This window comes from Microlunatus panaciterrae, from assembly GCF_016907535.1.
Lineage (GTDB): Bacteria > Actinomycetota > Actinomycetes > Propionibacteriales > Propionibacteriaceae > Microlunatus > Microlunatus panaciterrae.
Genome location: NZ_JAFBCF010000001.1, coordinates 1,208,395 through 1,264,861, shown reverse-complemented (window position 1 = coordinate 1,264,861; position 56,467 = coordinate 1,208,395). Strand labels below are relative to the sequence as shown.

At 68.7% G+C, this 56,467-nt stretch carries 56 protein-coding genes and 1 tRNA gene (2 of these 57 running past the window's edge); 35 read left to right on the top strand and 22 right to left on the bottom strand.

Annotated features, from left to right (window positions below; translation table 11 throughout):
• Positions 1–1,790, bottom strand: partial view of a HelD family protein gene (locus tag JOE57_RS05700; protein WP_338041180.1) — the 5' portion only. Its footprint begins 223 nt before the window's first position; the window shows 1,790 of its 2,013 coding nt (coding positions 1–1,790); its start codon is at positions 1,788–1,790; its stop codon lies beyond the left edge, outside the window.
• A 195-nt stretch (positions 1,791–1,985) separates the two neighbouring features.
• Between JOE57_RS05700 and JOE57_RS05695 the strand changes: the two genes are divergently transcribed.
• Complete coding sequence (locus tag JOE57_RS05695) at positions 1,986–2,546, top strand: NUDIX domain-containing protein (RefSeq protein ID WP_204916788.1); 561 nt, start codon at positions 1,986–1,988, stop codon at positions 2,544–2,546.
• A gap of 25 nt (positions 2,547–2,571) precedes the next feature.
• On the opposite strand, the gene JOE57_RS05690 is transcribed toward JOE57_RS05695, so the two are convergent.
• The 4 genes from JOE57_RS05690 to JOE57_RS05675 are packed head-to-tail and all read right to left on the bottom strand — an operon-like array spanning position 2,572 to position 8,187.
• Complete coding sequence (locus JOE57_RS05690; RefSeq protein WP_204916787.1) at positions 2,572–4,215, bottom strand: DNA repair helicase XPB; 1,644 nt, start codon at positions 4,213–4,215, stop codon at positions 2,572–2,574.
• Complete coding sequence (locus JOE57_RS05685; RefSeq protein ID WP_204916786.1) at positions 4,212–5,063, bottom strand: hypothetical protein; 852 nt, start codon at positions 5,061–5,063, stop codon at positions 4,212–4,214. Before JOE57_RS05685 ends, JOE57_RS05690 begins: the two co-directional genes overlap by 4 nt.
• A gap of 4 nt (positions 5,064–5,067) precedes the next feature.
• A complete protein-coding gene (locus JOE57_RS05680) occupies positions 5,068–7,317 on the bottom strand; it encodes a helicase-associated domain-containing protein (RefSeq protein ID WP_204916785.1) in 2,250 nt (749 codons plus the stop codon).
• A gap of 6 nt (positions 7,318–7,323) precedes the next feature.
• Positions 7,324–8,187 (bottom strand): hypothetical protein, encoded by an 864-nt coding sequence (locus tag JOE57_RS05675; RefSeq protein WP_204916784.1) that lies wholly within the window; start codon positions 8,185–8,187, stop codon positions 7,324–7,326.
• 86 nt (positions 8,188–8,273) lie between these two features.
• Here JOE57_RS05675 and JOE57_RS19135 point away from each other — a divergent pair, with 86 nt between their 5' ends.
• The 4 genes from JOE57_RS19135 (at position 8,274) to JOE57_RS05655 (ending at position 12,453) form a co-directional block, all read left to right on the top strand.
• Entirely contained in the window at positions 8,274–9,272 is a 999-nt protein-coding gene (locus JOE57_RS19135) for a CPBP family glutamic-type intramembrane protease (RefSeq protein ID WP_204916783.1), read from the top strand.
• Positions 9,269–10,204, top strand: a complete 936-nt coding sequence (locus JOE57_RS05665; RefSeq protein WP_204916782.1) for a dihydrodipicolinate synthase family protein — start codon at positions 9,269–9,271, stop codon at positions 10,202–10,204. Before JOE57_RS19135 ends, JOE57_RS05665 begins: the two co-directional genes overlap by 4 nt.
• A gap of 152 nt (positions 10,205–10,356) precedes the next feature.
• The gene (nagB, locus tag JOE57_RS05660; protein ID WP_204916781.1) at positions 10,357–11,142 is read left to right on the top strand and encodes a glucosamine-6-phosphate deaminase; all 786 of its coding nucleotides are present in this window, start codon (positions 10,357–10,359) and stop codon (positions 11,140–11,142) included.
• A 219-nt stretch (positions 11,143–11,361) separates the two neighbouring features.
• Positions 11,362–12,453, top strand: coding sequence for a 3-deoxy-7-phosphoheptulonate synthase (locus tag JOE57_RS05655; RefSeq protein WP_204916780.1), 1,092 nt, complete (start codon positions 11,362–11,364; stop codon positions 12,451–12,453).
• Positions 12,454–12,473: 20 nt separating this feature from the next.
• On the opposite strand, the gene JOE57_RS05650 is transcribed toward JOE57_RS05655, so the two are convergent.
• Entirely contained in the window at positions 12,474–13,841 is a 1,368-nt protein-coding gene (locus tag JOE57_RS05650) for an MFS transporter (protein ID WP_338041179.1), read from the bottom strand.
• 173 nt (positions 13,842–14,014) lie between these two features.
• Between JOE57_RS05650 and JOE57_RS05645 the strand changes: the two genes are divergently transcribed.
• The 3 genes from JOE57_RS05645 (at position 14,015) to JOE57_RS05635 (ending at position 15,725) form a co-directional block, all read left to right on the top strand.
• The gene (locus tag JOE57_RS05645) at positions 14,015–14,887 is read left to right on the top strand and encodes a LysR substrate-binding domain-containing protein (protein ID WP_204916778.1); all 873 of its coding nucleotides are present in this window, start codon (positions 14,015–14,017) and stop codon (positions 14,885–14,887) included.
• A 138-nt stretch (positions 14,888–15,025) separates the two neighbouring features.
• A complete protein-coding gene (locus tag JOE57_RS05640) occupies positions 15,026–15,409 on the top strand; it encodes a cold shock domain-containing protein (RefSeq protein ID WP_204916777.1) in 384 nt (127 codons plus the stop codon).
• 100 nt (positions 15,410–15,509) lie between these two features.
• Positions 15,510–15,725, top strand: coding sequence for a dodecin (locus JOE57_RS05635; RefSeq protein ID WP_204916776.1), 216 nt, complete (start codon positions 15,510–15,512; stop codon positions 15,723–15,725).
• 84 nt (positions 15,726–15,809) lie between these two features.
• Here the strand turns inward: JOE57_RS05635 and JOE57_RS05630 are convergent, their stop codons facing one another.
• Complete coding sequence (locus JOE57_RS05630; protein ID WP_239578854.1) at positions 15,810–17,303, bottom strand: MFS transporter; 1,494 nt, start codon at positions 17,301–17,303, stop codon at positions 15,810–15,812.
• Positions 17,304–17,364: 61 nt separating this feature from the next.
• Here JOE57_RS05630 and JOE57_RS05625 point away from each other — a divergent pair, with 61 nt between their 5' ends.
• On the top strand, positions 17,365–18,165 hold the full coding sequence (locus JOE57_RS05625; RefSeq protein ID WP_204920253.1) for a DUF3027 domain-containing protein: 801 nt from the start codon (positions 17,365–17,367) through the stop codon (positions 18,163–18,165).
• Between the two features lie 32 nt (positions 18,166–18,197).
• Here JOE57_RS05625 and JOE57_RS05620 read toward each other — a convergent pair whose 3' ends face one another.
• The gene (locus JOE57_RS05620; RefSeq protein ID WP_204916775.1) at positions 18,198–19,340 is read right to left on the bottom strand and encodes a citrate/2-methylcitrate synthase; all 1,143 of its coding nucleotides are present in this window, start codon (positions 19,338–19,340) and stop codon (positions 18,198–18,200) included.
• 114 nt (positions 19,341–19,454) lie between these two features.
• Between JOE57_RS05620 and JOE57_RS05615 the strand changes: the two genes are divergently transcribed.
• Both JOE57_RS05615 and JOE57_RS05610 read left to right on the top strand, forming a co-directional pair.
• Positions 19,455–20,717 (top strand): citrate synthase, encoded by a 1,263-nt coding sequence (locus JOE57_RS05615; protein ID WP_204916774.1) that lies wholly within the window; start codon positions 19,455–19,457, stop codon positions 20,715–20,717.
• 138 nt (positions 20,718–20,855) lie between these two features.
• Positions 20,856–21,314 carry a MarR family winged helix-turn-helix transcriptional regulator gene (locus tag JOE57_RS05610; RefSeq protein WP_204916773.1) on the top strand — a complete coding sequence of 153 codons (459 nt, stop codon included), beginning with the start codon at positions 20,856–20,858 and terminating at the stop codon, positions 21,312–21,314.
• Between the two features lie 420 nt (positions 21,315–21,734).
• Here JOE57_RS05610 and JOE57_RS05605 read toward each other — a convergent pair whose 3' ends face one another.
• Positions 21,735–22,019, bottom strand: a complete 285-nt coding sequence (locus JOE57_RS05605) for a DUF2530 domain-containing protein (RefSeq protein WP_338041178.1) — start codon at positions 22,017–22,019, stop codon at positions 21,735–21,737.
• A 24-nt stretch (positions 22,020–22,043) separates the two neighbouring features.
• Here JOE57_RS05605 and JOE57_RS05600 point away from each other — a divergent pair, with 24 nt between their 5' ends.
• The 10 genes from JOE57_RS05600 (at position 22,044) to JOE57_RS05555 (ending at position 33,871) form a co-directional block, all read left to right on the top strand.
• Positions 22,044–23,582: an NCS2 family permease gene (locus JOE57_RS05600; protein ID WP_204916772.1), complete on the top strand. Its 1,539-nt coding sequence runs from the start codon at positions 22,044–22,046 to the stop codon at positions 23,580–23,582.
• 66 nt (positions 23,583–23,648) lie between these two features.
• Complete coding sequence (locus JOE57_RS05595; RefSeq protein WP_204916771.1) at positions 23,649–24,443, top strand: LLM class F420-dependent oxidoreductase; 795 nt, start codon at positions 23,649–23,651, stop codon at positions 24,441–24,443.
• A gap of 133 nt (positions 24,444–24,576) precedes the next feature.
• Positions 24,577–24,807 (top strand): hypothetical protein, encoded by a 231-nt coding sequence (locus tag JOE57_RS05590; protein ID WP_204916770.1) that lies wholly within the window; start codon positions 24,577–24,579, stop codon positions 24,805–24,807.
• A 268-nt stretch (positions 24,808–25,075) separates the two neighbouring features.
• Positions 25,076–26,071: a DUF2157 domain-containing protein gene (locus JOE57_RS05585; RefSeq protein WP_204916769.1), complete on the top strand. Its 996-nt coding sequence runs from the start codon at positions 25,076–25,078 to the stop codon at positions 26,069–26,071.
• Positions 26,072–26,153: 82 nt separating this feature from the next.
• Complete coding sequence (locus tag JOE57_RS05580; RefSeq protein ID WP_338041177.1) at positions 26,154–26,594, top strand: MarR family winged helix-turn-helix transcriptional regulator; 441 nt, start codon at positions 26,154–26,156, stop codon at positions 26,592–26,594.
• Positions 26,591–27,889 (top strand): MFS transporter, encoded by a 1,299-nt coding sequence (locus tag JOE57_RS05575; RefSeq protein WP_338041176.1) that lies wholly within the window; start codon positions 26,591–26,593, stop codon positions 27,887–27,889. Before JOE57_RS05580 ends, JOE57_RS05575 begins: the two co-directional genes overlap by 4 nt.
• A gap of 233 nt (positions 27,890–28,122) precedes the next feature.
• Positions 28,123–28,881 carry a maleylpyruvate isomerase family mycothiol-dependent enzyme gene (locus JOE57_RS05570; RefSeq protein WP_204916768.1) on the top strand — a complete coding sequence of 253 codons (759 nt, stop codon included), beginning with the start codon at positions 28,123–28,125 and terminating at the stop codon, positions 28,879–28,881.
• A 327-nt stretch (positions 28,882–29,208) separates the two neighbouring features.
• Entirely contained in the window at positions 29,209–29,907 is a 699-nt protein-coding gene (locus tag JOE57_RS05565; protein WP_204916767.1) for an SIMPL domain-containing protein, read from the top strand.
• A gap of 63 nt (positions 29,908–29,970) precedes the next feature.
• Positions 29,971–33,378, top strand: coding sequence for a pyruvate carboxylase (locus JOE57_RS05560; RefSeq protein ID WP_204916766.1), 3,408 nt, complete (start codon positions 29,971–29,973; stop codon positions 33,376–33,378).
• A gap of 4 nt (positions 33,379–33,382) precedes the next feature.
• A complete protein-coding gene (locus tag JOE57_RS05555) occupies positions 33,383–33,871 on the top strand; it encodes a type II toxin-antitoxin system PemK/MazF family toxin (RefSeq protein ID WP_204916765.1) in 489 nt (162 codons plus the stop codon).
• Between the two features lie 162 nt (positions 33,872–34,033).
• On the opposite strand, the gene arfA is transcribed toward JOE57_RS05555, so the two are convergent.
• Together arfA and JOE57_RS05545 are read right to left on the bottom strand one after the other, a co-directional pair.
• Positions 34,034–35,545, bottom strand: coding sequence for an arabinosylfuranosidase ArfA (gene arfA / locus JOE57_RS05550; protein WP_204916764.1), 1,512 nt, complete (start codon positions 35,543–35,545; stop codon positions 34,034–34,036).
• Positions 35,546–35,631: 86 nt separating this feature from the next.
• The gene (locus tag JOE57_RS05545) at positions 35,632–36,288 is read right to left on the bottom strand and encodes a DUF7691 family protein (protein ID WP_204916763.1); all 657 of its coding nucleotides are present in this window, start codon (positions 36,286–36,288) and stop codon (positions 35,632–35,634) included.
• Positions 36,289–36,550: 262 nt separating this feature from the next.
• Here JOE57_RS05545 and JOE57_RS05540 point away from each other — a divergent pair, with 262 nt between their 5' ends.
• On the top strand, positions 36,551–37,567 hold the full coding sequence (locus JOE57_RS05540) for an SdiA-regulated/phytase-like domain-containing protein (protein WP_204916762.1): 1,017 nt from the start codon (positions 36,551–36,553) through the stop codon (positions 37,565–37,567).
• Between the two features lie 32 nt (positions 37,568–37,599).
• Here JOE57_RS05540 and serC read toward each other — a convergent pair whose 3' ends face one another.
• Positions 37,600–38,721, bottom strand: a complete 1,122-nt coding sequence (gene serC / locus JOE57_RS05535; protein ID WP_204920248.1) for a phosphoserine transaminase — start codon at positions 38,719–38,721, stop codon at positions 37,600–37,602.
• A gap of 116 nt (positions 38,722–38,837) precedes the next feature.
• On the opposite strand from serC, the gene pdxH reads away from it, so the two are divergent.
• Positions 38,838–39,488 (top strand): pyridoxamine 5'-phosphate oxidase, encoded by a 651-nt coding sequence (pdxH, locus tag JOE57_RS05530; RefSeq protein WP_204916761.1) that lies wholly within the window; start codon positions 38,838–38,840, stop codon positions 39,486–39,488.
• Between the two features lie 108 nt (positions 39,489–39,596).
• Here pdxH and JOE57_RS05525 read toward each other — a convergent pair whose 3' ends face one another.
• Together JOE57_RS05525 and JOE57_RS05520 are read right to left on the bottom strand one after the other, a co-directional pair.
• A complete protein-coding gene (locus JOE57_RS05525) occupies positions 39,597–40,211 on the bottom strand; it encodes an acVLRF1 family peptidyl-tRNA hydrolase (protein WP_338041394.1) in 615 nt (204 codons plus the stop codon).
• Between the two features lie 383 nt (positions 40,212–40,594).
• Positions 40,595–41,386: a DeoR/GlpR family DNA-binding transcription regulator gene (locus JOE57_RS05520; RefSeq protein ID WP_338041175.1), complete on the bottom strand. Its 792-nt coding sequence runs from the start codon at positions 41,384–41,386 to the stop codon at positions 40,595–40,597.
• 71 nt (positions 41,387–41,457) lie between these two features.
• On the opposite strand from JOE57_RS05520, the gene JOE57_RS05515 reads away from it, so the two are divergent.
• From JOE57_RS05515 to trxA, 7 genes are all read left to right on the top strand, one after another.
• Positions 41,458–42,342 (top strand): SIS domain-containing protein, encoded by an 885-nt coding sequence (locus JOE57_RS05515; protein WP_204916760.1) that lies wholly within the window; start codon positions 41,458–41,460, stop codon positions 42,340–42,342.
• Positions 42,343–42,373: 31 nt separating this feature from the next.
• The gene (locus tag JOE57_RS05510) at positions 42,374–43,312 is read left to right on the top strand and encodes an ROK family protein (RefSeq protein WP_204916759.1); all 939 of its coding nucleotides are present in this window, start codon (positions 42,374–42,376) and stop codon (positions 43,310–43,312) included.
• Positions 43,305–44,468, top strand: coding sequence for an N-acetylglucosamine-6-phosphate deacetylase (locus JOE57_RS05505; RefSeq protein ID WP_204916758.1), 1,164 nt, complete (start codon positions 43,305–43,307; stop codon positions 44,466–44,468). The genes JOE57_RS05510 and JOE57_RS05505 overlap by 8 nt, the downstream gene beginning before the upstream one ends.
• Positions 44,469–44,478: 10 nt before the next feature.
• On the top strand, positions 44,479–45,312 hold the full coding sequence (locus JOE57_RS05500) for a ketose-bisphosphate aldolase (protein ID WP_204916757.1): 834 nt from the start codon (positions 44,479–44,481) through the stop codon (positions 45,310–45,312).
• A 130-nt stretch (positions 45,313–45,442) separates the two neighbouring features.
• Positions 45,443–46,138, top strand: coding sequence for an iron-dependent transcriptional repressor DtxR (locus JOE57_RS05495; protein WP_204916756.1), 696 nt, complete (start codon positions 45,443–45,445; stop codon positions 46,136–46,138).
• Between the two features lie 19 nt (positions 46,139–46,157).
• Complete coding sequence (locus JOE57_RS05490; protein WP_204916755.1) at positions 46,158–46,931, top strand: methyltransferase domain-containing protein; 774 nt, start codon at positions 46,158–46,160, stop codon at positions 46,929–46,931.
• Positions 46,932–47,058: 127 nt separating this feature from the next.
• Complete coding sequence (gene trxA, locus JOE57_RS05485) at positions 47,059–47,448, top strand: thioredoxin (RefSeq protein WP_204916754.1); 390 nt, start codon at positions 47,059–47,061, stop codon at positions 47,446–47,448.
• Positions 47,449–47,590: 142 nt separating this feature from the next.
• On the opposite strand, the gene JOE57_RS05480 is transcribed toward trxA, so the two are convergent.
• A complete protein-coding gene (locus JOE57_RS05480) occupies positions 47,591–48,100 on the bottom strand; it encodes a mycothiol transferase (protein ID WP_204916753.1) in 510 nt (169 codons plus the stop codon).
• A 97-nt stretch (positions 48,101–48,197) separates the two neighbouring features.
• Between JOE57_RS05480 and JOE57_RS05475 the strand changes: the two genes are divergently transcribed.
• A tRNA-Arg gene (locus JOE57_RS05475) sits at positions 48,198–48,270 on the top strand.
• Positions 48,271–48,353: 83 nt separating this feature from the next.
• Here the strand turns inward: JOE57_RS05475 and JOE57_RS18925 are convergent.
• The 4 genes from JOE57_RS18925 to JOE57_RS05455 form a co-directional block, all read right to left on the bottom strand.
• Complete coding sequence (locus JOE57_RS18925) at positions 48,354–48,692, bottom strand: tyrosine-type recombinase/integrase (protein WP_204916752.1); 339 nt, start codon at positions 48,690–48,692, stop codon at positions 48,354–48,356.
• A 434-nt stretch (positions 48,693–49,126) separates the two neighbouring features.
• On the bottom strand, positions 49,127–49,483 hold the full coding sequence (locus JOE57_RS19130) for an NUDIX domain-containing protein (RefSeq protein WP_204916751.1): 357 nt from the start codon (positions 49,481–49,483) through the stop codon (positions 49,127–49,129).
• 285 nt (positions 49,484–49,768) lie between these two features.
• Positions 49,769–50,083 carry a hypothetical protein gene (locus JOE57_RS05460; protein ID WP_204916750.1) on the bottom strand — a complete coding sequence of 105 codons (315 nt, stop codon included), beginning with the start codon at positions 50,081–50,083 and terminating at the stop codon, positions 49,769–49,771.
• 62 nt (positions 50,084–50,145) lie between these two features.
• Entirely contained in the window at positions 50,146–50,811 is a 666-nt protein-coding gene (locus JOE57_RS05455) for a maleylpyruvate isomerase family mycothiol-dependent enzyme (RefSeq protein ID WP_204916749.1), read from the bottom strand.
• Between the two features lie 90 nt (positions 50,812–50,901).
• Here JOE57_RS05455 and JOE57_RS05450 point away from each other — a divergent pair, with 90 nt between their 5' ends.
• Both JOE57_RS05450 and JOE57_RS05445 read left to right on the top strand, forming a co-directional pair.
• Entirely contained in the window at positions 50,902–51,351 is a 450-nt protein-coding gene (locus JOE57_RS05450; RefSeq protein WP_338041174.1) for a MarR family winged helix-turn-helix transcriptional regulator, read from the top strand.
• 590 nt (positions 51,352–51,941) lie between these two features.
• Entirely contained in the window at positions 51,942–52,424 is a 483-nt protein-coding gene (locus tag JOE57_RS05445; protein WP_204916747.1) for a hypothetical protein, read from the top strand.
• A 203-nt stretch (positions 52,425–52,627) separates the two neighbouring features.
• Here the strand turns inward: JOE57_RS05445 and JOE57_RS05440 are convergent, their stop codons facing one another.
• Positions 52,628–52,933 (bottom strand): hypothetical protein, encoded by a 306-nt coding sequence (locus JOE57_RS05440; protein WP_239578851.1) that lies wholly within the window; start codon positions 52,931–52,933, stop codon positions 52,628–52,630.
• Positions 52,934–53,159: 226 nt separating this feature from the next.
• Here JOE57_RS05440 and JOE57_RS05435 point away from each other — a divergent pair, with 226 nt between their 5' ends.
• Together JOE57_RS05435 and JOE57_RS05430 are read left to right on the top strand one after the other, a co-directional pair.
• Positions 53,160–54,221, top strand: a complete 1,062-nt coding sequence (locus JOE57_RS05435; protein WP_204916746.1) for a fatty acid desaturase family protein — start codon at positions 53,160–53,162, stop codon at positions 54,219–54,221.
• A gap of 100 nt (positions 54,222–54,321) precedes the next feature.
• The gene (locus tag JOE57_RS05430) at positions 54,322–55,284 is read left to right on the top strand and encodes a phosphotransferase (protein ID WP_204916745.1); all 963 of its coding nucleotides are present in this window, start codon (positions 54,322–54,324) and stop codon (positions 55,282–55,284) included.
• Between the two features lie 15 nt (positions 55,285–55,299).
• Here the strand turns inward: JOE57_RS05430 and JOE57_RS05425 are convergent, their stop codons facing one another.
• Both JOE57_RS05425 and JOE57_RS05420 read right to left on the bottom strand, forming a co-directional pair.
• Positions 55,300–55,980: a DUF4386 domain-containing protein gene (locus JOE57_RS05425; RefSeq protein ID WP_239578850.1), complete on the bottom strand. Its 681-nt coding sequence runs from the start codon at positions 55,978–55,980 to the stop codon at positions 55,300–55,302.
• Between the two features lie 138 nt (positions 55,981–56,118).
• Positions 56,119–56,467: the final stretch of an alpha/beta fold hydrolase gene (locus JOE57_RS05420; RefSeq protein ID WP_204916743.1), read on the bottom strand. 1,010 nt of this gene lie beyond the right edge of the window; the window shows 349 of its 1,359 coding nt (coding positions 1,011–1,359); its start codon lies off the right edge, out of view; the stop codon is at positions 56,119–56,121.

The following is a 56,467-nucleotide window of genomic DNA, read 5'->3' as shown; positions in this document are numbered from 1 at the left end:
TCGCCGAGCAGGTCGTAGCGGATGCCCGCCTTCTCCAGCACCTTCCGGACCCGGCCCACATCGTCGTCAGCCACGATCACCCCGATCGTGCCCTCCTCGTCGAGCATCCGCCGGGTCGCGTCCAGCATGGCCTGCAGCGGGCTGGCGGTCTGCTGAATGGCCAGGTCACCCCGGCTGCGCCGGACCGAGTGCGGTGGCGTGAGCGCCGGGGCGATGCTGGGCAGCAGCCGGGCCGCGAACTCGATCACCGAGCCGGGGACACGGAATCCGGCCACCAGCTCCTCGATGGTCGCGTCCGCCTTCCCCAGGTGGGTGAGCGACTCCTGCCAGGACGACGTCGCCCACGGGGTGGTGGCCTGCGCCAGGTCTCCCAGCACCGTCACCGAGCCGGTGCTGGCCCGCCGACCGACGGCTCGCAGCTGCATCGCCGACAGGTCCTGGGCCTCGTCCAGGATGACGTGGCCCAGGCTGGGGGTGCGGTTGAGGACGTCGTTCGCCTCGTCGATCAGGACGACGTCGGCCAGGCTCCACTTCGCCGAGCCGGCGGAGCGCCCCGGCTTCTTGATCATGATCGTCTGCTGCTCCTCGGGAGTGAGGATTCCCTCGGCGCAGCCGGCGAGGTAGTCGGCATCGGTCAACAACCGGAAGATCAGCTTCTTCCCATCGACCGCCGGCCAGATCGCGTCCGCGTACGCCTTGACCGGCCGGCTACGCGCCACCGCGTTCTGCACCCGGTCGTCGGGGGAATCCCCGCCGGCCTCCATCCGCAGCAGCACCTGGTGCGCCAACCGTTGCGGCAGCATCGCCCGGCCGGCGTCATAGCGGACGCCACGCTCCCGGATGGCTGCCACCGCTTCGTCGATCAGGTAGGCGCCGACCCGCCACTGGTGGGAACCGCGCGGCACCACCAGCGACTCCCCGGCGGAGCCGATGTGGTCCCACACCGCCCGCCGAATCACCTGCGCCATCCGCGCGTCGCCCTTGATCAGCGCCGCCGGCACCACATCCAGGGCACGGATCTCGGTTCCGGTGGCCTTCGTCACCAGGGAGACCACCGTCGCCTGGGTGGCGTCGATCTCCCCCAGGGCAGGCAGCACGTCGGCGATGTAGGACAGGAAGCTGTCGTTGGGGCCGACGACCAGCACCCCTGAGCGGGCAAGCTGATCGCGGAAGGCGTAGAGCAGGAAGGCGGCCCGATGCAGCCCGACCGCGGTCTTTCCGGTTCCAGGCGCACCCTGGACGCAGACCGACCGCTTGAGATCGGTGCGGACGATGGTGTCCTGCTCCGGCTGGATGGTGGCGACGATGTCGCGCATCGGCCCGGTCCGCGGCCGCTCGATCTCGGACTCGAGGATGTCGGAGGCGGCCTCGGCGGCGGTCTGGGTCAGCTCCTCGTCCTCGTAGGCGGTCAGCTCGCCGTGCTGAAAGCCGAACCGACGGCGTAGCCGCACCTGCATCGGCTGTCCGGGTCGCGCCTGGTAGAACGGCAGTGAGACCGGCGCGCGCCAGTCGATCACCATCGGTTCGCCGCCGGCCTCACTCGACACGTGCCTCCGGCCGATGTAGAGGCGCTCATCGTGTTCGGCGCCCAGTGCGGTGTCATAGTCGAGCCGGCCGAAGAACAACGGCACCGTCGGATCGTCCTCCAGTGCCTTCATCCGTCGGAAGAGGGCCTGTTTGAGATGCTCGGTGGAGACGTGGTCGCCGCCGATGGCCTTCAGGGTGGCGGTGTGCTCGCGCATCCGCCGGAGCGCCGCACGCGAGTCGGCGAGATGTTGTCGTTCGCTCAACAGGGGACTGGTGGCTCCCGATTCAGGCGTGCCTGACCCGGGGTCGATTGCGGGCATGCAACAGACCTCCGACTGCTCGGTAGAGGTGAAGGGGCGAAGGGCTACGTTACACCCGCCTCTCGGGACAGTCCACGGGTTTCCGTACGCCTGCCCGGGCCGGTGCAGGCCGGCCACGGCGGCTCGTACCCTGGTCGGGTGACGTCTGAGCAGGGCCGCGCCTTCGAGCCGGTCGAGGATCCCAGCGCGAGGCCCCGCATCGTCCGCTCCGCGGTCCGGGTCATCCTCGTCAACCATGCAGACCAGGTGCTGCTCTTCCAGGACAGCGACCCCGGTCTGCCGGAGTTCCGCTGGTGGGTCACCCCCGGCGGCGGCATCGACCCCGGCGAGACCGAGCTGGCGGCCGCCGTGCGCGAGGTGGCCGAGGAGACCGGCTGCGTGATCACCGAGGAGGACCTGCTCGGACCGGTGGCGCGTCGGCACGTCGTGCACGGCTACTCCGACCAGGTGATCGAGCAGGAGGAGCCGTTCTATCTCGCCCGGGTGCCGGAGTTCGAGGTGGACATCTCCGACCACACGGTGGAGGAACAGCTCACTTTGCAGACCCACCGCTGGTGGTACCGGGAGGAGCTGGTCGAGACCACCGAGTGGATCTGGCCGGTGGAGCTGGTGGAGCTGTGGGATGCGGCGCACCACCCGCACCGGTGGGGGCGGGACCTGGGGCGACAGGAGGAGTCGACCCTTCCCGACGAGAGTTGAACCGGCCGACGAGAGCTGAGCCGGCTCAGTCGGCGGCGATCGCGTCGTCGGCGTCGAGGATGCGGTAGGAGTAGCCCTGCTCGGCCAGGAAGCGCTGCCGGTGCTGGGCGAACTCGGAGTCCACTGTGTCTCGGGCCACCACGGCGTAGAAGCGCGCCGTCACCCCTTCGTTCTTCGGCCGGAGCAGCCGACCCAGCCGCTGGGCCTCCTCCTGCCTGGAGCCGAATGCGCCGGACACCTGGATGGCCACCTGGGCTGTCGGCAGGTCGACCGAGAAGTTCGCCACCTTGCTCACCACCAGCAGGTCGATCTCGCCGGTCCGGAACTGCTCGTAGAGCTTCTCCCGCTGCCTGACTGTCGTGTCACCCTTGATCAGCGGCGCCTGCAGCCTTTCGGCCAGGTCGTCGAGCTGGTCGACGTACTGACCGATCACCAGCATCGGCACCCCGCGGTGCTTCTCCACCAGGCTGACCACCACATCGGACTTGGACTCCGAGCTGGCCGCCAGCCGGTACTTCACGTCCGGCTCGGCCACCGCATAGGTCATCCGCTCCGCATCGGTCAGGGTCACCCGCACCTCGACACAGTCGGCCGGGGCGATGTATCCCTGCGACTCGATGTCCTTCCAGGGTGCGTCGAACCGCTTGGGCCCGATCAGCGAGAACACGTCGCCCTCGCGGCCGTCCTCGCGGACCAGCGTCGCCGTCAGCCCGAGCCGACGACGCGCCTGCAGGTCGGCAGTCATCCGGAACACGGGCGCCGGCAGCAGATGCACCTCGTCGTAGATGATCAACCCCCAGTCGCGGGCGTCGAAGAGCTCGAGATGCGGATGCACCCCGCCCCGCTTGGTGGTGATCACCTGGTAGGTGGCGATGGTGACTGGTCGCACCTCCTTCTTCGCGCCGGAGTACTCACCGATCTCGTCGGCGGTCAGCGAGGTCCTCTTGATCAGCTCGTCGCGCCACTGCCGGGCGGAGACGGTGTTGGTGACCAAGATCAACGTGGTGGCTTTGGCATGCGCCATCGAGGCGGCCCCGACCAGCGTCTTCCCTGCGCCACAAGGAAGGACGACGACGCCGGAGCCGCCGTGCCAGAACGACTCTGCAGCCAGCCGCTGATAGGGCCTGAGGGCCCACCCCGACTCGTCGAGCTCGATCTGGTGGGCCTCGCCGTCGACGTAGCCGGCGAGGTCCTCGGCCGGCCAGCCGAGCTTGAGCAGCACCTGCTTCAGCTGACCCCGCTCGGACGGGTGGATGATCACCGAGTCATCACCGATGGAGGCGCCGACCAGACCCTTCACCTTGGCGCTCCGCAGCACCTCGGTCAGCACCGGCTTGTCGCTGCTCACCAGCACCAGCCCGTGGGTCGGATGCTTCTCGATCCGCAGCCGCCCGTAGCGGTCCATCGTGTCCGCCACGTCGACCAGCAGCGACGAAGGAACCGGATAGCGGCTGTAGGTCAGCAGCACGTCGACGACCTGCTCGGCGTCGTGGCCGGCGGCGCGAGCGTTCCACAGCCCCAGCGGTGTCAGCCGGTAGGTGTGGATGTGTTCGGGCGCCCGTTCCAGCTCGGCGAACGGAGCGATCGCGATCCGGCAGGCCCCGGCGTCGGGATGATCCACCTCGAGCAGCAGGGTCCGGTCGGACTGCACCACCAGAGGCCCCGTCACTGGGTCAGCTCCGGGTCAGGCGTGGTGATCGCCCGGTCGCCCGTACCCGGTGCGAGAGGCTGCTGCGATGCACCACCATCGGCCGGTACCGAACCGATTCCGGACGCGGCCGGCGTCACCGAGGGGGAGGGGCTGTCGCTCGGTGTCGGGCTGGCGTCGCTCGGCCCCGGCGTCGGAGCCTGCGACGGGGTGCCGGTGGGTGTTGGAGCCGGCGAGCTCGGCGACGGCGTGGGGGTCGGCTCGGGGGACTCGGTCGATCCCGCAGCCGGTCGACGGACCAGCAGCGCCGCCGAGACGGGGCTCTCGTTTCCGGCGCGGTCGACCGCCTGTATCTGGACGATCTGGGCGTCGTCACTGTTGAACCAGTTCAGGGTCGCCTGCAGTGCTGTGGTGGTCCGCTGCAGGTAGCCGTTCAGCAGGACCCGGTAGGCCACGACGCCGACGTTGTCGGTGCCCGCAGCCCACGACACCGTCAGGGTGTCATGGTCGGCTCGCAGCAGCGCGAGCCCGGACAGCCGCTCGGGCCTGCTTCGATCGTCACTTGACCGGCGCTGCCGCGTCGGCGTGATCGACGGCTGCTGGGTGGTCGTGCCGCGGCGGGTCTGCTGCGGCGGCGCGGCGTCGGAGTGCGTCAGCGCCGTCCGGGCGGCGGTCGGCCGGCTGGGTGGCCGCGTTGGATTTCGGGTGGTTACAGTCACCGTGGCCTTGCTGGTGGGGTGCGGATCGGGGGCGGGTGCGCCGCCGAGCTGGTGCGGTGAGCTGGCGATTTCGGGCACCCAGTACAGGCAGCCGACGCCCACGGCGCAGACTGCGAAGACGAGGAGTCTTCGGGTGGTCTCCGCTCGCACTGCCTCAGTCTAGGTCGTCGCTGGTAGCCGGCCTAACCGCTGAGATCCTGGCCAGGGGGATGGTGACCACCTGCGAGTTGGTGAGGTCGACAGCCCGGACGTGGCCCGCGCCCAGCCCGAGCGGGCTCAGATCGCGTTCGGCCTGGGTGCCGTCCGAGGCGACGTAGACCACCCGCACCTTCCCCTCCGACTGCGCCGCCGCCGTCAGTCTGGCGAGTGTCTCGTCGGTCGAGATCCGAGCCTCGGCGCCACGGCGTTGCTGCCGTTCGGCGGCGATGACCGCAGCCGCGGCCTCACCGGCAGACACGCTCGGCAGGGTGGGCGGTCGCCGTACAGCCGGCGCCCGCCGGCGCGCCGGTGTCGTCATCGCCCGGCCACGCGAGTCCTCGGCGGACGGGCTCAGCCCGAGCCGGCGCAGCGTCTCGACCACCTCGTCGGGTTCGGCCAAGCTGACCAGGACTCCCGGCGCCAACGCCCGTAGGCCCAGCGCCGCCGTGCCGGGGTTGGCCAGGATCGTCGCGGCATGGGTCTCGTCGGTGCGGATATAGGACACCACACTGCCCACCCGGACGCTGCCGTGCAGCCGGGCGACGTCATCAACGAGGTAGGCCAGTGGCTGCGGGACAGGGGTGGCCGAGTGCTCCGACAGCCAGCTGTGGATGTCGGCAGCGGCCCAGCCGGCGTCCAGCGCTCGCCGGATCGAGGCGGCGCTGAACCGGAACACGCCGCCGCCGCCCCGAGACTCCTGGTCGGCGAGCATCCGCAGCTGGCTGGCGATCGCGTGCGGCAGCGGGCCGGGGGCGACCGCGGTCAGGTCGGCCTGCACGATGAACTGGTCCACCGGGGTGGGGAACAGCTCCAGCAGCGACGCAGGCACCTCGTCATGGTCCTGAAGGGCCACCGCGGCGAAGGAGGCGAAGACGTCCAGCGCCACCAGGCCAAGCCAGGATGACTCCTGCCAGGTCCAGCCGACCAGCTGGTTCAGCTCGGTGGAGCCGGCCAGTCGCGGCCGGTACCAGCCGACGACCGCCGCCAGGTCGGTGGTGGACACGACGGTGCCTGGGCTGGTCCGCTCCGCCTGTTGCAGGATCAGCCGGCGCAGTGCCGGAGCCCCTGCGGCCGTGGCCTCGTCCCCGAGGGCGTGCGCGCCCTCGGTGGCGGCCGCCGAGAACCATCGCTGGGCGTTGACCCAGGCGTCGACGATGCGTTGCCAGCGCGGCGCGGCGTCCATCCCGATCCAGCGGTCGAAGGCCGCGGTCGGCAACAGCGTCTGGTCGTCGCCAGGGGCGACCAGACCGGCGGCGGCCAGGCACTCGACGACGAAGGTCGCGTGCCGGGGGTCGGTACCCAGGTTCCTGCCGAGGGCCGTGATGTCCCGCGCCGCCATGCCACCGGTGCGCAGCAACCGGTGCGGTGAGTGCTCGAGGGTGTGGGCGACGAGCTCCAGGTCGTGCAGCAGGCCGAACGCCCCTCCGGCGGCGGCTTTGTCCACCAGGCCGACCGCCCGCTGCCGCCCGGTCAACTCGGGGGGTCGCAGCGGAACCGGCTGGCGAACGAACCGTCCGCCGCGGACGTGCAGCGCCACCTCGCGCGGCAGGATCACGGTGTCGCTGTCCAGCGGTCGCAGCAGCCGGTGGGCGAGCAGGCGTTCCACCGGGGTGACCGCAGTCTCCGGGGCGATCGCCCTGGTGGCGTTGCGTACGGCACCGGTAGGCGGTCCCCAGGCCAGACGTTCCAGGACAGGAGCGACATCGTCGCCGCAGCGCCGCAGGGCGGCATCGATCTGTTCGGGACGCAGCGGGTTCGGAGACGGCGGCGCCAGGCCGCCGGGGAACGGCCCGAAGAAGTCGCGAGCGGCCCGCACCAGATGCAACTGGTCGTCTGGACCCCAGCAGAGGGCGAGGTCACGCAGCCCGCCGATCGCACGGGAGATGCCCGACACCTCGGGTGCCGTGGCGTCAGGGTCGCGCGTCAGCAGCAGAACCGCCACGTCGGCGGTCGTGGCGGGGTCCGGCAGCGCGGCGAGGGTCTCGCACACGTGCCGCCCCCAGGCGTCGAGGTGGTCGATGGCCCGGCCGGTGGACGTCGAGGTGGCGGCTCGGGCGGCGAGGTCAGCCAGGTCGCGGGGCAGCGGATAACAGAGGTCGGGACGCGAGTCCAGCAGGGCGACCAGCCGAGCCTGGTCGAAGGCGCGGAGGGCTTCGGTGAGTGTTCTGGGCGGCGACGGCGCCGAGCTCCGAGGGGTGCCGGCCATCGACGCCTAGCCCCAGGTCGAGTTGTAGGGCGGCGGGTACTGGCCGGACCGCGCATGCTTCTTGAGCTCGGTCGAGACGATGACCGGGAGCACCACCAGCAGAGCCCAGCAGAGCGCCAGAGCCCAGCGGCCGAGGTAGCCGTACCAGTCGCCGAAGGACAGGTTGTGCGTGAAGATGCCGACCAGGGCGAAGAACCCCAGCACGCCGAAGACGACGTAGAACGCCTTGCTGATCCTGGGTCTGCCGACCGTGATGCGGCTGGCCAGCACAGCGGCGAGGACCAACATGATCGGGGAGAAGACGTAGATCAGCCCGCCGACGAGCAGGCAGATGGCGACCGCCGGGGTGACGGTGTCCCACACCTTCTTGGCGTCCACCGGGCCGGCCGACGGCAGCTGCGGTGGTGGCGCTCCCGGACCGAACCACTGAGGCGTCCCCGGAGCCGGGAAGGGGGCGCCGCCGACCGGTACGGGTGCCGCCGAGGTGGGCGAGGCCGGGGCGGGCCAGGGCGTCGTGGCCGGCGGGCCCCAGGGTCCGACCGGCTGACCACTCGGCGGGCTCCAGTGCGCCGACCCCCAGGCCGACTGAGCGCTCCCGGCGCCGATGCCGATGGGTCCGGCGGTGACGGTACTGACGACCGTCTCGAACGGGGTCTGCGGATCACGATGCTGCTCGGGGTCGGCGGGCACCAGGGCGGCGAGCGGCACCACCGGCCCAGGTGGCCCGGCGAACTGCGGCCGTTCCATCGGCGCGCCGGCCGCCAGTTGCCGGGGTGGCGGTGCCACTTCCAGTGGCGGCACATCGGGATGGTGGAAGCCCTCGGGCCGCTCGAGCGGCGCATACTCGGGGCCGTCCTCCCACGTTGCCATGCCGCCATCCTAGTGCGTCGGGTGTTGGCCTCCTGCTGCGCCGAAGGCTCCTGACAACCGCGTCGACGAGCGATAGCATCGCGGCCGTGTCCGCATCCACGCGTCCGGATCGCCGGGTCCCAGCCGTGCCTGGCATGCCGACCGTTTTGGTGGTGCGCAGGACGACCCTGTTTGTGCTGATCGCCTACGCCGCCGCCTGGCTGGTCATCTTGCCGCTGTGGCTGAACCGTGCGGGCCTCAAGGCGGCGTATGCGCCGGTGTTGTTGGTCGCGATGATGGCCGCCCCCACCGTGGCGGCGTTGATCACCTGTCGGGTCTTCCCGTCCGGCGGCAAGATCGTCGACGAGACGGGGCTGCGACCGCAGCGCACGTTCAGGTCCTGGTGGCGACTGCTGCTCATCGCCTGGCTCGGCCCGGTGGTGCTTGCGGTGCTGTCGACAGTCCTCGCCGGCCTGGTCGGCGTCTACCATGCCGATCTGAAGAACTTCTCGGGGTTCGCCGAGCAGCTGGCCCGGCTCAGCCCGAAGCCGCTGCCGATCCCGATCAGCCTGGTGGTGCTGTTGTCGGCGGTACAGGTGCTCCCCGGAGCACTGATCAACACGGTCCCGGCGCTCGGTGAGGAGCTCGGCTGGCGGGGCCTGCTGCAGCCGATGCTCGGCGAGCGGCTCGGCCAGTGGCCGGCGGCCGTGGTCACCGGGGTCATCTGGGGGTTGTGGCATGCCCCGGTGATCCTGCTCGGCTACAACTACCCGAGCCTGCCGCCGGTCCTGGCCCTGCTCTTCATGATCGTCTTCTGCACGCTGTTGAGCGTCCTGCTCGGCTGGCTCCGGCTGGCCGGCGGAACCGTCTGGGTGGCTGCGCTGGCACACGGCTCGGTGAACGCCTCGGCCGGCCTTCCCCTGCTGTTCGTGGCCAGCGGTTCACCGGTCGACAACGTGACGACTGGCCTGCTGGGGTGGACCGGCTGGGTGCTGCTGGTGCTGGCCGTCATCAGCCTGGTGCTGCTGCGGCGGTTCCCGGTGCGCCGGCCCGAGCGTATCGAGCCGTCGGGGGCTGCCGGCACGGCAGCGGGAGGTCCGAGGTGAGCGGCGCCGCCTTCACCGGCGTCATCCCGCCACTGGTCACCCCTCTCGACGACACCGGTGAGGTCGACGTGGGCTCGCTGCGCCGGCTGGTCGAATGGCAGATCGATGCGGGCGTGCACGGTGTCTTCGCGCTCGGCTCCTCGGGCGAGGTCGGCTATCTCGACGACCCTCGCCGCAGGGCCGTGCTGGAGACGGTGCGGGACGCGGTCGCCGGCCGGGTCCCGGTGCTGGCCGGAGTGATCGAGATGAGCACGCAGCGGGTGCTGTCACAGGTCAGGGTGGCCCAGAGCCTTGGCGCTGACGCCTTGGTGGCCACGGCGCCGTTCTACATCGGCACCAGCCCGGCCGAGATCGAGCGACACTTCCGGCTGCTGGCCGAGGCCGCCACGGTGCCGCTGTTCGCCTATGACATCCCGATCGCCGTCCACACCAAGCTGGATCCGCTGATGCTCGTCCGCCTCGGCAGTGACGGCGTGCTGGCCGGGGTGAAGGACTCCAGCGGAGATGACATCTCCTTCCGCCGGTTGGTCGCCGCCAACCGGGACGCGGGCCGTCCGCTGTCGATCTTCACCGGCCACGAGGTGGTCGTCGACGGGGCACTGCTGATCGGCGCCGACGGCGTGGTGCCGGGTCTCGGCAATGTCGATCCGGCCGGATATGTCCGAATATTCCAGGCCGCTGCCGACGGCGACTGGCCGGCGGCGCGCGAGGAGCAGGACCGGCTGGCGCGACTGTTTGAGATCCTGCGCACGGCACCGGACGTGAGCCGGGGTGCTGGCGGTATCGGCGCCTTCAAGACCGCCCTGCAGCACCTGGGCGTGATCACGTCCGCCCGGATGTCCGAACCGGTGATCAGCTTCGACCAGGCCGCGGCGGCGAGGGTCCGGCAGATCGTCGACCAGGTGGTGGGTCCGCCGGAGCTGGCTCGCTGACGGGACTGAATCGCTGACGGGGTCGGGGAGCGGTCGCCGACCGGTGCCGCCTGGCCGATACACTCCCAGCGGTCGCACATGAGCTGGCCTCGACCCGGAACTCGTGGCCCACTACCTGATTGCTCACGCAGGCACGTCAAGGAGAGTTGATCATGCAGGTCGTCATCGCGGAGTCCACGACCCAGGTCGGGCTGCTGGCCGCGCGCAAGGTGGCCCAGGTCATCCGCCGTCGGGCCGACGCGGTGATCGGGCTGGCCACGGGATCGTCGCCGCTGGCGATCTATGCCGAGCTGGCCCGACAGGTGGCCGAGGGGGAGCTGGACTGCTCGACCCTGCGGGCGTTCGCCCTGGACGAGTATGTGGGGCTGCCGCCCGGCCACCCCGAGAGCTATCGCCAGGTGATCCAGCGTGAGGTGGTGGAACCGCTCCGGCTGACGCCAGGCCTTGTGCACGTCCCGGACGGGTCCGCCGCGGACGTGGCTGCCGCCTGCACCGCCTATGAGCAGAAGCTGGCGCAGACGGGTCCGGTGGACATCCAGATCCTCGGGATCGGCTCGAACGGGCATATCGGCTTCAATGAGCCCACCTCCTCCTTCGCGTCCCGGACGAGGATCAAGACGCTGGCGCCCAAGACCCGTGCCGACAACGCCCGCTTCTTCAGCTCGCTGGATGAGGTGCCCATCCACTGCCTGACCCAGGGGTTGGCGACCATCCTGGATGCCCGCGAGCTCGTGCTGGTCGCGCAGGGAGCGAAGAAAGCGGAGGCGGTGGCCAAGATGGTGGAGGGCCCGGTCACCAGCATGTGTCCCGGTTCGGCACTGCAGTTCCACCCCAATGCCACCGTGATCATCGACGCCGACGCCGCCTCGAGGCTGACGCTGACCGAGTACTACCGCTACAGCTACGACAACCTGCCGGACTGGCAGCGGTTCGACTGATGGGACGCCCGGGTCCGATCGTGGACCGATGCCGTACGCTTCCGGGCATGACATCTCGTTGGTATGCGTTCTTTGCCATGGCTCTGGAGGGGCCCGCGGCTGACTGACGCATCGCAACGAACCTTCAGAGCCTCAGGGCAGAGACCATGTCTCTGCCCTTCGCCATTCTCCGGCGGGTTCTGAGACCAGGGCCCGCCTCGACAGACGGGACCGGTACCGATGGACATCACCACTGCAGATCAGCGCACCACCGCGAACCTTCGTGTGAGCCGATTCGAGGCGCTGCCCTCTCCGCAACGACTTCTGGACCGGCTGACGCCAGAAGATGATCACCGTCGGGTTGTGGAGAGTGGCCGGGCCGAGGTCAGGGCGGTCATGGATGGCCTGGACGACCGGCTGCTGGTAATCGTCGGACCCTGCTCGATCCACGACCCGGTGGCCGCACTGGAGTACGCCCACCGGCTGGCTGCCGAGGCGCAGCGGCACAGCAGCGAGCTGCTGGTGGTGATGCGCAGCTACTTCGAAAAGCCTCGGACGACGGTGGGGTGGAAGGGCCTGATCAACGACCCGCGGCTGGACGGCAGCCACGACATCGCCACCGGGTTGCGCACGGCACGACAGTTCCTGCTCGACCTGGCCGGCGTCGGCCTACCGGCGGCGACGGAGTTCCTGGAGCCGATCAGCCCGCAGTACACCGCCGACCTGGTGAGCTGGGGTGCGATCGGTGCCCGGACCAGCGAGAGCCAGATCCATCGGCAGCTGGTCTCCGGCCTGTCGATGCCGGTCGGCTTCAAGAACGGCACCGACGGCGACCTCCAGGTGGCCCTCGACGGATGTTCGGCGGCGGCCGCCGCCCAGTCCTTCCTCGGCATCGACCAGGCCGGCCGGGCCGCCCTCGTCAGTACCGCGGGCAACCCTGACACGCATCTGATCCTGCGGGGCGGGCGGAGAGGGCCCAACTACTCCGCCGAGCACGTCCTCGCCGCGCACCACCAGCTGCTGCAGGCCGGTTTGAACCCACGGCTGGTGATCGACGCCAGCCACGCCAACAGCGGGAAGAGTCATCAGCGTCAGGCCGAGGTGGTGCGCGAGATCGCCGCTCAGATCAGCGCCGGCGGCCCGGCCGCGCGAGCGATCGGCGGGGTGATGCTGGAAAGCTTCCTGCTCGGCGGAGCCCAGCGGCTCGATGTCAACGACGCCGCCGGTCGAGGACGGCTGACCTACGGCCAGAGTGTCACCGACGCGTGCCTCGACTGGGACTCCACTCGGGCGCTGCTGGAGGAGCTCGCCCGGGCCGCCGGCCGGCGCTGAGGCCGCCGGGTGGGCCTGGCTCAGCTGCCCCGCACGATATGCAGCGGCGCACGGCCGTGCTCACGACGCAGGTCCAGGCTCAGCGTGAGCCGGGACTGCCTTGCCATACCGAGGCCGGAGACCATCGCTACCACGGCGACCAGGCCGCCACAGAGGAAGAGGCTGGGACGGGCGCCGAAGTGGTCGATCAGCCAGCCGACCGCCGGGCTGCCGATGGCCTGCCCACCGAGCAGCACCAGCAGGTAGACGCTCATCACCCGGCCACGGACCGCCGGCAGCGACGTCATCTGGACCAGCGAGTTGGCCCCGGTGAGGAACAGCAGGGTCATCAAGCCGACCCCGATCAGCACGGCGCCGAACAGGAACTCCGACGGTGCCATCGAGGCGACCATCAAGATCGCCCCAAGCAGCGTCAGTGAGGTGACCAGCGACCGCAGTCGCAGGGACTCCTTGCGCCGAGCCGAGATCAGCGCACCGGCGAGGGCACCGATGGCCGACAGCGAGTTGAACATCGAGTAGCCGCTGACCCCGGCCTTGAACTCCACGTCGGCAAAGGCTGCCAGGATCACCGGCATGTTCAGACCGAACAGGCCGATCACCGCAACCAGAACGATGGTCCAGGCCACCTCCGAGGTGTTCTTGATGTAGGTCAGGCCTTCCTTCAGCTGGCCTTTGGCCTGGTGGGCCGCCTTGTTCACCTTGCTTGCGGTGGGCCGGATGATGCCGACGATGACCACGACCAGGCTGCAGGCGGCGGCGTTGATCAAGAACGACCAGCCCTGTCCCACTGCGTGGATCAGCAACCCTGACAGTGCCGGACCGAGCAGCGCACCGAGCTGGAAGACCGAGGAGTTGAGGCTGACCGCGTTGCGGATGTGGGAGCTGCCGACCAGCTCGGAGACGAACACCTGTCGGGTCGGATTGTCCACCACAGTGACGAATCCGAGCGTCATGGCGATCAGGTACACGTGCCAGACCTGAACGGTCCCGGTCAGGGCCAGCACCCCGAGCGTGGTCGCCATCAGCATGGCCACGGACTGCGTGATCATCAAGATGGTCCGCTTCGAGTAGCGGTCTGCGATCACGCCACCGAACAGCCCGAAGATCAACACCGGGGCGAACTGCAGCATCACCGCAAACCCGACGGCGGTGACGCTGCCGGACAGCTCGAGCACCAGCCAGTCCTGGGCGATCCGCTGCATCCAGAGCCCGGTGGTGGCGACCACCTGGGAGCTCAGGTAGAGGCGGTAGTTGCGCACCTCGAGCGCGGCCAGGCTGCTCGGCCACCGACGCTTCGGCTTGGCCGTCTCGATCCGAGCTGGCGCCGTGATCTTGGTGGGAATGGTTCTGGAGGCAGCAGAGGACCTCTCTGCGGTTACCGCGGACACGATAGAACTCACCGATCTCAGGTGTAGGTGAAACTGGAACTCACGGGGAAGAAAAGAAGAGGCACTCGACGGTGAGGCCTGAGTCATACTCTAAGGTGACGCTCAGTATTCGCGCGTGATATGACGGCTATATATTACATTGCGAAGCGTAATAAGCCCAATGGAGGTCACGGATGGCCGACGAGAAGACCTTCGACCCGATCCTGCTGCGCACCTTCCTTGCGGTGGCCAACGGGCTCAGCTTCACCCGGGCAGCAGAGCAGCTCGGACTCAGCCAGCCCACGGTCTCACAGCACATCCGCCGGCTCGAGGAGTCTGCCGGACGGCAGCTGATCTCCCGCGACACCAGGTCGGTGTCGTTGACCGACAACGGTGAGGCGATGGCGGGTTTCGCCCGCACCATCCTGGCGGCCAATGACGAGGCGGTGTCGTACTTCACCGGGTCGGCGATGAGCGGACGACTTCGGTTCGGGGCCGCCGACGAGCTCGCCCTGAGCGAGCTGCCGACGATTCTGCGCGAGTTCCGGCAGCTCTACCCCCGGATCAACCTGGAGCTCACCGTCACCCAGAGTGGCATCCTCTACCGCCGGCTGATGGCCAACCATCTCGACCTGGTGTTCATCAACCAGGAGGCCGACAGCGACCGCGGCCGGATGGTGCGTCGCGACAGGTTGGTCTGGGTGGGGCTGGAGCGGACCCAGATCGACGAGAGCCAACCGGTCCCGTTGATCACCTACCACGCGCCCAGCTGGGGCCGGTCGGCAGCGATCGCAGCGCTCGAGAACGCCGGCCGGACCTGGCGGATCACCTGCAACACCCGTGAGATCAACGGCGTGCTGGCCGCGACCCGCGCCGGCATCGGGATCTGCGTACTGGCCCAGGGACGGGTGCCCGGCGACCTGCGCAACCTCAGCGGACGCTTCGGCCTGCCACCGCTGCCCGACGTCGAGATGGCCCTGGTGGCCAACCCGCTGTCGTCCCGCGAGCCTGTCGAGGCACTCAGCAAGGCCATCCTCAACCTGCCGTTGGCGCCGCTGCGACCGTGAGTCTCGGCCTTCGAGGAGCTGGTCGAAAGAAGGTTGGGTAGTGCGCGGCAAGCGGCTACGCTTAGGCCCGCCCGACCACGGAGGTCAGGGAGATGGCTGTAGCCGGCAGAACGCCGGCGACGAACGAGTGAGGTTGCAGTGCCAACAGGCAAGGTGCGGTTCTACGACTCCGAGAAGGGGTTCGGCTTCCTGACCAAGGAAGAGGGTGGCGATGTCTACGTGCGCGCCACTGCGCTGCCTCCTGGAGTGACCTCGCTCAAGCCCGGCCAGAAGGTCGAGTTCGGCGTCGTCGAGGGCCGCAAGGGTGAGCAGGCGCTGTCGGTGCGGCTGGTCGAGCTCCCGCCGTCGCTGTCGAAGGCCCAACGCAAGTCACCGGAGCAGATGACGGTGATCGTCGAGGACCTGATCAAGATGCTGGACGGTCTCGGCAACTCCTACCGGCGCGGCAAGCATCCCGATGCCAAGGTCGCGACCAAGGTCGCCTCGGTGCTCCGCGCGGTCGCCGACGAGCTGGAGCTCTAGCCCGAGCTCCGCTCCGTGCCTTCTGCTGAGGGCTCCTCCTGCGGCCGTGACTCGGCGTACGCTCAGGCTTAGTCAGCCCGGAGCCATTTGGAGGAGTCTCATGACGAACCACACCTACCGTGTCACCGAGATCGTCGGGACGTCCCCCGACGGGATGGACCAGGCCATCCGCAACGGCATCGCGCGCGCGTCGTCCACGCTGCGCAACATCGACTGGTTCGAGGTCACCGAGGTGCGTGGCCAGGTGGCCGACGGTGCCATCCAGCACTTCCAGGTGGGCCTGAAGGTGGGTTTCCGGCTCGAAGACGGCGAGTAGGCAGCCGGGATCCCACCAGCCACCCGCCCTGAGCCGGTCGAGGGGTGGATCGTGGGGGTGCCCTTCGCAGCCCGCTCGGTGGGCTCAGCCGCCGTCGGTGGCGAGACGTTCTGCGCTGAGTCGGCGGCGCCACGCCACCAGGGTCCAGGTGAGCACGCCGACCAGCAGAAAGGCGACGACGCCGAAGCCGACCTGGGGGATCAGCGGCAGGATGATGCCGAGTGCACCTCCGATGACCCAGGAGATCTGGAAGGCGGTCTCGGATCGGGCGAAGACGGAGGTGCGGACGACCTCCGGCACGTCGCGCTGGACCAGGGCGTCGTAGGAGAGCTTGGCCAGCTGTCCGCAGAGACCGGCCACCAGCCCCATCGCGATCACGGTGACGATGCCGTACAGGACAGCGGTGATGATCGCCATCGCCACGTCGACGCTGAGGACGGTCAGTCCGATCCGCTCCGGGGCCTTGTCCTTGAGCAGGTTGCCTGTCACGGTGCCGAGGCTGTTGCCGATCCCGGCGGCAGCGACGACGAGGCCGAGCAGCAGTGTGGGATTGACGTGTGAGATCGGCTGCTCACGGAGCATGAACGCCAGGTACAGCGTCAGGAAGCCGGTCATCAGGCGTGCTCCCAGGACGCACCGCAGACCCTGCAGCACGCTGGGCCGCAGGCTCCGGAACCGGCGCAGGACCCGGTGGCTGGGCGCCTCGTCCCCCGGCGCGGGCGGCAGCGCCAGCAGGCCGCCGATGTCGCGTTCGCCGGCCGAGGAGTCGACTCTGGCCGGCAGCAGAATGGACAGCACGGTGCCGCCGATGAAGACCGCGAACGCGAACCGCAGGGACCAGCTCGGTCCCAGCTGGGAGATGGCGGCGGCCAGTCCACCGCCCACCGCGGCCCCGGCGACGTTGGCCAGTGAGATGCGAGAGTTGGCGTTGACCAAGGTGAAGTCCTTCGGCAGCAGCCGCGGAACGGCCGAGGCGCGGGTCACGGTGAAGGCCTTGGATGAGACCAGGCAGCCGAGCGCAGCCGGGAACACCCACACCGAGCCGTTCACGATGGCGTCGGCCAGCACCCAGCAGAGGAAGCCGCGCAGGGCGCAGGTGACGCCGATCGCCCATCGGCGACCGTGCCGGAACCGGTCCAGGAACGGGCCGATGAACGGCGCCACGATCGCGAACGGCGCCATGGTCAGCAGCAGGAACTGGGCCACCTGCGGCCGCGCCTGGTCGGTCGGCAGAGTGAAGAACAACGTGCCCGCAAGCGACACCGCCACTGCCGCGTCACCCGCTGCCGAGACGAACTGCAGGTGGACCAGCTTGGCCAGCCCGGACTCGGCGGCGCCCTTGGAGCCGGTGAACTGGACCACCCTGGAGGCGCCGGCCCGGGCTCCTCGCCCCGCGAGGCGGGCGCCGGAGCCGATCACTGAGCCGGTCTTCGCGGCGGCGCGTTTCGACGTTGCGGCGGCCTGACGCGCCCGGAGCCTGCGGCTCGTGGACTCTTCACCGCCCCCCGCACCGGGCAGCCCACCGCCCTCCGCAGACCCGGCCCCCATGCCGGCTCCCGCACCGTTCCTGGTCCCCATCACTCCCATCCTGCCTCGCCCGCGTGCCCGTGATTCGCCGACCCACAACCTGGCTGCCAGAATAGGCCGCATGAGTAGTAACGCTCGGGCCAAAAGCATCAAACCGGACGCCATCTGCGCCGCCGCCATCGAGCAGGCGCGCGAGGCTGCCGTGGAGACGGCCGGAGTGATGGGCGTCGGTGACCACCTGGGCTGCACGGCCGAGGACGACCGGCTGCTGACGCACCACTTCGCCTGCCCGCACCCCGGCTATGTCGGGTGGGTCTGGTCCGTCACCCTCGTCCGGGCGTCCCGAGCGAAGGTGCCGACCATCAACGAGGTGGTGCTGCTGCCCGGTGAGGGTGCTCTGCGGTCGCCGGAATGGGTGCCCTGGGTGGACCGGATCGGACCCGGGGACGTGGTGCCCGGTCTGTTGATGCCGACCCCGGAGGGAGACCCTCGGCTGGAGCCCGGCTACACCGGCGGCGAGGCGGCAGCGGATGCTGACTCGGCGGAGCAGAGTGTCACCCGCGCCCTGGTCGCCGAGCTCGGCCTCGGGCGCGAGCGGCTGATGTCGCCGCTCGGACGTGACGAGGCGGCCGAGCGCTGGCTCGCCGGCGACGGTGGCCCGGACAACCCGATGACCAAGCAGGCCCCGGACGTGTGTGTGAACTGCGCGTTCTTCGTCCGGTTGAGTGGCAGCCTCGGTCGGCTGTTCGGCGTCTGCGCGAACGCCTATTCCCCCTCCGACGCCTCCGTGGTCAGCATCGACCACGGCTGCGGCGGGCACTCGAACGTCGTCTCCGACGACCGCGCGGTCGAACTGCCGCCGCCGGCGTGGGAGACCATCCAGTGGGATGAGCCGATCTCGCTCTTCGACTGAGGTCGTCCGCCACCGATCGGACGGGTCAGCAGTCAGGGCAGCGGTACGGGCTGCGGGGCGCTCGGCCCGCGGTATCGGGCGATCGGGCGGATGATCTTGCTGTCCCTGGCCTGCTCGAGGATGTTGGCGCACCAGCCGACGACCCGGCTGCAGGCGAAGGTCGGGGTGGACATCGACCGTGGGATGCCGCAGCGCTCCATCACGACGCCCGCGTAGAACTCGACATTGGCATACAGCCGTCGATCCGGCTTCAGCTCGGCCAGGGTCTCCACCACCGCCTGCTCGACCTGCACGGCGAACTCGACCTGCGCACCTCCGAACGAGGTCGCGATCGAGCGCAGCAGGGCCGCGCGGGGATCCTCGGTGCGGTACACGGCGTGCCCGAAACCCATAATGCGTTCCCCCGACGCCACCTTCGTGCGCACCCAATCCCGGGTGCGGTCCGGGGTGCCGATCTCGTCCAGTGCGTCGAGGGCCCGGTCGGGCGCGCCACCATGCAGCGGCCCGCCGAAGGCGCCGATCGCGGCGCAGATGGCGGAGCCCACGTCCGCCCCGGCCGAGGCGACCACCCGGGCGGTGAAGGTGGAGGCGTTGAAGCCGTGGTCGATGGTCGCGATCAGGTACTGGTCGATCGCCCGGGCCTCGGGCGGTGAGGGCACCTTTCCGGTGACCATGTACAGCCAGTTGGCGGCGACCGACAGGTCGGCTCGCGGCTGGAGCGGCTCCAGGCCCGCCCGGACCCGGTGCAGGGCGGCCAGAATGGTGGGGGTCACGGCCGAGACCAGCAGCGAGTCTGTGCGGCGCTGGTCCTCGCTGGATCCGTACAGCGGCGCCATGTCCCGGGCGCTGGCGATGAGCGACAGCGCGGTCCGCAGGCCCGCGAGAGCGTGCGGTTGGCGACCCGCCGAGGCAATCGGGCCCAGCGCCGGCAGCAGTTCGGCTGGCAGCACCCGCAGCGGCGCCACCTCTGTGCGGAAGCGCTCCCGCTCCTCGGAGTCAGGGAGATGGCCCGTCACGAACAGGTGCCAGACATCCTCGAAGGTGCGGTTCTCAGCGAGCTCGATCGCCGAGTACTGCCGGTAGTGGTAGAACCCCTCCAGCCCGCGGACGTCGCCGACCTCCGTCTCGGTCACCACAACGTTGTTCAACCCGCGGGGTGCCTCGATGACCTCCATGACCTGCTCCTCGTCTCTGGCGCTCCGGTGGCGCGCTCTGGCTGACTGAGGCTCCACTGTCCGTCTAGTATTGATTTCTGTCAATGTTGACGCAATCAATGTGAAGGAGTCCCGATGGTCGGTGAGCGGCCCGTCAGCAACGGCGAAGGCTCCTTTCTCAGCACCGCTCAGGCCGCCCGCCGGCTAGGGGTCAAGGAAGAGACCGTGTACGCCTACGTCAGTCGCGGGCTGCTCCGCAGCACGCGGGTGCCCGGCGTCCGGGGCAGCCTGTTCCCGGTCGGCGAGGTCGAGGCACTGGTGAGCCGCGACGGGACTCGGCGGGCCGTCTCGGGTGCCGTCGAGCGAATCAGAACCAGCATCACCCTGCAGGAGAAGGGCTCGCTCTACTACCGTGGGCGGGACGCCACCGAGCTGGCCGCACTGCCGTTCGAGCAGGTGGCCCAGTGGCTGTGGACGTCGGAGCTCTCCGGGCCCATGGCCTTCGCCGCCGTGCCCGACGTGGTCCGGAGGGCGGCGGAGGCGACTCGGCTGCTGCCGGACGACGCCCGGCTGATCGTCTGCATCCGCTTGATCGTGGACGTCGCCGGCGCCTGCGACCCGCTCCGCTTCGACCTCACCCCGCGCTCGGTCACCCGGTCCTCGGCCGCCCTGCTGGGCACGCTGGCAGCTGCAGTGGCCGAGGGGCTGGGGATCTCCGCTCCGGGCGAGGACGGCAGGCTGGCGGAGCGGCTGTGGCCCAGCCTCCGGCCAGGGAAGACCGCGGCAGCGGATCCCGCTCAAGTGGAGCTGCTCAACAGTGCGCTGGTGTTGCTGGCCGACCACGACCTGGCTGTGTCCACCCTCGCCGCCCGGGTTGCTGCCAGTGCCCGAGCGGATCTGTACGCCGTGCTGTCGGCCGGACTGGGGGCCATCGACGGTCCCTTTCACGGCGGCGCCACCTCGCGGGCGTTCCGGTTCATGACCGAGGCGCTGGCGAGTCCGGCCGACGCCCTGGGGGTCCGGTTCCGGGACGGGGTGGCCGTTCCGGGCTTCGGCCATCTGCTCTACGCGGGTCCGGATCCCCGCGCGGACTACCTGCTGGACCGGCTGCGACGCCTCGACGACCCAGCCGCACAGCGCGCCACCGCAGCGGCAGATCTGGTCATTGACCAGCTGGCCGAGCGGCAGGACCTGCATCCGAACACCGACTTCGCTCTCGCCGTACTGGGCCATGGGCTCGGGCTTCGGCCCGATGCCGGCGAGGCGATCTTCGCGATCGCCCGGATGGCTGGCTGGACGGCTCACGCCCTCGAGGAGTATCAGGAGCCGGAGCTCCGCTTCCGGGTGCCCGGGGTGTATGTCGGCAGCCGGCCGGGACCGGTGTCGCGGCCGGACTGACGCATCGTCGGTGAGGTGCTCGCTGACCTCGGCCGCGCGGAGAACTTCGATGTCGAAATCCGGGCTGGCACAATGCGTCCATGCCCCCGACCCAGAGACGCAGCGAACAAGAGGAGTATCGGGCCGCCGTCGCCTCCTATGTGGCCGCCATGCGCGGACGAGTCCGTCCAGCGGGTGGTGACCGCGGTGCACCGACTGTCGCGTCGGCTGAACCAGTGGTACGACCGGCAGCTGGCCGATCTGTCCGTCTCGGCGGGGGAGTGGGCGGTGCTCAGTGAGCTGGTCAGGAATGGGGAGACAGCGGCACTGACCCCGAGCCAACTGGCTGCGGCGACCAACATCGCCCCTTCGTCGATGACCCACCGCTTGGATCGGATGGTCGAACGTGGCCTGGTCAGTCGCGAGCCGGACCCCGGCAACCGAACCCGGGTGCTGGTGCGCTTCTCCGACGCCGGCTGGGAGCTCTTCGCCGCCGCGATCAAGGAGTCAAACCTGATGGAGTCCGATGTGGTCGCCGGCCTCACCGAACGCCAGCTGCAGACCCTCGCCTCCCTCCTCGAGCGGCTGATCGAGGGCATCGACAACGCCGTGGAGTGACCTCCCGTGCCCCCTGAGCCTGTCGAAGGGCGTGCCCTGAGCCTGTCGAAGGGCGGCACCCCTCGTACGGCAGCGTGTGGTTGTGAAACTGGCGTTCGAGCAGCCATACGCTGCCGTTCGGCATCCCCTTGGCTCTTCGACAAGCTCAGAGCACGGATAGCAGCAGAGGCGTACGGATACGTGTCCTGAGCCTGTCGAAGGGCGTGCCCTGAGCCCGTGGACACGTGCCCTGAGCCTGTCGAAGGGCGCCACCCCTCGTACGGCAGCGTGTGGTTGGGAAAATGGCGTTCAAGCAGCCGCACGCTGCCGTTCGGCATCCCCTGGGCCCTTCGACGAGCTCAGGGCACGGAAGGGAAATTCTGCCCATGGCCCATCGACGAGCTCAGGACGCGGCTGCTCTTCGAGAGGCTCAGAGGGCGGTCAGTCGAGGCGCTCGCCGGCGAGACGGCGGCGGCGTCGGTTCCAGCAGTAGAGGAGGCCGAGGAGGCCGAGGCCGAAGCCGCAGATGCCGACCCAGAGCCACCAGCCGTTGCCGCGGGCGACCAGAGCGTCGTAGAAGACGCCCATCAGGATGGAGGCCGCTGCGAACAGCACCAGTCCGACGGTGACCACATTGAGCCCGTCGACATCCAGCGCGGCCACGGGGGCCTGCACCAGCAGATGGTGCTTGGGCTCACTTGGTGGAGGCCCAGGAGACTCGGTCACATCGATAACTCTACGATGCCTCCCATGGTTACCAAGTCCCCCAAGGCTGCGGCCTCGCCGCGCGAGGTCGAACGGCAGATCGGGCCGATCGACTCCTACTTCCAGATCACGGCGCGCGGGTCGACGGTCGGTCGTGAGATTCGCGGTGGGTTGGTGACCTTCTTCACGATGGCCTACATCATCGCGCTGAACCCGCTGATCATCGGCACCGCGCCGGACAAGGCCGGCAACCTGCTGGGCGGGCTGCCGTTCAAGGACGCCGGTGGCCAGGTGATCGGCGCCAACGTGGACCACGCGATCACCATGGTCGCCGCCGCGACCGCGCTGGTGGCCGGCGTGATGACCATCCTGATGGGCGTGATCGGGCGGTTCCCGATCGGTATCGCGACCGGCCTCGGGCTGAACGCCCTGCTGGCGTTCGTGATCGCCCCGCAGATGACGTGGCCGCAGGCGATGGGCCTGATCGTCTGCGAGGGCGTGCTGATCTCGCTGCTGGTGCTGACCGGCTTCCGGACAGCGGTGTTCAGAGCGGTGCCGCGCTCGCTGCGGGCCGGCATCTCGGTCGGCATCGGCCTGTTCATCTCGTTCGTCGGGCTGGTCGACTCCGGTGTGGTCCGCAAGCCGGCGGGTGCGCCGCCGGTGGAGCTCGGCATCGGCGGCTCGCTGGCCGGCTGGCCGATGGCGGTGTTCGTGCTCGGGCTCTTCCTGGTGGCGTTCCTCTACGCCAAGCGGGTGAAGGGCGCGATCTTGATCTCGATCATCGTTGCCACCGTCGTGTCGGTGATCATCGAGCTTGCCGCCAAGGTCGGCCCCCGGTCGGCCTCCGAGGCGACCGGCTGGTCCCTGAACGTCCCGCAGTTCCACGGGGTGGCGGACAAGCCGGACCTGGGCCTGCTGTTCAAGGTCGACGTCTTCGGCGCCTTCAAGCCGGCGTTCCTCAACGGGTTCCACCCGCACCTGCTGCTGCCGCTGCTGCTGCTGGTGTTCGCCCTGTTGCTGGCCGACTTCTTCGACACCGTGGGCACCGTGGTCGCGGTCGGCGCCGAGGGGAACCTGCTCGATGAGAAGGGCAACCCTCCACACCTCGCCTCGATCCTGATGGTCGACTCGGTCGCTGCCGCCGCCGGTGGTCTCGGTTCGGTGTCGAGCAACACCTCCTACATCGAGTCAGCCGCCGGAGTCGGCGAAGGAGCCCGGACCGGCCTCGCCTCGGTGATCACCGGTATCGGCTTCCTGCTGGCGATGTTCTTCGCGCCGTTGATCAACATGGTCCCCTCTGAGGCGGCCACGCCGGCACTGGTGTTCGTCGGCTTCCTGATGATGAGCCAGGTGGTCAAGGTGCAGTGGGACGACATCGAGGAGGGGCTGCCCGCGTTCCTGACCATGGCGCTGATGCCCTTCACCTTCTCGATCACGGTGGGGATCGGTGCCGGGTTCGTCATGTTCGTGGTGCTCAAGCTGGTCCGGGGCAAGGCCAAGCAGGTGCACCCGCTGCTGTACGTCGTGTCGATCCTGTTCGTCGTCTACTTCGTCCAGGGCGTGCTCACCAGGCTGGTCAGCTGAGGCGGTGATCTCGACCGTCCGGGGGTCGCTCGCCACCCCCGGACGCCGCTACTAGGGTGTCTACTCATGGGACGTGCATACGCAGACAGACCGGTCCGGATCGGGATCCAGATTCAGCCTCAACACGCCGACTACGACGCCATCCGCCGGGCCGTCGCCGAGGCCGAGGAGCTCGGTGTCGACATCGCCTTCAACTGGGACCACTTCTATCCGCTCAGCGGTGAACCAGAAGGCAAGCACTTCGAGTGCTGGACCATGCTCGGGGCCTGGGCGGAAGCCACGGAGCGGATCGAGATCGGGGCACTGGTCTCCTGCAACACCTACCGCAACCCCGAGCTGCTGGCCGATATGGCCCGTACGGTCGACCACATCTCCGGCGGGCGGCTGATCCTGGGCATCGGTGCCGGCTGGTTCGAGAAGGACTACGACGAGTACGGCTACGAGTTCGGCACCGCCGGCTCGCGGCTGGCCGACCTGGCCGAGGCGCTGCCCAGGATCGAGAAGCGGTGGGCCAAGCTGAACCCGGCGCCCACCCGCGACATCCCGGTCCTGATCGGCGGCGGCGGGGAGAAGAAGACGTTGCGGATGGTGGCGAAGCACGCGACCATCTGGCACGGCTTCGGCGATCCCGAGACAATCGAGCGCAAGCACCGGATCCTCGACGAGCACTGCGCCGACGTGGGTCGCGATCCGGGTGAGATCGAACGCTCGACCGCGGCCCAGGGGTCACCCGACGAGATCGGCCCCCAGCTGCTCGAGCTCGGTACCCGCATGTTCACCGTCAGCGTCGGCGGTCCCGACTACGACCTCGGTCAGCTGCGCGACTGGATTTCCTGGCGGGACGAGGTCAACCGCGGCTGAGGCCGGCTAAGGCACCTTACGTGCCGTCGGACCGGATGCTCTCCGACCAAAGATCGGGCAGATGACCGATGCCCGTCCACCCGCCTTAGAACGAGGCTGGTCACATCAACCAAGACTGATGTGAGGACAGGACATGAGCATCACCGGTGACTACTGGTACCAGCAGGTGGCTACCCAGCGGACCCACGAGCTGCACGCGCAGGCCGACCATGACCGGCTGGTGCGGCGGGTCACGGCCGGGCGTCCGTCGTGGTGGCGTCGATTGTCGGCGACTCGCCAGCGGAGTCTGAACTCGATCCAGACAGCGGTCGGAGCGGGCAGTGGCCGAAGCGCCCGGCTTCGTCAGCGGCATGCGTCATCCTGAGACGCCCGCTGCTGCGGCCCCTCTCCGAGCGTGTGGGAGGGGCCGCCCACCGAGTCGCCGCTAGCTGCGCGAGGCGGCCAGGCTCGCCGAACAGGGCGCCCAGTGCGCGCACTGCGCGGGGCCGGTCGAACGGACCACCGGGCGCGTGCGAGCTCGACGGCTGGGCTCTCCGGGTCCACCCTGAGGATGAGCCAAGATCCTGCTGGGGACGGACTCCACCCAACAGTGCTCATGCCACGCTGGTGTCATCACCATCGAGGAGCGAGCGATGAGCAGGTTGAGCACGGAGATTCACCATCTGGTCGAGGACAGGACCCTCAGCAGCGCGCAAGGCGACCTGCTCCTGCATGCGGCGCAGGAGGACCTGCGTGAGGCGACCGGCGCGGTCCCGGCCACACCCGACCAGACAGCGACAGAGCACGCGGCCGCTCGGCGGAACGCGGTCCTGGAGGTCCTCGGCTATGTCGGCGGGGCCTTGTTGCTGGGCGCCATCATCTTCCTCTGCTTCCTGTTCTGGGGAGATTTGGGCCGGGCCGGTCGCAACCTTGTCGCTGTCGCAGCTGTGGTGGTCGCGATCGGTGGCGGGCTGGCCCTGGTGGGGCTCAAGGTCCGGCAGGAGCTCGGTCACGTACTGATCGCTCTCGGCTGCTATGCGCTGGGGTTTGCCTACTTCAACCTATTCACCGACCGCGACGGCATCGCCTCGTCTGCGGTGATCGTGCTGGCCTCGGTGGTCGGTGCCGTCGTCTTCCGCAGCGGCGCCTTCCTCTTCACCTTCTGGTCGGGCTCGATCCTGCTGGCGATCATGCTGCTCAACTACTGGAACGCCGACGACATCGCCTCGATGAACCTCCTGGGCAGCGGGTTCCTCGGCCTGGCGGCCGTGCTGGGGGCCAGCGGGTTCCTGCTGGCCAAGCCGTTCGCCTGGTCGCTCGCGGGGATCAGCGGCTGGGCCTCGGGTTGGGTCTGGTACATCAAGAGTGATGGTGGCACCTGGCTTGCGCTCACCGTGGCCACCGTCGTCGCCGCTCTGCTGCTGCTGGCCTTCGTCCGGATCCGCAACTATGCGCTGGCCATCATCGGCTGCCTGGTGATCTTGAGCCTGTGGCCGGCCTGCCTGTACCGGATCGTGGGCAGTGCCTTCGGCGTCGCCATCGGCCTGATCGCCGCCGGAGCCGTACTGATCGGCATCGTCATCGTGCTGTCCCGGCGTTCGCGTACCCAGATCCGACCCGGCACCGCGCCGCACCCACTGCCCCGATGACCGCACCTATTACCCTCCGCCGCATGATTGATTAGCATTTGTAATTAGCACTGCTAAATATCCTGGAGTATCCTGGACGGCAGTGAACACCAGAGACCTCAGAACCAACGCCGGCCTGGCGAGTGCGCTGCGCCCATCCGTGCAGCGGCTGTCACGGCGGTTACGGCAGATGCGGCCCGCGGAGCTCGACCTCAACTCCAACCAGATCTCGGCCATGGGCGTGCTGTACAACAACGGTGACCTGCTGATGGGTGAGCTCGCTGCCCACGAGAAGGTCAAGCCGCCGTCGATGACGAGGATCGTCAACGGGCTGGAGGCGCGCGGCTATGTGGCCCGCCAGGCGGACCCGAGGGACAAGCGCCAGTGCGTGGTGTCGATCACCGCGGCCGGCCGCGAGGTCATCCTCGCCGACAGGCGCCGCCGGGAGACCTGGCTGGCTCAGCGGATCGCCGAGCTGTCGCCGGAGGAACGGGAGATCCTGCGCCAGGCCGTGCCGATCCTGGAGAAGGTGAACCACGCGTGACGACCATCGCTGAGCCCACCAGCAAGGCCAAGACCCGCGGAATGTTCTCCGCGCTCCGCAACCGCAACTACCGCATCTACGTCTCCGGGTCGTTCGTATCCAACATCGGCACCTGGATGCAGCGGGTCGCCCAGGACTGGCTGGTGCTCGAGCTGTCCGGCGGCTCCGGGCTGGCGATCGGCATCACCACCGCCCTGCAGTTCCTGCCGATGCTGCTCTTCTCGGCGTACGGCGGCCTGATCGCCGACCGCTTCGACAAGCGGGCGATCCTCAAGGTCACCCAGGTCTGGATGGCCCTGTGCGCCGGCGTGCTCGGGGTCATGGCCATCACCGGTGTGGCGGTGGTCTGGCACGTCTACCTGATCGCCCTGCTGTTCGGCATGGGCACCGCCTTCGACAATCCGTCGCGGCAGTCGTTCGTCTCGGAGGTCGTCGGGCCGGAGGACCTGCCGAACGCGATCGGGCTCAACTCCGCCACCTTCCACGCCGCGCGCATCGTCGGACCCGCCGCCGCCGGCCTGGTGATCGCCGCCTTCGGCTCCGGCTGGGCGATCCTGTCCAATGCCGTCACCTACGCAGCCTTCATCGCCGTACTGGTCCTGATCGACCCCAAGCGGCTGTTCATCTCCCCACCGGCGGTGCGGGCGAAACGGCAGATCCGCGAGGGCCTGGTCTATATCCGTGGTCGTTCGGACATCATGCTGGTGCTCTTCGTGGTGTTCTTCGTCGGCACCTTCGGCATGAACTTCCAGATGACGTCGGCCCTGATGGCCCAGCAGCAGTTCCACCGTGGCGCCACCGAGTATGGGATGCTCGGCACCTTCATGGCCTTCGGCTCGTTGGCCGGCGCCCTGCTGGCGGCTCGGCGCCGATCCGCTCCCCGGGGCCGGTTCATCGTCTGCATGGCCGTCGCGTTCGGTGTGATCGAGGTCGCCTCCGGGCTGATGCCGACGTACTGGACATACGCCGCCAGCCTGCCGATCACCGGCCTGGCCGCGCTGCTGACCCTGACCGCGTCCAACGCCTGCATCCAGCTGAGCGTCGACCCGCAGCTCCGCGGCCGGGTGATGGCCATCTATGCCATGGTCCTGATGGGCGGTACGCCGATCGGCTCGCCCATCCTCGGCTGGGTGGCCGAGGTGGCCGGCCCCCGGTGGACTCTGATCGGCGGTGGTGCGCTGTCCACGATCGGGGTCATCGTGTCCGCCATCGTGCTGGCCCGTCGCCAGGGACTGAACATCGCCCCGGTGCTGCGTCCCCGGCCCCACTTCGAGATCCACCGCCGGGCGGCCTGAGCCCCGTCCCTGGGTGCCTGGTTTCGCTGGGCCGGTGTCGGTTTCCCAAGCTAGGCCGGTGTCGGTTTCCCAAGTCGACTTGGGAAACGGTCACAGGACCAGGCGAATTTCCCTGGCCCAGTGACAGGATCCTTGGCTGCGTCGCCGCGGCGGGCCCGCCTGTGCCCCTCTTCCGGTGGGGCCCGGCCCGCGAGGGGCTGTCGGCTGTCGGGGCGCTATGGCACAGTCGGCCTATGACCGATGCTCGCCCGACCTGGCTCCCTTTCGACCGTTACCTCGAGCTCATCGAAGCCGACGCTCACCGGCTGCTCGATGTCGCGAGCCGGGACCTCAATGCCGCTGTCCCGGGCTGCCCTGACTGGACCGTCACCGACCTCTGCCGCCATCTCGCCGAGGTGTACGCGCACAAGATCGCCTGTATGGCCGCAGGCGCCCCGCCGAAACCGTGGCCGTTGCCCGAGTTTCAGATCGGCGAGCCGCTGCAGCTGTTGGCGCGCGAGTCGACGGCCATCGTCGAGGCGCTGCGGTCGCGGGACCCGGCCGACAGCACCTGGACCTGGTTGCCCGCCGACCAGACGGTCGGGTTCTGGTATCGGCGAATGGCCCAGGAGACCGCCGTCCACCGGGTTGACGGCGAACAGGCGGTCGGGGAGCAGACGGCGATCGACGAGGCTCTGGCCGTGGACGGCGTGGACGAGTTCCTGGGGTGCATGCTCGGCGGGCCGTGGTGGACCGACGGTGACTACAGCGCCACCAACGCCACGGTCAGGGTGGAGACCGGGAGTCACGGCTGGTACGTCCGCTGCGCCAGCGCAGCGGTGGAGGTGCGGTACGGCGACGCCGATGCAGAGGTGGACGCCACCATCGCCGGCGAGCCGGAGCAGCTGCTGCTGGCCTTGTGGGGGCGCACGCCCTTGCTCGAGTTGGTCGTCGACGGAGACCCGGAGGCGGCGGGGCGCTTCGCCGGGCGGGTCCAACTCTGCGGCGATTGAGGCGGCGCTTCGACGGGCTCCTTCGACAGGCTCAGGACGGGGTCAGGGCGCGGCCCCTCGACAAGCTCCTTCGACAGGCTCAGGACGGCGTCAGGGCACGGCCCTTCGACAGGCTCAGGGCGCGGCGTTCGACAAGCTCAGGGCACGGGCCCATCGACAAGCTCAGGGCACGGCGTTCGGTGGCCCTTCGACAGGCTCAGGGCACGGGCCCTTCGACAAGCTCAGGGCGCGGGTCCTTCGACAGGCTCAGGACGGCGTCAGGGCGCGGGCCCTTCGACGGGCGCGGGACGGCGGGCAGGGGCTTGGGCGGTTCAGTAGTCTCGCTGCATGAGTGCACCGGTCGTGACGGTACGGGGGGAGGCGACGCTGGAGGGGTCACCGGACCTGGCCACCCTGTGGGTGACGGTGTACGCCGGCGGGAGTTCGGCGGAGCGGACCCGGGCGGCGCTCGCCACGGCAGCCGGTCGGACCCAGGATCTGGTCCGGGAGTACGAGGCGGCCGTCGAGGAGTCGAGCACCAGCGGCTTCCAGGTCGCCCCGGTCTTCGACCGTCGCGGTGAGGTCAAGGCGGGCCGCTTCCGGGGCTCCTTCACCAGTACGGTCGTTGTCAAAGACTTCGAGGCGCTGTCCCCGCTGGTGCTGGCCCTGGCCCAGGTGCCGGAGAGTGAGGTGAGCGGACCGAACTGGTCGCTGCGCCGCACCAACCCGATCTTCGCCGCCGTCAGGCTGGCAGCCATCGACGAGGCCCTGCGTCGCGCCGACGATTACGCGGCAGCCTTCGGCACCTCCGTCGTCGACCTGCTCGAGGTGTCCGACCTGGAGCCCGGCTATCCGGCACCGACGATGCGGTCGATGGCGTTCATGACCAAGGGTGCCCCGGAGGCCGCGCCCGAGTTCGACTTCGAACCGGCGAAGCAGACCGTCTCGGCGCAGGTCACCGTTCGCTGCACCCTGGCGCCCCCCGACCTGGCGGCCCTCCGGCAGGGCCGTCCCGACTCGCCCGGCGCGTCGGCAGCCACCCGGTGATGCCTCATCCACACAGTGAACGCCGTTTCGGCGCTCCAACCATCAGCCGATAGCCTCACATCCATGTTCACGAAGGTCCTGGTCGCCAATCGCGGTGAGATCGCAGTACGCGCATTCCGTGCTGCCTACGAACTGGGTGCGAAGACGGTGGCCGTCTTCCCCTACGAGGACCGCAACGCTGTCCACCGAATCAAGGCCGACGAGGCGTACATGATCGGGGAGAAGGGCCACCCCGTCCGGGCCTACCTCGACGTCGACGCCATCGTCCGGGCGGCGGTGGAGTGCGGCGCCGACGCGATCTACCCCGGCTACGGCTTCCTGAGTGAGAACCCTGAGCTGGCGGCCGCCTGCAGCCGGGCCGGAATCACCTTTGTCGGCCCACCGCCCGCGGTGCTCGAGCTGGCCGGCAACAAGGTGCGGGCGCTGGCCGCGGCCAAGGCCGCCGGCATCCCGACGCTGGCTTCCTCCGCACCCTCGTCTGACATCGACACGCTGGTAGCCGCGGCCGATGAGGTCGGCTTCCCGGTCTTCGTCAAGGCAGTGGCCGGCGGCGGTGGCCGGGGGATGCGCCAGGTGAACGAGCCGGCGCAGCTGCGGGAGGCGTTGGCGCAGGCGATGCGCGAGGCTGAGGGCGCCTTCGGCGACCCGACCGTGTTCATCGAACAGGCGGTCGGGCGGCCACGGCACATCGAGGTGCAGATCCTCGCGGACAACGAGGGCAACACGATCCACCTGTTCGAACGTGACTGCTCCATCCAGCGTCGGCACCAGAAGGTCATCGAGATCGCTCCGGCGCCGCACATCGACCCGGCTCTGCGCGAGGCGCTCTGCGCGGACGCGGTCACGTTCGCCAAGTCGCTCAACTACTCCTGCGCCGGCACGGTCGAGTTCCTGGTCGAGACCGAGGGCCCACGGGCCGGCCAGCACGTCTTCATCGAGATGAACCCCCGGATCCAGGTCGAGCACACCGTCACCGAGGAGATCACCGACGTCGACCTGGTCCAGGCCCAGCTGCGGATCGCCTCCGGCGAGACACTGGCCGACCTGGGCCTGAGCCAGGACATCATCCGGATCAACGGCGCTGCGCTGCAGTGCCGGATCACCACCGAGGATCCCGCCAACGGCTTCCGCCCGGACACCGGCACCATCACCGCCTACCGGTCCGCCGGCGGCGCCGGGGTGCGACTGGACGGTGGCACCGCCGCCACCGGCGCCCAGATCAGCCCGCACTTCGACTCGATGCTGGTGAAGCTGACCTGTCGTGGCCGGACGTTCGAGGCGGCCGTCGCGCGCGCCCGGCGAGCGCTCGCCGAGTTCCGCATCCGCGGCGTCAGTACCAACATCCCGTTCCTGCAGTCGGTGCTGGACGATCCCGACTTCATCGCCGGCGACCTGTCGACGGCGTTCATCGAGCAGCGTCCGCAGCTGCTGTCCTCCCGTGCCCCCGCCGACCGCGGCACCAAGCTGCTGCAGTGGCTGGCCGAGGTGACGGTCAACAAGCCCCACGGCGAGGCGCCGACCAGGCTCGACCCCAGGGAGAAGCGTCCCACCCAGGTCGATCTGCAGCAGCCGTCCCCGGCGGGCTCGCGGCAGCGGCTGCTGGAGCTGGGACCGGTCGGCTTCGCCACCGACCTGCGGGCCCGCACCTCGGTGGAGGTCACGGACACCACCTTCCGCGACGCCCACCAGTCGCTGCTGGCGACCCGGGTGCGGACCAAGGACCTTCTCCGGATCGCTCCGTACGTCGGACGGATGACGCCCGAGCTGTTGTCGGTGGAGTGCTGGGGCGGGGCGACCTACGACGTGGCGCTCCGCTTCATCAACGAGGACCCCTGGGAGCGGCTCGCGGCGCTGCGCTACAACATGCCGGGCCTGTGCCTGCAGATGCTGCTGCGCGGCCGCAACACGGTGGGCTACACGCCCTACCCGACCAAGGTGACCAGCTCGTTCGTGGAGGCGGCCACCGAGGCCGGCATCGACATCTTCCGGATCTTCGACGCGCTGAATGACGTCGAGCAGATGCGGCCGGCGATCGAGGCGGTGCTGGAGACCAACACCACCATTGCCGAGGTGGCGCTCTGCTATACGGCCGACCTCACCAACCCGAACGAGAAGGTCTATAACCTCGACTACTACCTGCGGCTGGCCGAGAAGATCGTCGACGCCGGTGCGCACATTGTCGCCATCAAGGACATGGCCGGGCTGCTCCGGCCGCCGGCCGCCCGTACGTTGGTGACGGCGCTGCGCGCGAGGTTCGACCTTCCGGTGCACCTGCACACCCACGACACCGCCGGCGGGCAGCTCGCCACGCTGATGTCGGCCATTGACGCCGGTGTCGACGCTGTCGACGTCGCCAGCGCGCCGATGGCCGGGACCACCTCGCAGCCGCCGGCCTCTGCCCTGGTCGCCGCATTGGAGAACACCGAGCGGGCGACCAACCTGCAGCTGCGCCAGGTGATGGACCTGGAGCCCTACTGGGAGGCCGTGCGGAAGGTCTACAAGCCGTTCGAGTCGGGTCTGCCGAGCCCGACCGGCCGGGTCTACGACCACGAGATCCCGGGCGGTCAGCTGTCCAACCTGCGCCAGCAGGCGAGGGCCCTCGGGCTGGGGGAGAAGTTCGAGCAGATCGAGGCGATGTACGCGGCCGCCAACGAGATCCTCGGTCGCCCCACCAAGGTGACCCCGTCGTCGAAGGTGGTCGGGGACCTGGCGCTGCACCTGGTGGCGGTCGGTGCGGACCCCAAGGATTTCGCCGAGAACCCGTCCAACTACGACATCCCCGAGTCGGTGATCGGCTTCCTCGCCGGCGAGCTGGGCGAGCCGGCCGCGGGTTGGCCGGAGCCGTTCCGGACCAAGGCGCTGAAGGGTCGCACCATCCCGGTCCGTGAGGTCGACCTGTCCGCCGAGGACGAGGCCAACCTGGACAAGGGCGGTCGGACGCGTGAGGTCACGCTCAACCGGCTGCTGTTCCCCGGACCGGCCAGGGAGTTCGAGGCCGGACGGGAGATGTACGGCGACGTCGGCCGGCTCAACACGCTCGACTTCCTGTACGGCCTGCGGCCGGGCGACGAGCACGTCGTGCGGATCGGCCGCGGTGTCAGCCTCATCCTCGGTCTCGAGGCCATCAGCGAGGCCGACGAGCGCGGGCTGCGGACGGTGATGTGCACCATCAACGGCCAGCTCCGTCCGGTCCGGGTCCGGGACAAGTCGGTCAAGGTCGACATCGTGGCCGCCGAGCGGGCCGACACCTCCAGGCCCGGCCAGGTGGCGGCACCGTTCGCCGGGGTGGTCAGCGTGACGGTGGCCGAGGGCGACAAGGTCGAGGCCGGCGCGACGGTGGCCACCATCGAGGCGATGAAGATGGAGGCGGCCATCACCACCCCGATCGCCGGAACCGTCCAGCGGCTCGCGCTCCGATCCGTCCAGCAGGTCGAGGGCGGCGATCTGGTGCTGGTCATCGATCCGGCCTGAGGCGATGGGCAGCTCCCTCGGCTCGCGGCTCCGCTCCTGGCTCGCCGGTCGGCGCCGGCCGACCCTGCCGCCGGCCGGTGGCGCCCGCCGCAACCCGACCCAGCGGACGGGCCAGCGACTCAGCTACGAGCCCCGGTTGGACGGCCGCCCCGACCCCGGCGAGGTCGTCTGGGCCTGGGTGCCGTACGAGGACGATCCGACGCAGGGCAAGGACCGGCCGGTGCTGCTGGTCGGCCGGGCCGGGACCACGCTGCTCGGGCTGCAGCTGACCAGCAAGGACCACGATCGGGACGCCGCCCAGGAGGCTCGCCAGGGCAGGCTGTGGATGGACGTCGGCAGCGGCAGCTGGGACGGTCAGCGGCGACCGAGCGAGGTACGGCTCAACCGGGTGCTGCACCTCGACCCCGGCAGCATCCGTCGCGAGGGGGCCGCCCTCGACCGGCGGACCTTCGACGCCGTGCTGGCCGCAGCCCGGCCCTACCTGCACGCCTGAGGGCGGGCACTCAGCGCGGGCACTCTGAGCACAGGGACCTCTGAGCGCGGGCACTCTGAGCACAGGGACCTCTGAGCACAGGGACGTCCGGGCCCGGAGACGGTCGAACCCGCCCGGCGGAAGCCGAGCGGGTTCGCACCAGAGGTGTTCCTGCGACGGACCTCAGCCCAGCGAAAGGGCGGTCCAGGACACCGGCGGCAGGGTGACGACGATGCTGCCGTCGTCGCCGGTCAGGGTGTCGATCGACTTGGTGCCGACCCGCTCCTGCTCGGCCGCGGTGTTCTTGGCGTACGGATCGTTGTCGCTCAGCGACTGGGCGTCCAGCACCCTCACCGCGCCGAGGGTCCGGGCGTCGATGGTGACCTCGGTCGGCTCCGACTGGTTGCGGTTGACCAGGAAGACCGCGGTCCTGCCGGTCTCCGCGTCATGGGTGGCGACCGCATCCAGCTGGCTCACCTCGCCGTACGCCTCGGTGGCGTAGGTGGGGGCGTCCAGCTTGACCTCCAGCGCGTTGCCGCGGGCCAGCTGTGAGGTCAGTGCGAACGGGAAGAAGGTGGACTGCCGCCAGGCCGGACCCCCGGGCTCGGTCATGATCGGCGCGATCACGTTGATCAGCTGGGCCAGCGAGGCGGAGGTGACCCGGTCGGCGTGCTTCAGCAGGGAAATCATCAGGTTGCCGAAGACGACCGCGTCGGCCACCGAGTAGACGTCCTCGAGCAGCCGGGGCGCCACCGGCCAGTTGTCCAGGCCCTCGATCTTGTCCACGTCCTGATAGCGGCTGATGTACCAGACGTTCCACTCGTCGAAGGAGATGTTGATCGTCTTCTTGCTGTTCCGGACGGCCTTGACGTGGTCTGCGGTGGCGACCACGGTCTCGATGAAGTGGTCCATGTCGACCGCCGAGGCCAGGAAGCTGCCCAGGTCGCCATCGCGTTCCTGGTAGTAGGCGTGGCAGGAGATGTAGTCGACGTCGTCGTAGGTGTGGCTCAGCACCTCACGCTCCCAGGAGCCGAACGTCGGCATGTGCGCCGACGACGACCCGCAGACGACCAGTTCGATCGAGGGGTCCAGCTGGCGCAGGGCCTTCGCGGTCTGCGAGGCGAGCTTGCCGTAGTCCTCGGCCGAGCGGTGGCCGAGCTGCCAGGGCCCGTCCATCTCATTGCCCAGGCACCAGATCTTGATGCCGAAAGGATCGGTCCGGCCGTTCGCGATCCGCTGCTCGGACAACGCACTGCCACCCGGGATGTTGGCGTACTCCAGCAGATCAAGGGCCTCCAGCGTGCCCCGGGTGCCGAGGTTGACCGCGAGCATCAGCTCGCTGTTGATCTTGGACAGCCAGGAGGCGAACTCGTGCAGGCCGATCTCGTTGGTCTCGGTGGAGTGCCAGGCCAGGTCGAGTCGGCGGGGCCGCTGCTCACGCGGCCCGACGCTGTCCTCCCAGCGGAAGCCGGAGACGAAGTTGCCGCCGGGGTAGCGGACGGTGGAGACGCCCAGCTCCTTGACCAGCTCGATGACGTCGGTCCGGAAGCCCTCCTCGTCGGCGCTGGGGTGACCTGGCTCGTACAGCCCGTCATAGACGCAGCGGCCGAGGTGCTCCACGAACGAGCCGAACAGGTTGCGGTTGATCGGTCCGACGACGAACGCGGGATCGAGGGTGAGGTGGGCCTTGGACATGATGCCTTCCGGTCGATTACAACGTTAGAAGAATTCTGGAGGCAGTCGCGTTCCGCGTCAAGAGGCGCGCCTACCCCGATCGGGACTCAGTGGGCCCAGAACCCGACCAGATCCGGGACCGGGCGGGCGAGGGACTGAGCCACGTCGGCCCAGGGCCGGAAGCCGTCCAGCCAGCTGATCAGGGCGGCCAGCATCTCCTGCTGCTCTGCCGTCTTCACCTCGGGCATCGCGGCCCGATAGGCCGAGGCCATGGCCAGCGCCTTCTCGTACGGGTGGTAGCCGACCGTGAGGCCCGGCACCGGCACCAGATTGACGCTGGTGGTGGAGCTGAGCAGGTGCCGCAGGCCGACCGCGGCCGAGACGCCGCCCCGCGCCAGGGCGAAGTCGAGGTCGTCCAACGCCTGCGGGGTCAGGGCCATCCTGGTGGCCCCCCACGCCGACCCCGACACCAGCACCTCCAGCGCCCGCCAACTCGCCGCCGTCCGGTCGGGCGGGATGTAGGCGCCGGATACCAGGACGTCAACGTCGTGCGGGGTCGGGGCCGTCGGGGACATCACGGGCGCGGCCGGCACCCGCCGGAAGATGGGGCCCAGCTTGCCGATCAGACCGGTCTTCTGCGCGACCGCCGGCGGGGCCAGCACCTTGGTGGCGATGCCACGCAGCCGTTCCGCCTCCTGCGGAGGTGCGCCGAAAATGCCCCGTACCTCGTCGATACCGATGGCGTACAGCCTGAGCTCACCCATACAGGACACCGTAACCGAGGCGAAGTTTCACGAGCCATAGTGTGTACCCATGAACCCCCGGGCGCGTCGGCTGATCGTCTCGGGGCTGCTCGGAGCGCTGATGTTCATCGTCGTCGTCGCCGCGCTGTGGAAGTGGATGGTCGGCTGACCGCGCCAGGAAAGGTGTCGGTCGTCGCGACGGCTGGGGCGATCGCGTACGCTCCCTGTGCGGGAACCCTGCAGGACGGGACTCGTCGGGTGGAGGACAGGGGAAAGATCACCGATGGCAGCAGCGAGGCGCCGGGCCGCCGCGGCCCTGCTGCTGCTCGGCCTGCTGCTGCCGACCGTGTTCGCGCCCACCCCTGCTGCCGCCGAGGTGACGCCGGTCTTCACGATCAAGGACAAGCGGATCGCCGAATCCTCCGGCTTGGCCACTGACACCGGTCGCGGGCTCTACTGGACGGTCAACGACTCCGGCGGCGGCGCCGTCGCCTACGGACTGGCCGACGACGGTTCCGTCCAGGGCACGCTGAGCTTCCGTGCCGACGTCCGGGACGTCGAGGCGGTCGCCGTCCACGACAACCACCTCTATGTGGCCGACATCGGCGACAACAACGCCTCGCGGAACTTCGTCACCGTGTACGTGTTCAACGACCCGACCCCGGACAACCGGACGGTCAGCTATCAGTCGTACGACTTCCGCTATCCCGACGGGCCGCGGGACGCCGAGACGCTGCTGATCAACTCGGCGGGCAGGCTGTTCCTGGTCAGCAAGGAGGGCAAGGGCGGCATCTACGCGGCCCCGGCACAGCCGTCTCGGCAGGGGGTCAACCAGCTGCAACGGGTCGGCGACGCACCGGCCTACGTCACCGACGGGGTGGTGCTGCCCAGCGACGGCCGTCTGGCTCTGCGCACGTACGTCTCGCTCGAGGTGATGGACGCCGGCAGCTATGACGTCACCGCCCGGGCCGCGCTGCCGTTCCAGCCCCAGGGTGAGTCGATCACCACCACGCTCGACGGCAGGGCCCTGCTGGTCGGCAGTGAGGGCACCAGCTCAGCGGTCTATCGGATCCCGATCCCCACCAAGGTGGCCGCGGTCCCGTCCGGCAGCGCCTCACCGCCCAGATCCGCGGCACCCACGACCGCGCCGGCCGACCCCGGGACGACCCCGCCGGCCAGCGGTTCGGACACCGAGGGACGCAGCCGGCGCGGCACTCTGCTGGCGCTCGGGCTGGCCGCCGCCCTGGCCGTCATTGCCGGCGTGATCGTTTTCGCCGCCCCCAGCCGTCGCCGCCGGTAGCCGCGCTCCGATCCTTCGACGCCGTTGACCGCTCAGGGGGTGTGGAGGCGCTCCAGCGTCCAGTCGATGCAGCCGCACAGGGCGGAGATGTCGTCGGGCTCAACGTTGGGGAACATCCCGATCCGCAGCTGGTTGCGGCCGAGCTTGCGGTAGGGCTCGGTGTCGACAATGCCGTTGGCCCGCAGTACGGCGGCGAGCTGCTTGGCGTCGACACCGTCAGCGAAGTCGATCGTGCCGACGACAGGGGAGCGAGAGGCGGGGTCGCTGACGAACGGGGTGGCCACCGGCGACCCCTCGGCCCAGGCGTACAACCGCTGGGAGGAGGCGCGCGTCCGGGACGAGGCGAAGTCCAGGCCGCCTTGCCGGTTCAGCCAGTTCAGCTGGTCCTCGAGCATGATCAAGGTCGCGATCGCCGGCGTGTTCAGCGTCTGGTTCTTGACCGAGTTGTCCAGCGCCACCTCCAGGCTCAGGATCTCCGGAATCCAACGCTCGGTGGCCGCGATCTGGTGCACCCGCTCGATCGCGGCGGGCGACAGGAAGGCGAACCAGAGGCCGCCGTCCGAGCCGAGGCTCTTCTGCGGGGCGAAGTAGTAGACGTCGATCGAGGCCAGCTCGACCGGTACGCCGCCCGCGGCCGAAGTGCCGTCGATCACCACCAGGGCGTCCGCGTCAGCCCCGGCGATCCGGCCGATCGGGGCGATCGCGCCGGTCGAGGTCTCGTTGTGCGCCCAGGCGTAGACATCGGCACCGGGGGTGGCCTCGGGCAGCACCACCGAACCGGCTGGGACCGTCCGCACAGCCGGCTCGGCCAGGTGCGGCGCCCGACCGGCCGCCTTGGCGAACTTCGCCGAGAACTCGCCGAAGCTCGCATGGGCGCTGCGGTGCCGGATCAGGGACGAGACGGCCACGTCCCAGAACGCCGTCGAGCCGCCGTTGCCGAGGACCACCTCGTAGCCGTCGGGGGCGGCGAACAGCTCGCGCAGGCCGTCCCGCACCCGACCGACCAGGTCCTTCACCGGTGCCTGCCGGTGCGAGGTGCCCATCAGGCCGGCCCCGGACCCGGCCACCGCGGCCAGCGTCTCGGGCCGGACCTTGGCCGGGCCGCAGCCGAAGCGCCCGTCGGCGGGCAGCAGGTCGGTGGGGATCTGAAGCATGGTCACGGCTGGGATTCTGCCACGGCGACCGATGCCGCCCTGTCGCCACTCGGCAGTTGAGAGTCGCTCGCATGGGTGCACTCGCTCCTCGGACGCCGATGTTGCACACTGGGCCCATGAGCCCAGATCTGGCCGCCGAACGGGTCGACTATGCCGGTGATCATCTTCTCGAGACGGCTGCGCCGGCCGATCCGTTCGAGCTGTTCCGCAGCTGGCTGGCCGATGCCTTCGACGCCCGGGACGAGGGCGTGCTGGCCGAGCCGACGGCGATGGTGGTGGCGACCGTCGCCGACGGCCGGCCGGCCGCCCGCACCGTACTGCTCAAGGAACTTGATCACGCAGGCTTCGTCTTCTTCACCAACTACGACTCCCGCAAGGGCCGTGAGCTCGACGCCAATCCCTTGGTAGCGCTGCATTTCGGTTGGTATGCGCTGCACCGCCAGGTCCGGGTCGAGGGCAGCGTCGCAGCCGTGTCTCGGGCCGAGTCGGAGGCGTACTTCGCCAGCAGGCCACGGGGTTCGCAGCTGGGGGCCTGGGCGTCGGCACAGTCCCGCGAGGTGGCTGGGCTCCAGTCCCTGCTGGACTCCTATGCCGAGGTCGAGCGACGGTTCGAGGGCGTTGAGGTCCCGTGCCCGGAGCGCTGGGGCGGCTTCCGCGTCTGGCCCGAGATGATCGAGTTCTGGCAGGGACAGCCCAGCCGGATGCACGACCGGCTGGTCTATCGCCGCGACGGCGACGGCTGGGGCCTCGTCCGGCTCGCTCCCTGACGCTCCCGACCTCGACCGTGCAGACGGTCGTCACTCCAGGCAGGCCTCCGACAGCCTGCACAGTGCGACCACGGTCTGCACGGACGCCTCCGTGGCCGCGGAGGGGACTCAGGCGAGGTCGTTGAGGTCGATGCGTACGGCCAGGAACTGCTCCCCGAACGCGCGCAGCACCCGTAGCCGCGGATCGGGCACCGGAAGCACTCGCGGCTGCACCAGCGGGCGCAGCGGCGCGAGCCTCGGATCGGCCAGGACGGCGCTGACGGCGGGCCCGTCGCCGCCGGTCACCAGGGCCTCCAGCCGGGGCAGCTCGGGCAGCAGCAGTGCCGCCGCCTCGTCGGCCGCCTCGGCATAAGCCTTCCTCGACTGGTTGTCGCGTCGTCGCGCATAGCGCTGCTGAGACCAGCCGCCGGCCTTGGTGCGGCCCTGGACGTACGCCGAGCCGACCTTGGAGGACACCAGCCGATGACCCTCGAAGACACCCACCGCGAAGCCGCCCCTGCGGACCAGCAGGCAACCGACCCGACGGTCGGTCAGCACATGGTCAAGCACGGACCTCTCGCAGTCGACCTCCGGGGCTGCCAGCGTCGGGAACGGGAGATGCACCCAGGCCCGGGCTCCGTCCTGGGCTTCCAACGCGAGCTCGTCGCCGCTACGGAGGGATCGGGTCGGCCCGTGCCGGTCGCGGAACCCGTCGAGCCAGGGACCCAACCGGTCACGGGCGATCGTGACCTGACGTGCCCGCTCGGTGCTGATGACCTCTCCTCGGTGGTGACCGGCCCCGACTGCTGTGCCGAAGGACCGTCCAGACGGACAAACCCGCGAGCCTCTCGGTGCTGCCGGTCAGGCTGCGGTGCAGTCGTCTCCGGATCAGTACCGGCCGGTGGACAATACCGGCGGCTCGCGGGTTCGGGTGTTGGCTGTGGATTAGCCGGCCGCTCTGGACCAGTTCATCAACAGGTTGGCGGCTAGCTGGCCGTCACCTCACATGTCCAAAAGTCACTCATTCTCTGGACCACCTCCTTTCCGTGTGCATCTAAGGTAGGCGGCGATCCGTCAACGGTCAATGGGTTAATTCCGTTGTGGGCGTACGTTTTCAGCCCGGTCCTTCAGGCCTGGATGACCTCGACGCCGGTCTCGCGCAGCCGGGCGATCGCCTCAGGGTCGGCGTTGCTGTCGGTGAGGATGGTCGAGACCTCCTCCACGTTGCAGATCCGGCAGAACCCGACCGTGCCGATCTTGGAGGAGTCGACCACCACCACCGTCCGCTTCGCCTGGGTCACCATGACGCGGTTGATCGCCGCCTCCGACTCGTCGTAGGTGGTGATGCCCCCCTCGGCGTCGAGCCCGGTGGCGCCCAGGAAGCAGATGTCGGGGGACAGCCGCCCCAGCGTCTCGGCGGCGATGGAACCGACCAGCTCATAGCTCTGCGGGCGGGCCACGCCGCCGCAGACGACGATCTTGATGAACGGGCGCACGGTCAGCTCGGTGGCGATGTTGATGGCGTTGGTGACCACCGTGATGCCGTGCCGGAGCGCCTCGACGGTCGGGATGGCCCGGGCGATCTCCACCGTCGTGGTTCCGCCGTTCAGGGAGATCGTGCAGCCCGGCCACATCATCTGCACGGCCCGCTGCGCGATCCGAGTCTTGGCCTCGCCCCGGTTCGCGGACTTGTAGCGCAACGGCAGGTCGTAGGAGGTGGTGTTCGGCACCGCTCCGCCGTGGGTCCTGGTCAGCAGCTGCTGGTCGGCCAGGTGGTCCAGGTCGCGGCGAATGGTCGCGGCCGACACCCCGAACTGGTCCGCCGCCGGTTCGACATCGATCTTGCCCGCAGCAACCAGACGCTCCAACAACGCGGCCAGCCGTTCCGCCCGCGTCATTGTCAAGTGCTGCTCGCTCACGAGATGCATGATATGTTCATATCTGTTCGTTTGGGAAGAAAATCAACAGAATCGTCACTTGAGGAGAACGCATGACCTTCTTTGTCGAGGAGGAGATCCTCTCCCAGCCCGAGTGCTGGACCCGGGCCGTCCAGCTGGCCCCCTCGGTGGAGCCGCAACTGCCTCGGTCGGGTGAACGAGTGGCCTTCGTCGGCTGCGGCACCTCCTGGTTCGTGGCCCAGATCATCGCCTCCTGGCGCGAGAGCCTCGGGCTCGGCGAGTCGGACGCGTTCACCGCCACCGAGTTCCCCACCGGGCGCCGTTACGACCGGGTTGTCGCCCTCACCCGTTCCGGGACGACGACAGAGGTGGTCGACCTGCTGGGCTCGCTGCAGGGCCGAGTGCCGACCATGGTGGTGACCGGCGACCTCGACACACCGGTGGTCGGGCTGGCCGACCAGGTCGTCGACCTCAGCTTCGCCGATGAGCAGTCGGTGGTGCAGACCCGCTTCGCGACCTCGACCCTGGCCCTGTTCCGGGCCGCCTTCGGCTTCGACCTGGCGCCGGTGATCGCCGCCGCCGAGGAGGTGCTCACCGTCCCGCTCAACCAGGACCTGGTGCGGGCCGAGCAGATGACCTTCCTCGGCCGCGGCTGGACCATCGGCGTGGCGCATGAGGCCGCACTCAAGCTGCGCGAGACCTCCTCCAGCTGGGCCGAGTCCTACCCGGCGATGGACTACCGGCACGGGCCGATCAGCATCGCCGCTCCGGGCCGGGTGGTCTGGATGTTCGGCACCGCTCCCCAGGGCCTGGCCGAGGACGTCGCCGCCACCGGCGCCACCTTCGTCGAGTCTGGGCGGGACGCCCTGGCCGAGCTGGTCCTGCTGCAGCGGGTCGCGGTCGCGCGGGCCATCGACCTCGGCCTCAACCCCGACCAGCCGCGAAGCCTGACCCGCTCCGTCGTGCTGTCCGACTGAGCCGATCACCCAGACTCCGGGAGCAGGGCTGATGAGTGAGTTCGTCGTCGCCGTCGACCTCGGCGGCACGCTGACGAAGCTGGCGCTGGCCGACGCCGACGGCACCGTCCGCGGCCAGACCAGGGTCCCCACCTATCACGACGGCGGGCCCGCCGAGATCGTCACCTGGCTGGCCGGGCAGGTCACCGCCTTCGCCGCCACGGCCGGCGCCGGCGGCAACTGTGTCGGGTTCGGCGTGGTGGTGCCAGGTATCATCGACATTGCCACAGGGACCGTACGGGCGGCCGCCAACATCGGCTGGTACGACGTTCCGCTGCGGCAGCTCCTCAGCGACCTCACCGGCCTGCCCGGTGCGGTCGCACACGACGTCCGCTGCGGCGGTCTGGCGGAATGGCGGCTGGGCAGCGGCGTCGGCGCCCACAACCTGCTGTTCCTGCCGCTCGGCACCGGCATCGCCGGGGCGATGATCGTCGACGGGCAGATGCTGGACGCCGACGGGTACGCCGGTGAGCTGGGCCACATCCAGGTGCCGGCCGCCGGGGATGCGAAATGCCCGTGCGGAGGGGTCGGATGCCTGGAGACCGTCGCCTCGGCTGCCGGGGTCGCGCGCAGCTATCACCGGATCACGGGTGCCGCACCGTCGGTCGAGGCCCGGGAGATCGCCGACCGGGCCAGAGCCGGCGAGGTGGCGGCCCGGCAGGCCTTCGCCATCGCCTCCGAGGCGCTGGTGGAGGCCCTGACCATCTATGTGACGTTGCTGGCGCCGGAGGTGATCGTCATCGGTGGCGGCCTGTCCGGCGCGGCGGACATCATCTTCCCGCAGCTCACGGCCGGGCTGACCGACCGGCTGCACTTCCAGCGGACGCCGAGAATCGAGGTCGCCAGCCTCGGGGCCGACGCGGGCGTCATCGGCGCCGGGCTGATCGGTTGGGACCGGGTGCACAGTGCGGCAGGAGGCAGTCATGAGTGAGCAGCGGTTCCGGGTCGAGCATCTGCTGACCGAAGCCGGCGATGTCGGGGGCGGCACCGTCACCGTGGCCGACGGTCGGATCGTCGACCTCTCGGAGGGTGCTCCGGACGCCGAGGCACTGGACGGCTGGCTGGTGCCGGGCTTCGTCGACACACACGTCCACGGTGGTGGTGGCGCCGACTTCGCCACCACCGACCCCGCCGAGGCGCTCCGGGCGCTGGACTATCATCGCCGCCACGGCACGACCACCAGCTTCGCTTCCCTGGTGACGGTGGACATCGACACGCTCTGCGACCAGATCGAGACGCTGGTGCCGCTGGTGCGGCAGGGCGAGATCGCCGGCATCCATCTCGAGGGGCCGTTCCTGTCGTCGGCCAAGTGCGGCGCGCACGATCCCAGCCTGCTCCGGCTGCCGCAGCCGCACCTGCTGGACCGGGTGCTGACGTCGGGCCAGGGTCACATTGCCATGGTCACCATCGCCCCCGAGCTGCCGGGCGCACTGGCCGCCATCGAACGGCTCAGCCACAGCGGAGTGGTGGCCGCGCTCGGCCACACCGACGGCGACGAGCAGGCGATCGCCGCAGGCATCGCGGCCGGCGGCACGGTGGCCACCCACCTGTTCAACGCCATGCGGTCGATCCACCACCGCACCCCGGGCCCCGTACCCCGGCTGCTGACCGACCCGCTGACGATCGTCGAGCTGATCTGCGACGGCACCCATCTGCATTCGGACGTGATCGCGATGGCCATTGCCGCGGCCGGACCGGACCGGGTCGCGCTGATCACCGACGCCATGGTGGCTGCCGGGATGGCCGACGGCCACTACCGGCTCGGCGCGCTGAACGTCCAGGTCGAGGACGGGGTGGCGCGGCTGGTGGGCGCCGACGGGCAGCCCGGGTCGATCGCCGGCTCGACGCTGACGATGGCCGGCGCGTTCGCCTTCCTCGTGACCCAGGTCGGGATCTCCATTCCCGACGCCGCACGGATGGCAGCCAAGACCCCGGCGCGGGCCCACGGGCTCGCTGAGGTCGGCCAAATCAGCGTCGGCAACCGGGCGGACTTCTGCCTGGTCGACGATCACGGTTCGCTGCTCCGGGTGATGCGCCGAGGCGTTTGGCTGGACCGTTCCGACGACACCCCAACCGTCACCTCCTGAAGGGAACTGCGTGGCACTCGTACGACTGACCGACCTGCTCGCGCCGGCACAGGCCGGCCATCATGGAGTCGGCGCGTTCAACGTGATCAGCATCGAGCACGCCGAGGCGCTGGTCGCCGGTGCCGAGCAGGCGGCCGCGCCCGTCGTCCTGCAGATCTCCGAGAATGCCGTCAAGTACCACGGCGCGTTGGCGCCGATCGGCGCCGCCACGTTGGCGATCGCCAGGGCGTCGTCGGTCGACGTGGTGGTCCATCTTGACCATGCGACTAAAGTCGAGCTGGTGTTTGAGGCGGTCCGGGTCGGCTTCTCGTCGGTGATGTACGACGGCTCCATCCTCGACTATGACCGAAACGTCAGCACGACCGCGGAGGTGGTGCGGCACTGTCACGCGGCCGGTGTCGACGTGGAGGCCGAGCTCGGCGAGGTCGGTGGCAAGGATGGTGTGCACGCCCCAGGCGCCCGCACCCGACCGGACGAGGCGCTGGCCTTCGTCCAGGAGACCGGCATCGACGCCCTGGCTGTCGCAGTCGGGTCCTCCCACGCAATGACCGAGCGCAGCGCCAAGCTGGACCTCGACCTCATCGCCGAGCTGCGCGCGGCCGTACCGGTGCCGCTGGTGCTGCACGGGTCGTCCGGTGTCCCGGACGAGGAGATCGTCCGGGCCGTCCGAGCCGGGATGACCAAGATCAACATCGCGACCCACCTGAACAAGGTGTTCACCGACACCGTCCGGGCCCGGCTCGACGCCGATCCGAAGCTGGTCGACACCCGGAAATACCTCGGTCCTGCCCGAGACGCCGTGGCCGACGAGGTGGCCCGGCTGCTGCGGTTGCTGACCGCCTGAGCGGTCGCCCAAGGGCTGCTGCCCGGCACCTGACGAGGCCGTGGCTGGCGGCCGATGATCTAGTCTTACCCTCGGGGCACCGGCCTGCGCCACGCCTGCAGGATCTGGGTAACCAAGGGAGAATGACAACGTGAGCGACCTGATCGACACCACCGAGATGTATCTCCGCACCATCTTCGAGCTCGAGGAGGAGGGCATCGTCCCGCTCCGGGCCAGGATCGCGGAGCGGCTGCATCAGAGTGGTCCGACGGTGTCGCAGACGGTCGCACGGATGGAGCGCGACGGCCTCGTCAGCGTCCAGGGCGACCGGCATCTGGAGCTCACCGACGAGGGTCGTGGGCGGGCGACCCGGGTGATGCGCAAGCACCGGCTGGCCGAACGGCTGTTGATCGATGTCATCGGGCTGGAGTGGGAGCTGGTGCACGAGGAGGCCTGCCGCTGGGAGCACGTCATCTCCGAGGATGTGGAGCGGCGGCTGATCAAGCTTTTGAACTCACCGACGGAGTCCCCGTACGGCAACCCGATTCCCGGCTTGGAGGAGCTCGGCTCCAGCTCGCCGGAGGACCCGTTCCGGGCCGGCAACGACCAGCTGTTCGAGGTGATCACGTCCGCCGGCGGCAGCCAGCGGGTGGTGATCCAGCGGATGAGCGAGGAGATCCAGAAGGACGTCGAGATGATGGGGACGCTGCGCCAGGCCGGGATCCAGCCGGGTGCGGAGGTGACCGCGGAGCTCGGCGGGCTCGGGGTGCGGCTGTCCGCGGCCGGCTCACCCAGCTGTGAGATCGACCGGGAGGCGTCGACCCACCTGTTCGTCAGCCGGATCTGACCCCGGAGGAGAGATAGCGGTGGCTGACGAAGAGATCAACTGGAAGCAGTACCTGGCAGACTTCCACCGCCAACGCGCCGGCGTGGCGGAGGCGGTGCTGTCGCGGGCGCTGTCGGGTGACCACACTCCGTACCGCTGGCTGGCCAGAGCCGTCTCCCACGACGCCCAGACCGTTCTGGATCTGGCCTGTGGATCGGGGCCGGTCTCCCGCGAGTTGCAGGAGAACGGGCGGATGGTGGTCGGTCTCGACCTGTCGGAGCACGAGCTCGCCCTTGCCAAGGAACGTGGCCCCGGGCCCTGGGTGCGGGCCGATGCGCTGCGGTTGCCGTTCGCGGACCACAGCATGGATGCAGTGATCAGCTCGATGGGGCTGGTGGTGGTGACCCCACTGAGCGAGGTGTTGGCCGAGGTCGCCCGGGTGCTGCGCCCGGGCGGCGTGCTGGCGGCGATCGCGCCGGCGCTGCGGCCGCTGTCACCGAAGGATCTGCGGGTGCTGACCCGGCTCAACACCCGGCTGCGGACCAAACCCCAGTTTCCCGGCCCGGTCGAGCTGGCGGGTTTCGCTCGGACCCTTGAGCTGTACGGGCTGAAAAAGGTGGAGGACAACCGCGAGAAATATCGCTTCACGGTCACGTCACGGGCCGATGCCGAGCTGATGCTGTCGGCGCTATATCTGCCGCAGACGCGATGGTCGCGGGTGGAGGCGGCGATCGAGCACCTGGAGGATCGGGTGGCCAAGCGGGGTCCGGTCGAGATCAGCATCCCGATGCGTCGGCTGGTGGCCATCAAATAGCTGAGTGTGGCTGGGGTCGGTCGACGGCGGAATACCCCGGCCGGAGGGTTGGTTACAGTCACTGGTAGTCGATATGGCAGTCGGCTGCGACTCCCACATCAATGCGCCCCGAACAGGAGAACGCTCTATGGCAACCCTCGAAATCAGCACCGAGAACTTCGAAAAGACGATCGCCGACAATGACATCGTGCTGGTCGACTTCTGGGCCGACTGGTGCCAGCCGTGCAAGCGCTTCGGCCCGATCTTCGAGAAGGAGTCCGAGGAGCACTCGGAGATCGTCTTCGCCAAGCTGGACACCGACCAGAACCAGGAGCTGTCGGCCGCCCTCGGCATCGAGGGCATCCCGACGCTGATGGCCTTCCGTGAGGGTGTCCTGGTCTTCAACCAGGCCGGCGCCCTCCCCGGACCGGCGCTCAAGGAGGTCGTGGACGCCGTCAAGGGCCTCGATATGGAGGCCGTGCACGCCGAGGTCGCCAAGCTCCAGGCCCAGCAGGACGGCGAGCAGCCCCAAGCCTGACTCACCTGACACCCCGGAGGAATCACCTCGGGGGTGTCTGCTGTCCAGGTAACCCGTGCCCTGAGCCTCACCCCGCGCCCTGAGCCTGTCGAAGGGCGTGCCCCGAGCCTCACCCCGTGCCCTGAGCCTGTCGAAGGGCGTGCTACTGCTCCTTGAGCATCCCGCGTACAAAGGCCGCCTGCCCGACGTGCTCCAGATCGTCGTCGAGCACGCTGACCAGGCGTACGCCCAGGGTCACCGGCGGGTCCCAGTTGGTGTCGACGACGCGGTCGAGGTCATGGTCGTTGAGGGTGCGCAGAAAGGCGATCGTCTGGTCGTACACCGCGTCGAAGTACCCGGTGAGCAGCGCGCCCGACTCGACCTGGACCGACGCCACCTCCGCCGGACTCTGGCCGTAGCCGGTGGCCGAGGGGTCGAACGGGAGGTCGAAACGCTCGAACCAGCCGTCGGCGGTCCACACCTGCTCCAACTCGGCCACGTCGGCGATGTGATCGTCCTGAACCCGGGTGAGGTGCCAGATCAGCCAGGCGATGCTGTTGGAGTGCGGCGTCGGACGATGGGCCAGTTCCTCCGGATGCACCCCCTTCACGGCTGCGTGCACCTGCTCGCGGATCCTGCCGTACGCATCGAGCAACAGCTCAGTGGCGTTCATCGTTCCGTCCCCTCCGTCGGTTTCACTTCAGACCCTACCCAGGTTGGCCGGGTTCGACGCTGGGTCAACCCGACCGATACCCTGTCTACCGGTCACGGCCCCCATAGCTCAGGGGATAGAGCAAAGGTTTCCTAAACCTTGTGTCGCAGGTTCGAATCCTGCTGGGGGCGCATATTGCATCGAAGTAATTTCCGTGCCCTGAGCCTGTCGAAGGGCGCGCATGCTTCTCATCGTGCTCGGGACCGCCGAGGCATTAAGAGCCGGGGGCAGTGGCGACTCGGTCGAAGGCATGGTCAAGATCGTCCTCGATCTGGGAAGCGTAGACGTTGAGGGTCATCGCCGCCTCGTGGTTGCCGAGCATCCGCTGCACCCCTTTGACCGATGCTCCCGACGCAATGGTCAACGAGGCCGCGGTGTGCCGAAGATCGTGTGGAGCCAGCCCGGACAGACCGGCATGCGCAGTAGCCCGACCCGCCAGTTCGGCAGCCGGATCGGCTCGCCATCGGGGCTCGTGAACATCAGATCGTCGGGGCCCTTCCCCGACGTTAGGGCGATTACTAGCTCTACCACTGGGAGAGGCGAATGAGGCCATTGATCTGCGCCCGTGGGGCTAGAAGACTTGCCGACCTTGATCGCGACTGTGCCGTAGGGCGAGAGGCGGGACGTTCCGCCGCGCCGCTTCGGTCGCATCGGGGTGGTCAAGCACTGGCGTGACTTCCGAGCGACCTTGGCACCGCTGCGAGGCTCGGCTGAGCTGGCTTCGCTCGACGAGGCGCTCGCGCCGGCCCTTAGCGCGGCCGTCTAGTAGCTGCCCTGGCGATCAGCTCGCTGATGGCCAACACCGATGCGGCACCAACTATCTCACCTGACCCCATCATCGATGACGCTTCGTCCAGGCTGATCCGCCGGATCTCGACACCTTCGTTGATGTCGATCTCACTTCCCGTGGGTTCGCAGTCGTAGGCGGCGTACACGTGATTTGCCGAATCGGCGCTTCCGACCATTGGCTGGAACGTGAGGAGGTGCTCAGCGCGGGCCCGACGCCACCCCGTCTCTTGAAGGACTGGACCGGCTCGCCGAAGGTCGGGGCTCCTCTAGCTCTCGAACGGCTGCCGCTTCCAGGTCCTCGCCCTCATCGACGTACCCGCCGGGTAACTCCCACACCCATTGTTCGACGATAAACCGGTGTCGTCGCACCATGAGTATTGAGCCGGCCGCGTTAACCGCAGCGACCACAACGGCCTCAGGAAGCACGATCACGTACTGGTCGAAACTCGAGCCATCCGGCAAGTCCACGGATACGCGCTTAAGGGTTCCGCGCCCGAACGCGCCAAGATCCTGTTCATCGTGGATGCGCCACGAGCGCGCTTCTTGGTGGCTCACAGCACGAGCATGCGAGGCGCCCGACCTCACCAAGCCACCCGGCGAGCCAACCAAATGACACCTGCACAACGTGTCATCCGGCAACTGATGTGCCACGTTCCTCGGCCGCCTGATGTGCGACACCTGGGCTAGGAAACTGGTGGGACCCTCGGAACCGGTCGGCCTGGGCGTCACGGAGAGTCTCAGCCAGAGGTCGTCGGGTAGTGCAGCATTGCAGCTCAGTGTCATTGCCGTCGGCGGCGTCGTGGTGTCGGCGCGCTTGCTCTTGGCCCTCGGCGGATCGAATCAAAGGCTGACGCCCCCGCGGGGGATGACCAAGCCACGGACCTCGAATTCGTCGATCTGCTGGCTGCCCGCGGACGCTGGGCCCTCGGCGCCAGCCAGCTCGGCGATGAGGGGTTCGACCAGCTCGCGGTTGTAGCGGTCGTAGTGGTCACGGGACTCCCACACCTCCACGACTTCGAAGCCGTCTTCGGCGGCGCGGCCGATGTGCAGAAGCAGACCGTCCACGTCGGTCCCTACCCGCGCCAGCATCTCGGCGTGCACCGCGTCGTACATCTCGATCGGGAAGGGGACGTGAGTAGTGATGCCGTAGGCCATGTCGAACTCCTAACTGAGAGTAACTGCAGTGGTGGCGAAAGGTGGCGTCTGCGGGTCTGGGGTTAGGTCCTGTCGACTGGCTGGCGCCGGGTGGCGGTGATGCGGCCTGTGAGTTCTGGTAGGGCGTCGCCGGTGAGTTCAGGTAGTCCGGCTGGGCGGCCGGCGAGGACGAGCAGGAGGTTGCGGATGGGGCCTCGCACTTCAGGGCCAGCGCCGGCGGACCAGTCAGTGTCGGTGGCTCTGAAGGAGAGGCCGCGAAACCGCCGCTGCGTGGACCAGGGCCACCGCAGCCGCCAGAGGTTTTCTGCCGCCGCCAAGCCGGCATCCTCGGAGAACCGCAGAGTCTTGTTCAGGGGGATGGCGATGTCCTGACCGTGGACCAAGACGTCGAACACGATGTTGTGGTAGTTGGTCACCGCAGGCAGGTCTCGGGATCCGGCGTTGTGCTGTAGTTCGGTCGTGATCGCGCTGGTCGGCCGTTGGGCGTGCCGCACCGCCAGATCGTGGTTCAGGCGGTCGAAGTTCCCACGAGCCCGCACTGCCTCGCGGATCATCGCCACTACGGGGGGTGCGGAGGTTCCCAGGGCCAGGTGCGCGGCGACGTCCCGCACCCGCCAGCCCGTGCACAACGACGCTTGCTCCCACTCCTCCGGTGTGAGGAGCTTGAGCAGATCGGCGATGGCCAGCCGGTGCTCCTGGATCAGCTGCCAGCTCTCGTCAGGCCCCATCGTGACACTCCCCGACACATGCTCTGCAAAACCGGTACACTTTCATGACCAATGTTGTCAGGATTCCTGACTAGATGTCAAGGGGTAGTCGTGTCGGAGGCGAGTAGCAGCGAGAGTCTCAACCTTGGTGTCCTACTCTTCATCCCTTACCGGGCGTTGGAGAATCGGGTGTTCGAGACGCTGGCTAAGGCCGGGTTCGAGGACATCACGGTCGCGCGAGGCCGCATCTTCCAACGGATCAGGCCCGAAGGATCCCGGCTCACCGACCTCGCCGAACAGGCCCAGGTCAGCAAGCAGGCTGCCAGCGGCCTAGTCGAGGAGCTCGAGCGCGCCGGGTATGTCACGCGCGTTCCCGATCCGAGTGACGCACGGGCCCGGCTCATCTGTGTCGCCCCTCGAGGTGCCGCCGCGGTCGAGGCTGCGGCCGCCACCGTCGCAGAGGTGGAAGCCGAATGGGCGCGACACCTCGGCCCTCGGCGCATTCTCCAGCTACGCCGCATCCTCGAGGCCCTCCGCGAAGTCACCGACCCCTACCATTAGCCCACGCCAGAAACCGCACCTGCCGCACCTGCGCTGTCGACAGTCGGCTGGGGCCAGAATACGGAAGCGAGAAACGCGCCGGCCGATGTCGCACATCAGCTGGCGGACATCACTGTCGCACATCACCCGACGGAGCACAGACACCTGAATAACGTGGCCGTGAAAACTTTCCTTACTCGTTCAAGCGGCTCGCTGCGCTCGCCGCGCTGCGGTCCGTGCCCTCGCTCGCTAGCGCTCGCTGCGGGCCGGTCCTCGCACCTATGCGAACCGCCTTTGCCTTCTCAATCTCAGTTGTGGCCACTGCACGGTCCAAGGCCCGAGCAGCACAAACACTGGGTTGGCGCGGGCTGTCTACTCGCCACTTCACAGATCTCCACCTTCCTCTCGCATACCCTCGGCCGGGCCAGTCGAGGCTCATCGCATCGTTGCTGATCGAGTCGATGTGCCCCCCGACGGGCGACAGGAACAGGGGTTACGGCCATCTCAGATGCCCAACCTTGAGGACCGAAAATTGGGTCTTGTGGCGAAACATCGATTAGGTATTGAATGTGGCCAAGTCGGTTCCAACACACACTTCGGGGGGTTAAATCATGAAGCTCACTGCGCGATCAGCACTCGTGGTCGTCGGCGCACTCGTGGCTGCAGCGGCCGGTACGGTCCCTGCCACGGCGGCGCCGTCCTACGACCTCAACCCGGCCGGCAACGGCCAGAGCGTCCAGCCGTTCACCTGCGACGGACTCGGCGACTTGATGATCAGGACGAACAACAATCACAGCAGCGATTCTGGCGGCTGGAGTTCGGCCAAGATCGTTTCCGGCGGGACCGGCACCCTCATCCCGGTGTCGTTCACTTTCTCGGCATACGACGTCACCAAGGGCGCCCAGCTGTTCTCCTTCACCCAGCCCAAGGGAGACGGTAACGCCAACCACCAGCAGACGACCTACCACTGCTACCAAACGATGACCGGCACACTGGCTGATCTGCTGGAACCTGGTGACGAGGTCCCGCCGGGCGCCGACCTCAGCGACACTGTGACGGCGACGTTCTCCGCCGAAGCGGTTCACGTCGGCTGATCGGCAGCCCATCGGCGGTGATGCCCGCCACCGATGATCAGTAGCTGAACGAGGCTGGACCGGATCCAGTCCCACATCGGTACCGTGCCGGCCAGCTCCACACCTTCTCGAGGAGCTGGTCGGCGTCGGGAACTCGACATTGAGGCACATCGGGCAGCTGAAGCAGCCGTAAGACCGGCGTCCTGACCGCTGGCCCCTCATACCTAGATCGCGTCCATTGGCCGCCGCCCCAACTTCCGGTTGGCGAACGATCGGACGCCATGCCGCTCGACGAAGTCCGTGATCAGAGCCGACTCGACAGCCTCGGGATCCGCCCCTGGAGTTGGCTTCCACGCCACGAGCAGTCCGTCGCGGTCACCAAGCTGCCAGATGTACCGGCCACCCCAGTGGCCGATCGGCTCGCCAGCGCCATAGCGGCGGTACTCGTCGAGGCGCTTGCGCAGTCCTCGGCGACCCTTCCGTCCACCGGAGGCTTTTCCGATGTAGAGCGTGAGGCACCAGACACCCATGCGCCCCCCGTAGGCGTATGGGGAACAATCCCGAAACCCCACGAGGCTCAAATCCTCCCGCGTCCACTCCATGACGAGTGCTGCACTCCACGCTCGGTCCCAGCACAAGGGGCGTTCCGCGAAGAGGCCGAAGGTCCCTGCCATTTGGGACTTGAGAACGAGGCGGCACAGGACCGAACGTTCGATCATGGATAGAGGAGTGGCGCGGTTGTGGAGGTGAAGGACGATGACAAGCGTCGAGCGCGCGGCGGACTCGAAGGTGTCGATCGGAAACCGGTCGAGCAAGGGAAACAGCGCCGGGCACGGTGGCGTGAAGAGCGAGTTTTCTGGGCTGGTGCATCGAGTTCGACAGGCGAAGCTGTTGGACCACCGGCCACGAGCGTATGTCGTGAAGGGTGTGTTCATCATCGCCGGGATCGCCGCCACGGCGACGGCCGTGATGCTGCTCGACCACACGTGGTGGGCGGTTCTGTTGGCGCCCGCGGCCGCTGTGTTGTCCGCCCAGACGGCGTTCTTCGGTCACGATGCGGGCCACAAGCAGATCTCAGCGTCAGCGAAGGTGGACCGGCGCCTCGGACTCACGGCGGCCAACCTGCTGAACGGAGTCAGCTACGGCTGGTGGCAAGACAAGCATCTTCGCCATCACGCCCATCCGAATGAAGTGGGCCTGGATCCCGACGTGGGTGAGGGGATCATCGCCTGGACTCAAAGCCAGGCGTCCGAGAAGAAGGGCTGGGGGCGCTGGTTCGCCCGGCACCAGGCCCAACTATTCATTCCCGTGTTGACGCTGGAGGGATGGCAGCTCTCGGTGGCGGGCATTCGCGCGCTCGGCCAGCGTCCGAGGAAGACCCGGCTGCTGGAGGGTGGACTGCTGCTGGTGCATTTCGGGGTCTACTTCGCATTCCTGCTGGTCTTTCTGACTCCTGCCCAAGCCGTGGTGTTTGCTTTCCTGCATCAGGCACTGTTCGGACTCAATCTCGGAATCGCCTTCGCGCCCAACCACAAGGGCATGTTGATGCCGGCTGCTGGTGCACGTCTTGACCACCTGCACAAGCAGGTGCTGACGTCGCGCAATGTTGCCGGGGGCCCGCTGGTCGACTTCATGCTCGGCGGCTTGAACTACCAGATCGAGCACCATCTGTTCCCGAGCATGCCGCGCCCGCTGCTCAAGAAGGCACAACCTGTGGTTCGCCAGTATTGCCACGAACTGAACATCCCGTACCGCGAATCCGGGTTCATGGAGTCAATGCGCGAGATCCATGGCTATCTGCGGGAAGTTGGCGCGTGACGTACGGCTCGTCGTTCGCGCACATGTTCAAGCAGGACATCGACGTCAGCTCGGTTAGCATGGTGCCATCGACCCGATCTCGCCTGCCGAACTGTCCCCGGTGCCGGTGCCGGCCAGACCCGTACCGCTGCCCTTCGCGTTGACCTGGACCGACGTCGCCAGCTGTCTGCCGGGGTTCACCAGCGGGGGTTCGGCCTGGCTCACCTACACCAAGCAGGGGCTGCACCAGGGCGGACCAGGAAATGCCCTGCTGACGCTGCGCTACCGAGACGCCCACGATCACCCGCAGCAGCGGACTCTGTTTGTCAAAGAGATCCGGGATCCCCACCTCCGTGAGGCAGCGCGCTACCCCTACCTCGCCGACCGCGGCGTCCCGGTCGCTCGGCTACTCGCCACGGTCGACCACGCAGACGCCGAGGTGATCATGCTGGAGTTCCTGCCGACGATCGGCATCGGGCGTGACGAGGCCGACGACATGCTCACCCTGGCGGCGATGCTCAACGCCCTCACCGATATCCCCCAGGAACTGTTCATCACCCAACCGGGAATGCCGCAGGACGAGTTCGACACCCTGGTGGCGGAGGCGCTGGCGCGGCTCACCGACTCGTATCCGGCCGTCCAACCCACTGGTTGGTTGGACGCCTACCGGCGAGCGGTCGAGAGCTACCACGGCCTACCGCGTGCCCTGACCCACGGCGAGTTCGCTCCTCAGCAGCTGGGTCGCACTCACGGTGGACAGCTCGTGCTCTTCGACCTGGCAACTGCGGCGGAGCGGCCACGCTTTGCTGATGTCGCGAACGTCCTCCGCCCCCTCTCCGGCTATACCGGTCGCAGTGAACCTGACCTGTTCGCGACCTACCTGCACCTGCTCGAGATCTCGGGCGGGAAGAAGCTCGACGTCCCCAGCGCCTGGCCGGAGCTGCTCCTCACCCGTCTCGTCGTGATGTTCGAGTCGCTGCCCTGGTTGACCTCTGACGACGAGCACGAACCCTCCGCCAGAGGGGTCGTCCACACGATCGCCGATGACCTTGCCACCCTGAATATCGACGTCCATGCTCGCTGAAGCAAGGGCACAGGACTAGGTAGCGGCGACCATGCCGGCGGTGATGGGGGAGGGCCTGAAGCCTCTGACGACCAAGTAGACGCCCAGCGAGAACTCCCACAGTGCGATCGGGATCGCCAGTAGCCCCGATGGCGCGGACACCCGTTCCCACAGACCGAACATCACCGCGAGGTCGGAGGCGAGGAGCAGGGCCGCACCGACGAATGCGAGTAGGGGAAGAACCCGAGGCACCAGGCGCGCCCGGTACAGCAGGGAACCGAGCAGTAGGGCGTTCATCACCGGCATGAGGCTCTGTCCGAGGAGGAACGCCCAGTTGTAGCCGGCGACCAGCGCCTGGCCGGTGACCAGCGCATTCGCTCCCGCACCGGCCTGTCGCAGAGACACGATCGAGAGCAGGCTCACCACGCCGACAAGGATGGCGGCCGCCTCCAAGGTCCGGGAGCCGACGAAGCCGAGCGCGATCCCCTCGTTCTGCCTCTTGACGACCGGGTAGAGCGCGACGGCCGTGCCGATGCCGGCGAGGGCCACGATCATCTCCAGGACGCCGCCAATGATCACCGGTGTGTCGGGGCCCGGGCCGGTGATGTACTTCGCGTCATTCAGCACATCGCCGTACAGCGCGAGGGTGGGGATCGAGACGAAGGTGAGCAGGTACAGCGCCCCCGCGACGAGTGACGTCTTCCTCAAGGAGCTCATCGGGACGCGTTTCGTTGTCGTGGGGTGAAGGGCGGTTTCCATGGTGTTACTCCTTCTGCGGTAGGGCGCCGATATGGTGCCGCGGGTGATGGGTAGGTCGCTGATCACTCAGATGCCCGCACCCGGCGTCCGGGGCGGTTAAGAGAGCGGGTGGCCGGTCCGAACGGCGGCCACGACGTCGCGAACCGCTTGGCTGGCTGCGGCGGAGTCGGCTTCGTCGTCGATGAGCGAGTCGTGGGTAGCCTTCGCGTGCCGGTGGAGGTTGTTGGTCGACAGGGTTGCCAGATGGTCCTGCTTCGCCTGCCATTGAGGGTCGGTGCTTTCTTCGTCTGCGGTGACGACGATGAGCGGCTTGCCGTTGAGGTCGGTCAGGGAGGACGCCTGACGCATGGCGAGATCCGCGTAGGCAAAGAACTCCTCGAAGAAGCTGTTGAGGTGGGCGTTGGTCGAGGAGTTGGCCCGCGCCTCGTCCCGGGATCGTGGCGGG

Coding starts and splice junctions, on each gene's coding strand:
- JOE57_RS05455 (WP_204916749.1), bottom strand. CDS start 50,811: ATGGGGCCTGACGAGAGCTGGCAGCTGATCCAGGAGCACCGGCTGGCC.
- JOE57_RS05505 (WP_204916758.1), top strand. CDS start 43,305: ATGAGTGAGCAGCGGTTCCGGGTCGAGCATCTGCTGACCGAAGCCGGC.
- JOE57_RS05615 (WP_204916774.1), top strand. CDS start 19,455: ATGGTCGGTGAGCGGCCCGTCAGCAACGGCGAAGGCTCCTTTCTCAGC.
- JOE57_RS05635 (WP_204916776.1), top strand. CDS start 15,510: ATGACGAACCACACCTACCGTGTCACCGAGATCGTCGGGACGTCCCCC.
- JOE57_RS05570 (WP_204916768.1), top strand. CDS start 28,123: ATGACCGATGCTCGCCCGACCTGGCTCCCTTTCGACCGTTACCTCGAG.
- JOE57_RS05645 (WP_204916778.1), top strand. CDS start 14,015: ATGGCCGACGAGAAGACCTTCGACCCGATCCTGCTGCGCACCTTCCTT.
- JOE57_RS18925 (WP_204916752.1), bottom strand. CDS start 48,692: ATGGCCTCATTCGCCTCTCCCAGTGGTAGAGCTAGTAATCGCCCTAAC.
- JOE57_RS05435 (WP_204916746.1), top strand. CDS start 53,160: ATGACAAGCGTCGAGCGCGCGGCGGACTCGAAGGTGTCGATCGGAAAC.
- JOE57_RS05510 (WP_204916759.1), top strand. CDS start 42,374: ATGAGTGAGTTCGTCGTCGCCGTCGACCTCGGCGGCACGCTGACGAAG.
- JOE57_RS05480 (WP_204916753.1), bottom strand. CDS start 48,100: ATGAACGCCACTGAGCTGTTGCTCGATGCGTACGGCAGGATCCGCGAG.
- JOE57_RS05675 (WP_204916784.1), bottom strand. CDS start 8,187: ATGGCAACGTGGGAGGACGGCCCCGAGTATGCGCCGCTCGAGCGGCCC.
- JOE57_RS05610 (WP_204916773.1), top strand. CDS start 20,856: ATGTGGCCGCCATGCGCGGACGAGTCCGTCCAGCGGGTGGTGACCGCG.
- JOE57_RS05565 (WP_204916767.1), top strand. CDS start 29,209: ATGAGTGCACCGGTCGTGACGGTACGGGGGGAGGCGACGCTGGAGGGG.
- JOE57_RS05600 (WP_204916772.1), top strand. CDS start 22,044: ATGGTTACCAAGTCCCCCAAGGCTGCGGCCTCGCCGCGCGAGGTCGAA.
- JOE57_RS05655 (WP_204916780.1), top strand. CDS start 11,362: ATGGACATCACCACTGCAGATCAGCGCACCACCGCGAACCTTCGTGTG.
- serC (WP_204920248.1), bottom strand. CDS start 38,721: ATGCTTCAGATCCCCACCGACCTGCTGCCCGCCGACGGGCGCTTCGGC.
- JOE57_RS05680 (WP_204916785.1), bottom strand. CDS start 7,317: ATGGCCGGCACCCCTCGGAGCTCGGCGCCGTCGCCGCCCAGAACACTC.
- JOE57_RS05630 (WP_239578854.1), bottom strand. CDS start 17,303: ATGGGGACCAGGAACGGTGCGGGAGCCGGCATGGGGGCCGGGTCTGCG.
- JOE57_RS05440 (WP_239578851.1), bottom strand. CDS start 52,933: ATGGGTGTCTGGTGCCTCACGCTCTACATCGGAAAAGCCTCCGGTGGA.
- JOE57_RS05555 (WP_204916765.1), top strand. CDS start 33,383: ATGGGCAGCTCCCTCGGCTCGCGGCTCCGCTCCTGGCTCGCCGGTCGG.
- JOE57_RS05545 (WP_204916763.1), bottom strand. CDS start 36,288: ATGGGTGAGCTCAGGCTGTACGCCATCGGTATCGACGAGGTACGGGGC.
- JOE57_RS05445 (WP_204916747.1), top strand. CDS start 51,942: ATGAAGCTCACTGCGCGATCAGCACTCGTGGTCGTCGGCGCACTCGTG.
- JOE57_RS05515 (WP_204916760.1), top strand. CDS start 41,458: ATGACCTTCTTTGTCGAGGAGGAGATCCTCTCCCAGCCCGAGTGCTGG.
- JOE57_RS05460 (WP_204916750.1), bottom strand. CDS start 50,083: ATGGCCTACGGCATCACTACTCACGTCCCCTTCCCGATCGAGATGTAC.
- JOE57_RS05590 (WP_204916770.1), top strand. CDS start 24,577: ATGAGCATCACCGGTGACTACTGGTACCAGCAGGTGGCTACCCAGCGG.
- JOE57_RS05620 (WP_204916775.1), bottom strand. CDS start 19,340: ATGGAGGTCATCGAGGCACCCCGCGGGTTGAACAACGTTGTGGTGACC.
- arfA (WP_204916764.1), bottom strand. CDS start 35,545: ATGTCCAAGGCCCACCTCACCCTCGATCCCGCGTTCGTCGTCGGACCG.
- nagB (WP_204916781.1), top strand. CDS start 10,357: ATGCAGGTCGTCATCGCGGAGTCCACGACCCAGGTCGGGCTGCTGGCC.
- JOE57_RS05425 (WP_239578850.1), bottom strand. CDS start 55,980: ATGAGCTCCTTGAGGAAGACGTCACTCGTCGCGGGGGCGCTGTACCTG.
- JOE57_RS05540 (WP_204916762.1), top strand. CDS start 36,551: ATGGCAGCAGCGAGGCGCCGGGCCGCCGCGGCCCTGCTGCTGCTCGGC.
- JOE57_RS05560 (WP_204916766.1), top strand. CDS start 29,971: ATGTTCACGAAGGTCCTGGTCGCCAATCGCGGTGAGATCGCAGTACGC.
- JOE57_RS05585 (WP_204916769.1), top strand. CDS start 25,076: ATGAGCAGGTTGAGCACGGAGATTCACCATCTGGTCGAGGACAGGACC.
- pdxH (WP_204916761.1), top strand. CDS start 38,838: ATGAGCCCAGATCTGGCCGCCGAACGGGTCGACTATGCCGGTGATCAT.
- trxA (WP_204916754.1), top strand. CDS start 47,059: ATGGCAACCCTCGAAATCAGCACCGAGAACTTCGAAAAGACGATCGCC.
- JOE57_RS05595 (WP_204916771.1), top strand. CDS start 23,649: ATGGGACGTGCATACGCAGACAGACCGGTCCGGATCGGGATCCAGATT.